The organism is Streptomyces sp. Q2 (assembly GCF_056820935.1).
Map to the genome: position 1 here is coordinate 112,215 of NZ_JBXEJE010000025.1, position 55,426 is coordinate 167,640.

Consider the following 55,426-nt stretch of genomic DNA (forward strand, 5'->3'; position numbering starts at 1 on the left):
GCGTAGATGTCGAAGAACGACGCGATGAACAGCAACACCGCTGCTCCGATCACCACGCCGTCGCCTCTAGTGAGGGAGCGGATATTCACTTCAGTCGGTCCTTTGTAGGTCGTCTCGTCGGTCAGGAGGCGTCGCTGTCACCATGTCGCCGTCAGGCCCCGGTGTGAAGCGTGGGGGCGGCCCCTCATCGTGGGGACGACACTATCGTCCGCCCGAACAGGGTGTCCGCCCGGATCAGCCCGCGGATTACCACCCCGCGCAGGAAACTCACGATTCCGTTACTCGAAGTCTCTGTGACTCTCGGCATTCCAGGCGTTTTCGCCTAGAAGGTCCGTGACGGTGTCACTTCAGCGCGTGTTGCGCTTCGGTGTCCTGACGACGGTCTCCCGTTTCCTTCCACCGTTGGTGCGGCAGGCTTGCGCCACCTGCCCGCCCGTCCCGGCCGGTATTGCGGCCGGGACGTTGACGGCGGGTCTTACGGTCGGCTCCACGGGGCTTCGACACGCGGGGCGTGTCCTGGTCTCCGGCCACTCCGGTACCAGTGGTGCAGGCCGCCGCGAGGGCGACCATGTTGCGGGCTGCGTTCTCGTCCCGGTCCAGGACCAGGCTGCAGGTGTCGCAGGTGAAGACTCGGACATGCAGCGGCAGCTTGGCTTTCACCGCGCCGCAGTGCGAGCAGGTCTTTGAGCTGGGGTGCCAGCGGTTGGCCACGATGGTGGGGCAGTCGTTGCGCCGGCCCTTGTAGGTGAGCTGACGGCGGATCTCCCCGAACCCGGCATCGGCCACCCGGCGGGCGAGTCGCTTGTTGCGGAGCATGCCGGCGACGTTGAGGTCTTCGAGCACGACCGTGCCGTACTCGGCGCGCACGCGGGTGGTGAGCTTGTGCAGCGCGTCGGTCCGCAGGTTCGCTACCCGGTGGTGGATCTTGTTGCGTTCGTGGTTGGCCTTCTCCCACCGTTTTGACGGCTTCTGGCCGGTCATGCGGTCCGGCCCCTGCCGCCGGGAGACGCGGCGGGAATGGAACCTCAGCAGCTTGAGGGCGCCGTCCAGGTGCTTCGGGTTCGGCTCGTACCGTGTCTGTCCGGAACTGTCGGCCAGGACCGCGAGGTGTCTCACGCCCAGGTCGATCCCGACCGCCGCGTCGGGCTGGTCGACGTGGGTGATCTCCCGGGCTGTCTCCACCTGGAAGGAGACGAACCAGCGCCCGCGCTCATGTCGGACGGTCGCGGACAGAATGCGCGCCGTGTCGGCCTGGATGCGAGCCAGGAGCTTGATGGTGGGTTCGTGGGTGCGGATCGTGCCCAGTCGGGGCAGGGTGACGTGCCGACTGTCCGGCTCGATTCGGATCGTGCCGGTGGTGAACCGGCAGGCCAGGCGGGCCTTCCGCTTCGTCTTCTGGCGCGGGACACCCACCCTGGCGCCTTTGCGTTTGCCCTGCTTGGACTTGGCGTAGTTGTCGAATGCGGCGGCCGCGTTCGACAGGCCCGTGTTGTAGGCCTCCTTGGAGTTCTCGTGCCACCAGTTGGCGAATCTCGGGTCGGTGGTCTTGACCCGGTTGAACTCCTTGCGCAGCGCGGGCAGTGACCACGGCCGCCATAGCGTCAACTCCTCCTCGAGGATGCCGTAGGAAGCTTCGGCTTTGCGCTGCCACCACGAGGCAGTCACCCAGGAAACGGCCCAGTTGTAGGCGGCGCGGGCGGCACCGCAGTGCGAGCGCAGCGCCCGTTCCTGACCGGCGTTCGGGTCGAGCGCGAACTTGTAGGCCTGCACGACACAGCCGGGTCGCGGCTTGAACTTCCCGCTCACTCGGCAGCCTCCCCCGCTCTGAAGATCCCCCATCGTATTCAACGAGAACCGCACCCAAAGGTCACGTATTCGATGAGGGAACACTAGTTTCGTCAGCGGTGGCGAAGACCCGGGCCCCGGGCCTGCGCTGCGCAGGCGCGCTATCCCGGTCGGGGGACCTCGCACCGGGACGACACAGGTCAAGAGGGGCTGAAATGCACTGATGGATAGTTCAACGGCCGTTGTCTACTTCTTAGACCCTGTCCTACATGGTCAGTTTGAGGAACCGCTTGTAGCAGCAGAGGGCGGATGCCAGCCCGAGAAAGGCCAGGTAGTTGCCTGGTTTCCGCTCGTAGCGGTGGTTGAGACAGCGGTAGCCGGTCAGCCAGGACATGGTGCGTTCGATGACCCATCTGCGTCGGCCGAGTCGCTCGCTGGAGTCGATGCCCTTGCGGGCGATGTGGACGCCGATGCGTTTACCCCATAGCCATCGTCGCAGGTGAGGGATGTCGTACGCCTTGTCTGCATGAAGACGCACGGGTTTGGAGTCGGCCGCGTGGAATTCGTGTCCCATGTGGAAATGGGACAGCATCGGCTTCAGGGCGAGGCTGTCGTGGGTGTTGGCCGCGGAGAGCCCGACCCGTAGGGGCAGTCCGTTCGCGTCGGACAGGACATGCATCTTGGAACCGGGCTTACCCCGGTCCACGGGGCTCGGACCTGCAAGTTCGCCCCCCTTTTAGCCCTCACGTGGGCTGAATCGAGGACCGCCCGAGACAGGTCGACCAGGTCCTGCTCGTCCAGGAGCTGGAGAACTTTCTGATGCAGCCGCCCCCATACTCCGGCGCGAGACCAGATGGCGAAGCGGCGGTGCACGGTCGACTTTGACGCTCCGAAGCACGGTGGCAACGCCCGCCAAGCACAGCCGCTGACCAGAACGTAGATGATCGCGGCAAACACCGCCTCATCATCGATGTTCGCGACCCCGCCGCCCTGCGGACGCACCCGCGCCGGCGGCAACAACGGCCTTGCCAACTCCCACAAGCCGTCCGGTACAGTCCATCCCCACCGTCCACTCCCCATGCCCAACACAACCGCCAACTGACCATGTAGGACACGGTCTTAGACCCTGTCCTACGTGGTGATCGCTCGTTGGGCTGTCTATGGGGCGGGGTACGTGGAGTTGGATTGTTCCGGACGGGCTGTGGGAGATCGCCGAGCCGCTGATCCCACCGTCGAAGGTGCGGCCGCAGGGCGGCGGGACGCAGGACACGCCTGATGAGACGCTGTTCGCGGCGATCATCTACGTGCTGGTCAGCGGTTGTGCCTGGCGGGCGCTGCCGCCATGTTTCGGCATATCAAAGTCGACCGCCCACCGCCGGTTCCTGATCTGGTCGAGAGCCGGCGTCTGGGGGCGGCTGCACGAAGCCGTGCTGCACCGGCTCGACGACGCCGGCCTCGTCGACGTCACCCGCGTCGTCCTGGACACCGCCCACGTCCGGGCTGAAAAGGGGGCGAACACACAGGTCCGAGCCCCGTGGACCGGGGCAAGCCGGGTTCCAAGATGCACGTCCTGTCGGACGCGAACGGACTGCCCCTCCTTGTCGGCGTCTCGGCCGGCAACACCCATGACAGCGAAGGGCTGAAGCCCATGGTCGAGGGTCACCAAACGAGACACGACCCCCACCGCGTGTGCGCCTCACGTTCGCTTCAAATCTGTTACTAGAAGACTGGGCACCGATTTACAGAGCCGGACACATGATCGAGGTTACCTGTGTACACCCATCCCTTTTTCGTGCCGCCGTCAGGGCGAACGAGGATCCAGGGGTTTCCAGCGCTGTTTGTAAAGGAGCACCACGCGAAGACCTTTGCGCCACTGCGAACGATGCCAATGTCATCGCAGTCACTATAAGGGCCAGCCCGTAAATTCAGATCCTTATTGGTTCTGAATACACCGCTAGAATTATTCTCGATAACGCCGCCTTGGTTGCAGTGCCATGGATCCGCGCTAGCGCTGCTAGCGCCAAGCCCAACTCACTCCCTGCCTCTCTATATTTTCTGACGGACCACTCCGTCACCCCTACCCGCGGACCTAGCGACCTCAAGAGGACGGACAAGCTCACGGCGACCTCGCAAGGCGCTGAATCCACTGATCCGCTGCATTAACTAAGCCGACTCGCACGATCTTGCATGCGCAGTCACGAACTGTCGCGAGAAATGAAGCTGGCGTTATGCAACCGTGATGAGCGTCCATAATTGGATACGTGAATTCCGGGCGATTTTTCGAAGTCTCGCATGACATGTCCGGAGGCCTGAGTGAATCTGAGCACCCCTCTAAACGCCCGGATGGAGAACGTGGAGGCGAAGTGGAGAGGGTTGCGGTGCTCCTGCACCACCGCGGCCTAAAGAGCCGGCGTCTTACCACTCCATCGCCCTACCCCGACATCCACAGGGGCGTGCAGTCGGAAGGACACATCGTCCGTGCGCGACAGTGCCGGGTGCCGGGCCGTATTTGGGGGCTGCGGAAGGGTGCTCGGCACTCACAACGAGGAGCGCGGCGAGGCTGCGGGCGAGCGCCAAGTAGGTTGCACGCCATGACTAGCGCCTCACCCGTTTGCCCCGAGTGCGAGCAGCCGCTGAAGGCGGGTGCCTTTGTCCTCAGCGGCCGAGAAGATGCCGCATGCTGTGGCGGTGCCCTAGTCGACATCTCTGGTGGAAGTGGGCTGACCGTGACGATCCGCTGGAGCCCTGCCCGTACCCACAACTCTGGTCCTGACATCCACCGCCGACATCAACGGCGTCGTACAGACGCAGTCTTGGAGAGCCATGCTCGACAACTGCCACCCTGCCGGGACCAGGAACCCAGTCCGTCACCAGGAGCTCCTAAGGCGCCATCTCATTTGGCAAGTCTGCGGTAGCAGATAAGGGTGCAGGCGATGCTGGTGAAGGCCAGGAAGTGCTCGGCTTTGCGCTCGTAGCGGCGGTGCAGTCGACGGCATCCAGCAAGCCAGGACATTGTGCGTTCTATGGTCCAGCGGTGGCGGCCCAGGCGAGTCGAGGACTCGATGCCCTTGCGGGCGATGCGGTGTCTGATGCCGCGCTGGCGTAACCATCGCCGCAGGTGGTCGTAGTCGTATCCCTTGTCGGCGTGGAGTTTTGCCGGTCGGCACCGTCGGCGTCCGCGCCGGGAACGGATCGGCGGTATGCCCTGCACCAGCGGGATCAGCGCCTGGCTGTCATGGAGGTTCGCCCCAGAGATTCCGACGGACAGGGGCAGGCCGGTCCGCTCGGTGATCAGGTGGATCTTCGAGCCGTACTTGCCCCGATCGACAGAATTGGGGCCCGTCAGCTCTCCCTTTTCAGGGCCCGCATGTTCACCGAGTCGATCGCGCAGCGGGACCAGTCCAACTCGCCGCGGGAACCGAGTTCGTCGAGGACCAGGCGGTGCAGTTTGCCCACACCCGCGCCTTGGACCACTCGGCAAACCGCCGGTGAGCCGTCGCTCCCGACGGACCGAACGACGCGGACGGCAACTGCTGCCAGGTGCAGCCCGACGTGGCTACGAACACGATTGCGGCCAGCACCTCCCGGTCACCGTGCCGGCGTCTACCGCCGCCCTGAGGTCGCGATGGAGCCTCCGGGACCACCCGCTGGAATATCTCCCACAACTCATCCGGCACCAGCCGCTCAACGATCGAAACCACGACCGACAGCCTACCGATCCAAATGAGATGACGTCTTAAGGAAACCTGCAATGCCGTCCGAGATCCCCTGCGCCGCCTTCTGCCGCCACGCACCACTGGTCAGCAGTGCCGCGTCCTTGTTATCGCGCATGTTGCCGCACTCGACGAACACCTTGGGAACCGTTGACAGATTGAGACCGCCCAGGTCCGTGCGGGTGTCGAGTCCGGTGCCGTCGCCGATGTAGTTGGAGGGCGCACTGCCCGTGGCGCGGACGAAGTTGCCCGCGATGCGCTCGCCCAGTCCGCGCGAAGGCGCGACGATGGCGCGGGTGTCGGCGGCGCCCGCGTGCACGCTGCCCGGCAGGATGACGTGGAAGCCGCGGTTGCCGGCCGCGGAGCCGTCCGCGTGGACCGAGACGACGGCGTCCGCGTGCGCCGCGTTGCCGATCCGGGCGCGCTCGTCCACGCACGGGCCGTAGGGCCGGTCGCCGTCCTGGGTCAGTTTCACCGTGGCGCCCTGCTCCTGGAGCAGCGTGCGCATCCGGTGGGCGACGTCGAGGGTGAACTCGGCTTCCGCGTAACCGGAGTTGGTGGCCGTGCCCGTGGTGTCGCACTCCTTCGAGTTCGTGCCGATGTCCACCTGGCGGTTGATCTCGGCCGTGTGCCGGAAGTTGCCCGGGTTGTGGCCCGGATCGATGACGACCACCTTGCCCTTGAGGGGGCCGGAGGCGGCGGGCGCGGAGGCGGTGGAGGCCGCGCTCGGGCCCGGCTGCTTGGCGTCGTCGGGGGCGGAGTCCGTCGGCGCGGATGACCGCGCGGAGGCCGACGCGCTCGACGACGCGGGCGTCCCGACCGCCCCCGCCGATCCTCCGTCGGATCCGCCCACCGCCTCGTACACCAGCCAGCCGAGCAGCGCGCCCGGCACGAGGGCGGCGACCGCGACGGTCAGGGGGCCGCGCCGGGAGCGGCGGGGCCGGGGAGGTTCGAAGTCCGGGCCTACGTACGACACGACTGCCACCTTACGGGCCGGCCACCTGCTCCGCGGACCCCGGCGCACCACGGGCCAGGGGGCCTTGGAGTCATGCGGAGGCGATCGTGGACGCGGGTCAGAGTCCCGGCCCGGTCCGCCGCAGCACCCGCAGCGAGTCCGTCACGGAGACCTCCGCGAAGGCACCGGACGCCAGGGCCCGGAGGTAGAGGCGGTAGGGGGCCTGGCCGGTGAACTCGTCCACCGGGTCCGGGAACACGTCGTGGATGACGAGCAGTCCGCCCTCGGCGACATGGGGCGCCCAGCCCTCGTAGTCGGCGTTCGCGTGCTCGTCGGTGTGGCCGCCGTCGATGAAGACCAGGCCGAGGGGGGTGCCCCAGACCTTGGCGACCTGCGGCGAGCGGCCGACCAGCGCCACCACGTGCTCCTCCAGCCCGGCGCGGTGCAGCGTGCGGCGGAAGGTCGGCAGGGTGTCCATCAGGCCGATCTCGCGGTCGACCGTCTCCGGGTCGTGGTACTCCCAGCCCGGCTGCTGTTCCTCGCTGCCCCGGTGGTGGTCGACGGTGAGCGCCGTGACGCCGGCCTCGCGGGCCGCGTCGGCGAGCAGGATCGCGGACCGCCCGCAGTACGTGCCCACCTCTAGAAGTGGCAGGCCGAGTCGCCCGGCCTCCACGGCCGCCGCGTACAGGGCGAGGCCCTCACCGGCGGGCATGAACCCCTTCGCGGCCTCGAAGGCGGCCAGGATCTCGGGCTTGGGGGCCGCGGGCATGAAGGGTCCTCTCGGTCGTACGTCCTTCCGGGCGCCCATGGTGCACCACGCCCCCTCTCCCGACGCACCACACCCCCGTCTCTTGGGCGACGGGGGTGTGAGGAGCGGGCGGTGTCGGGGATCGTCAGGCGGAGACGGTCGCGCTCGGCAGCGGCAGGTCCACAGCGACCTCGCGCTCGTCGCCCGCGTGGGTCGCCGCGGAGGCGAGCGGGCCGTGTCCGGCCGCCTTGGCGGCCAGGACGTACGGACCCTGGGCCGGGACGGCGAGGGTGTAGCTGCCGTCCTCGGCGGAGAGGGTCGCGCCGGCCTGGCGGCCGCTGCGGTCGATCAGGGTGACCTTGGCGCGGGCGACGGGAGTGCCGGCGGCGTCCAGGACGCGTCCCCGGAAGCCGCCGAGAGCCTCCACGGCGCGCTCCAGGTTGGCGTCCTCCTCGCTGCTCGCGCGCAGCTGGGGCTTGGCCGCCGGGCGGTTGCGGGGCAGGAGCAGGGCCATCAGGAGGCCGACCGCCACCGCGCCCGTCGCGATCAGGAAGGAGACCCGGAAGCCGTGCATGGTCGGGATCGCGACGCCGTTCACGTTGTTCGCGGTGTTGGCGAGGACCATGCCGATGACGGCGCTCGACACGGACGTGCCGATGGAACGCATCAGGGTGTTCAGGCCGTTCGCGGCGCCCGTCTCCGACGCCGGGACCGCGCCGACGATCAGCGCGGGCAGGGAGGAGTAGGCGAGGCCGATGCCCGCGCCCAGGATGACCGCGATGACCAGGCTCTGCCAGGGGGCGCTCATCAGGCCGAGGCCGGCGCCGTAGCCGATCGCGATGATCAGCATGCCGAGGATCAGGGTGACCTTGGGGCCGTACTTGGCCGACAGGCGGGCGTACACGGGGGCCGTGAACATCATGGTCAGGCCGAGCGGTGCCACGAGCAGGCCCGCCACGACCATCGACTGGCCGAGGCCGTAGCCGGTGGCCTTGGGCAGCTGGAGGAGCTGGGGCAGGACCAGCGAGACGACGTAGAACGAGACGCCGACCATGATCGAGGCGAGGTTGGTGAAGAGCACCGCCGGGCGGGCCGTGGTGCGCAGGTCCACCAGGGGAGCCTTGACGCGCAGCTCCATCACGCCCCACAGGACGAGGACGACGGCGGACGCGCCGAACAGGCCGAGCGTGGTCCCGGACGTCCAGCCCCAGTCGCTGCCCTTGGTGATCGGCAGAAGGAAGAGGACGAGGCCCACGGAGAGACCGATCGCGCCCGCGACGTCGAAGGTGCCCTTGGCGCGCAGCGGTGACTCCGGCACGACGAGAAGGGTGAGGGCGATGGCCAGGACACCGATGCCGGCCGCGCCGTAGAAGAGGGCGTGCCAGTCGGCGTGCTGGGCGACCAGGGCCGCGGCCGGCAGGGCGAGGCCGCCGCCGACGCCGATCGAGGAGCTCATCAGGGCCATCGCCGAGCCGAGCTTCTCGCGGGGCAGCATGTCGCGCATCAGGCCGATGCCGAGCGGTATCGCGCCCATCGCGAAGCCCTGGAGGGTACGGCCGGCGATCATCGTGAGCAGGTCGCTGGTGAGGGCGCTGACCAGGGCGCCGACGACCATCACCGAGAGGCTGAGGATCAGCATGCGCCGCTTGCCGTAGAGGTCGCCGAGGCGGCCCATGATCGGCGTCGCGACGGCGCCGGAGAGCAGGGTCGAGGTCAGCACCCAGGTGGCGTTGCTCGGCTCGGTGTCCAGCAGCTGCGGCAGGTCCTTGATGACCGGGACGAGCAGGGTCTGCATCACCGCGACCACGATGCCCGCGAAGGCGAGCACCGGGACCACGGTCCCGCTCGCTTTGCGTACGGGCTGGTCGGTCGACGTGTGCGTCATGGAGTGGGGCCTCCAGGCCGGGGGTTCAGGTGGTCCCGTGCGGGATACGTGCAAGGTGAACCCCGTGCGCCGGGGCAACTATTCCGATGCTTCGGCCTCCTAACGAATTCTTTATCTTCTCTTGGGACTGGGCCGGAATGCCGAGGAAGAGGGAGCCAGGAGGGGTCGGGAGCGTGGTGGAGGCGGGAGTGGCGGAGGCGGGTGGTGGGGAGCATGGGGAGGCGGGAGTGGCCGGAGGCGGTTGAGAGCATGACCGGCATGCTCGAAGCCGCTGACGACACCCGCGTCCCCCGTCGCCGTACCGCGCCGCCGACCTGGCTGGTCGTCGCCCTCGCGTGTGCCGGACAGTTCCTGGTCGTGCTCGACGTGTCCGTCGTGAACGTGGCACTGCCGTCGATGCGGCCCGACCTGGGGCTGAGCCAGCAGGGACTCCAGTGGGTCGTCAACGCCTACGCCATCGCCTTCGCCGGGTTCATGCTGCTCGGCGGCCGGGCCGGTGACCTCTACGGCCGCAAGCGGATGTTCCTGGTCGGCCTCGGGCTGTTCACCGTGGCCTCGCTGGGCGGCGGACTCGCCCAGGAGGGCTGGCAGCTGCTGGTGGCCCGCGCCGCGCAGGGACTCGGCGCGGCGGTGCTCGCGCCCTCGACGCTGACCATCCTCACGTCGGCCGTCCCGGAGGGCGCCGCACGCGCGCGTGCCATCGCGACCTGGACGGCGGTCGGCGCGGGCGGCGGGGCGGCCGGCGGACTGGTCGGCGGAATCCTGGTGGACGTGCTGTCCTGGCGCTGGGATTCCGTCGACCCCGGCGATCCGCTCGGCGGAGGGCTCCCCGGTGAACTGGTTCGTGTGCCTGGCGCCGAAGGGGACCGCCTACAAGTCGGTGGAGGTGACGGGGTAGGACGTGGGGGCCGACGCGGTGAGCCCGGCTACAGCCACCCCTGCCGTCGGGCCTCCCGCATCGCCTCCGTGCGGTTGCGGGTGCCTGTCTTGCCGATGGCGGCGGAGAGGTAGTTGCGGACCGTGGACTCCGAGAGGTGGAGCTCGGTGGCGACGTCGGCGACGGTCGCGCCGTCCGCCGAGGCCTTGAGGACGTCGCACTCGCGGGGCGTGAGGGGGTTTGGTCCGGCGCTGAGCGCGGCCGCGGCGAGTGCGGGGTCGATCACGGTCTCGCCGGTCAGGACGCGGCGGATCGCGGCGGCGAGTTCCTCCACGGGGCCGTCCTTGACGAGGAAGCCCGCGGCTCCGGCCTCCATGGCCCGGCGCAGATAGCCGGGCCGGCCGAAGGTGGTGAGGATCAGCACACGGCAGTCGGGTGCCTCGTCGCGGAGCCGGGCGGCGGCGTCCAGGCCGCTCATCCCGGGCAGTTCGATGTCGAGGAGGGCGACATCGGGGCGGTGGGTCAGGGCCGCGTCCACGATGGCGTCCCCGGCCGCCACCTGCGCCACGACCTCGATGTCCGCCTCCATCCCGAGCAGCAGGGCGAGCGCTCCGCGCATCATCCCCTGATCCTCGGCGAGCAGAACTCGGATGGAGGTGGCGGCCCGCTGATCCCGCGGCATCTCGTTCACGACCCAAGGGTAGGGCGCGGGGGCAGGCCGTGCCCTGAGCGGCGGAGCGCTGACCTCACCGGGCGATGCCCTCTGTTGCGCGGTGGCCCCGCTGTTTGCTCGGGGGGTGGGAAGTGGCGCTGCGCTCCGGCGGTCGGGGGCCGGTGCAGGTGCCTGGCCGACTGGTCCCGTCGACTCCGTGGGACTCACGGGCAGTTTGGGGAGGGGAGGCGCTGATTGGACGGTTCAGAGGCCGGCTGTAGGTGCCTTGCCGATGGCCTCCGTCAACTCTGCGGTATTCGTTGGCAGTTTGGGGAGGGGTGGCGCTGATTGGACGGTTCAGAGGCCGGCTGTAGGTGCCTTGCGATGGCCTCCGTCAACTCCGCGGTATCCGTGGGTGGTTTTGCGAGGGGCGGTGCTGGATTGGACGGTCAGGGGTCGGCGTAGGTGCCTCGGCGCCTGCCTCCGTCGACTCCGCGCGGGAGCCACGCGTAGTTCCTGGAGGGCGGCGGCGCTGCGCGGGGCGGTCAGGGGGCCGGCGTACCGACCTCGCCGACTGCCCCCGTCATCTCCACCGCGCCCACCGGCAGGTCCGCGGTCACCACGAACCCGCCCCGCGTCCCCGGACCCGGCCCCGCCTCCAGCGATCCGCCCGCCGCCGCGAGCCGTTCCCTCAACCCCTTCAGTCCTGTGCCGCCGACTCCCGGGGCTGCGGCGAGCGGCTCCGTGGAGGCGGACGGCCCACGGCCGTCGTCCGTGACGCGCAGGCGGGCCCGTTCCGGCGTGCTCTCCACGGCGATCTCGACCCGCGTCGCCCCGCTGTGCCGGACGGCGTTGGTGACCGCCTCGCGGACCACCCAGCCGAGCAGCACCTCCGTCCGGGCGGCGAGAGGCGGGCCGGACCGCAGGACCACGGGATCGATGCCCGCGGCCGGCAGTACCGAGCGGGCCCGGTCGAGTTCGGTGCCGAGGCTGCCCTCGCGGTAGCCGGTCACCGCCTCGCGGATCTCGGTGAGCGCCTGTCGGCCGACGGACTCGATGTCGGTGATCTGGGCCAGTGCCGCCGTCAGGTCACGGTCGGCCAGCCGGCGGGCCGCCTCCGACTTCACCACGATCACCGACATGGTGTGCCCGAGCAGGTCGTGCAGATCGCGGGAGAAGCGCAGCCGTTCCTCCTCGACGGCACGCCGGGCCAGTTGCTCGCGGGCCGCCGTGAGTTCCCGTACGGCCTCGGACAGGGAGAGGATCGCCGCCGTCACCATCGTCGAGATCCAGGTCGCGTACGCGGTGTCGAGGCCGCCCCAGCCCTCGTGGGTGACGGAGGCCGCGGCGGCGAGCAACGCCACGGCCGCGCCGGCCCAGCGAAGCTGCGGCATCCGCACGATCGCGCCCGTCGCGAGGCCGAGCAGGGGGAAGAACAGCAGCCAGTTGCCGCCGTATCCGAAGGCCAGGGCACAGGTCACCAGCCCCATCAGCACCAGCGCCACCCGCGTGGAGACCGCCTCCCGGGCCTCCTTCACGAAGGCGCGGAACGCCACGTAGACGTAGAGGGAGTTGAAGGTGAACAGGCCGAGGCCGCCGATCCAAGGGTTGGGGGTCTCGCCCTGGAAGAGGTTGGAGAGAGAACCCATGCCCATCAGCAGCCAGGGCAGCAGGCTGAAGCCGCTGGGTGCCGGGCCGCGCTGCTCGGGGGCCAGGCCGGCCTTCCGGGGGGCCTTGCACTGGGCCTTGAGTCGGACCTTGTTCTCAGGCATGACCACGACGCTACGCACTCGCCCGCCCGCCCGGCAGATGCGCTTGTACGGACCGAGGCAGGACAAATGTCACGGGACGCCGTTCCGCCGACGACCGACCTGACACTCCGTCAGGAGCCTTCACAACTGTGAGGCGCTGGGCTATACAGGGGTCGCCGGACTGGAACGCGTTCTAGGTCGGCCCCGTGTCGACCTCGGTGCGGCCGACGGTGCGGACGGCCGTACCGAGGTCTCTGAGCCCTCAGGAGCAGGGAGCCCCATGCCCATCGACGCAGCCAAGGCCCTGGCCGCCGAGCCCCGTTCCGGCGAGATCGCCTGGACCGCGAAGGACGTCCAGCTCTACCACCTGGGCATCGGCGCGGGCATCCCCGCCACCGACCCCGACGAGCTGCGCTACACCCTGGAGTCCCGGCTGCACGTCCTGCCGAGCTTCGCCACCGTCGCGGGCGCCGGCTCGCCCGGGGTGATCAGCGGTCTGTCCATGCCCGGCGTCGACGTCGACCTGGCCCGCGTCCTGCACGGCGGCCAGAGCCTGGAGATCCACCGCCCCCTGCCGGTCGAGGGCAGGGCCACCGCGACCTCCCGCATCGCCGGCGTGTACGACAAGGGGAAGGCGGCCGTCCTCGTGATGCGCACCGAGGTCGCCGACGCCGACGGCCCGCTGTGGACCAACGACGCCCAGATCTTCGTCCGCGGAGAAGGCGGCTGGGGCGGCGACCGCGGCCCCTCCGCCCGACTCGAACCACCCGTCGGCGAGCCCGACCGGATCGTCGAGCGCCCGGTCCGCGAGGACCAGGCCCTGCTCTACCGCCTCTCCGGCGACCGGAACCCGCTGCACGCCGACCCGGAGTTCGCCAAGGTCGCCGGGTTCGAGCGGCCCATCCTGCACGGGCTGTGCACGTACGGCATCACGCTCAAGGCGGTCGTCGACACGATGCTCGCCGGGGACGTGACCCGGGTGCGTGGATACGCCACCCGGTTCGCCGGGGTCGTGTACCCGGGCGAGACCCTGCGCGTGCGCATGTGGCGGCAGGAGGGAGCAGTGCGGGTGGCCGTCCACGCGGTCGAGCGGGACGACACCCCGGTCCTGGCCGACACGGTCGTCGAACACTCCTGAGCCACCGGGCCACCGGCCACCGGCCCTCGGCCCCGGCACCAGCCAACGACCACCGCGCCATCGGGCCACCGGCCACCGGGCACCGGGCCCTCGGCCCCGGCCACCGGCCACCGGCCACCGCGCCATCGGGCCACCGGCCACCGGCCCTCGGCCCCGGCCACCAGCCAACGACCACCGGCCACCGGCCCTCGGCCCCGGCCAACGACCACCGCGCCACCGGCCATCGGGCCACCGGCCACCGCGCCACCGGCCACCGGGCCGCCGGCCACCGGGCCGCCGGCCATCCGACCGCCGACCAGGGCCACCGACGACCGACCCACCGACGACCGACCCACCGACGACCGACCCAGCCTCTCGAGGGGAGCCGCACCATGCGCGCAGCCGTACTGCACGAGATCGGCCAGGACAAGCTGGAGGTCCTCGACGACGTCGAGGCGGTGGGGTTCGGCCCCGGCAAGGCGAGGATCCGGGTGCGGGCCACCGGGCTGTGCCACTCGGATTTGTCCGCGATGGGCGGCGTACTGCCGCAGCCGGCGCCGTTCGTGCCCGGCCACGAGGGCGCCGGGGAGATCCTCGAAGTGGGGGAGGGCGTCAGCCATCTGAAGCCCGGCGACCGGGTCGTCGTCTGCTGGCTGCCCGCCTGCGGTGTCTGTCCCGCCTGCAAGCGCGGCCAGACCCAGCTGTGCCTGGCCGGGTTCATGAACGCGGGCACCCCCAACTTCAGGCGCCCCGCCGGTGACGTCTTCGGCTTCGCCGGCACCGGCACCTTCGCCGAGGAGGTCGTGGTCGACGCCGGCTGCGCGGTGCCGATACCGGACGACGTGCCCTTCGACATAGCCGCGCTCATCGGCTGCGGGGTGACGACGGGACTGGGTGCCGCGCTCAACACCGCGGACGTGGAGGCGGGTTCGTCGGTCGCCGTCATCGGCTGCGGTGGTGTCGGCATCTCCGCGATCCAGGGCGCTCGCCTCAAGGGCGCCGCCGAGATCGTCGCGGTCGACCCGGTCGCCTCGCGCCGCGAGTCCGCGCTCAGGTTCGGCGCGACCAGGGCCGTCTCGCCCGACGAACTGGCCGACGCCAAGCAGCAGGTCACCGCCGGTGAGGGCTTCGACTACGTCTTCGAGGTCGTCGGCCGCTCCGCCACCGCCCGCACGGCGTACGACACCACGCGGCGCGGCGGCACCCTGGTCGTCGTCGGCGCGGGCGCCATGGACGACTTCCTCCAGCTCAACATGTTCGAGCTGTTCTTCGACGAGAAGCGGATCCTGCCGTCCATGTACGGCGGCGGGGACGTCCTGCGCTCCTACGAGCGGACCATCGCCCTGTGGCGGGCCGGCCGCGTCGACCTGGACGGCCTGATCACCCACCGGGTGCCGCTGAGCGAGATCAACGAGGCACTCGACCAGATGCGGACGGGGACGGCCCTCCGTACCTGCATCGAGATCTGAGGACCCCGGATGTCACTGCCACTGGAGGGACTCTCCGCGATCGTCACCGGCGCGGGCCGCGGCCTCGGCCGGGCCGAGGCGCTGGAGCTGGCCCGGCTCGGCGCGGCCGTCGTCGTCAACGACTTCGGGCAGCCCGGCCGGGACGGCTCGGGCGAAGCCTCCGCCGCCCCCGCCGAACAGGTCGCCGCCGAGATCCGCACGGCCGGCGGAAAGGCCCTCGCCCACACCGGGGACGTCGCCGACTTCCGACAGGCGGAAGAACTGGTCGCGTCGGCGATCGCCGAGTTCGGCAAGCTGGACATCCTGGTCAACAACGCGGGCATCCTGCGCGACCGCATGGTGTTCTCGATGACCGAGGACGAGTGGGACGCGGTGATCCGCGTCCACCTCAAGGGCCACTTCAACACCACCCACTTCGCGGCCGCGCACTGGCGCCAGCGGTCCAAGGCGGCCGACGGTCCGGTGTACGGGCGGATCGTGAACACCTCCTCGGAGGCGTTCCTCGCGGGATCCGCCGGCCAGCCCAACTACGCGGCGGCGAAGGGAGGCATCGTCGGGCTCACCACGTCGACGGCCCTCGCGCTCGCCAAGTACGGCGTGACCGCCAACGCGATCTGCCCGCGCGCCCGCACCCGGATGACCGAGGACGTCTTCGCCGGGTTCGAGCAGCCCGCCGACGGACTGGACCCCCTCGCCCCCGAGCATGTCGCCCCGCTCGTCGGCTACTTGGCCTCGCCCGCTGCCGCCCGGGTCAACGGCCAGCTGATCGTCGTACACGGCGGCATGGTCGCGATCGTCGAACGGCCGCGCGTCCAGGCCAAGTTCGACAGCAAGCAGGACACGTTCACGTACGACGAACTGGACGCGCTGCTCACCCCGCACTACGCGCAGCGGCCGCCGGGGGAGACCTTCGCGGCGGCGGACGTACTGGGGCTGCGGCGCTCGTGACGCCGGACGGGCGGGGTCCGGCGTTGTGACCCGACGCGACGGTCCGATCCAACGCGACGGCCCCCGGCATCCATGGATGCCGGGGGCCGTGGAAAAGAAGCCGAGTGCCTGAGGCTTCGTCAGGCCGCGTACTCGGTCTGCGTCTGCTCGACCGGCTTGCGGTGACGACCGCGGGGGGCCGCCTGGGCGGCCGTCTCGCCGTCGTGCTGCACCGAAACCGGACCCCGGTGCCGGCCGTGGCCGGTGGACTCCTGGACGTCGGCAGTGTGCTGGTTCGTGCTGGCGTCACTCATCGGAAAACTCACCCCGTCAACATGATCTTTCAAACAGCCGGGCGAGTTTAACCGGCGCCCCACACCCCCGATCCAGGCGGCCACGCCAACCGCCACTACTTCGTTACAAGACGCCCCAACGGCGCTTCCTGAAGCGGCACAGGGTGCAGCGCGACGGGGCCCGGAGGGTCCGGTTCCGACGGCTCGCCGGACGCCGGAAGCCACGTCCCCGACGGCGACTCAGCGGCCGTACCGTCCCGGGCCGGACCCTCCGCCCCCGTGCCCCCCGCTTCCCTCGTCGTCCCCGGCGCCCCCGGCGCCCCCGGCGCCCCCGTGCCCCCCGCGTCCCTCGCTTCCTCCGAGGGCGCTGCCACGCGCGCCACCCCGCACGGCGCCTCGGCCGTCGCGTACGGCAGGTGGAGCACCCCGTCCCCGGTCCAGAGTCCCGCGCCCGCCAACCATCCCTGGGGCGGCGGGACATGGTGCATCCGGCGCTGCGCGGGCCGCCACACCCCGACCCAGCTGCCGACCGGGCCGTCGACCCGCAAGGCCACCGCGCAGCTCTCCGGCGTCAGCACCTGCCCGGGCTGGATGGCGAACGGCGTGACCGTGCAGTCGGGCACCCGCAGGCACTCCGGGAAGCGCACCGGCAGGGTGCTGCCCAGGACCCCCCAGCCCAGCCGGTCGTGCCCCGGCGACGGCGCGTCCGAGCGGATCAGCAGCAGTCCGCTGTCCGGGTCGGCGAGCAGCAGCCGGTCGTCGCTGTCCGCCGCGATCTGGAGCAGCGGCGAGACCTCGCCGCCGCGCTCCAGGTCGACCACGACGGCCTTCGTACGGCCGCCGACCTCCCGGTCCAGGGCCAGCATCCGACCGGCGTGGTCGAGCCACACCCCGCCCGAACAGCGCCCCGGCACCTCGGCGAGGTGCTCCGGCCCGAACGCGCCGCCGGCGACCAGCCACACCGCGCTGGAGCGCCGGCCCACGGCGACGGCGTACGCCTTCTCGCCACCGGGTGCCGGCGGCAGCAGCCTCAGCCGGGTGCCCTCGTCGGGGCACTCGACCGCGCCCAGCGGCAGCTCGCCGGTGCCGGGGCCGGTCGGGTAGAGGAGCGAGAAGGTGTGCCGTCCGCCCGCGAGGCGCCGGATGAGGACCCGTCCGTCACCCATCGGCTGCACCTCGGTGCCGGGCTCCTCGGGCTGGTTGCCGGGCAGCGGCACCGCGTACGGCTCGGGGCCGTCCAGCGTCCAGCGCTCCGGGAACCAGGAGTCGCCGTCCCGCGTGAGGCGGGCGGCGTAGGCACCGTCCGCCGTGATGGCGCACTCCGGCCGCGGGGCACCATCCGCGTCTTCCGCCGAAGGCTCGATCGCACAGGCCGTCATCGTCTGGTCACCTCCGGCAACGAAGCTAGTTTGCGTACGCACACACGGGGGACCGGCGAGCTGTCACTTCACACAAAGGAGTGGCCCAGGAACGATTCGCCTGAGGAACCCGGGGCGACTGTGCTGGGCGGAGCAACCGACGGCGGCACCGGTTCAGTGGCGGAGAACAGCCAGGTAGCCTTTCCTCGTGCCCCGTCTGTCTGAAGTCATCACCGCGCTGGAGAACCTGTGGCCCGCCGCGCGGGCCGAGTCCTGGGACGCGGTCGGCACCGTCGTGGGCGACCCCGACCAGGAGGTCACGCGGGTCCTGTTCGCCGTCGACCCGGTCCAGGAGATCGTCGACGAGGCGGTGAAGCTGGGAGCCGGCCTGCTGGTCACCCACCACCCCCTCTACCTGCGCGGTACGACGACGGTCGCGGCCTCCACCGTCAAGGGCCGCGTGGTGCACACGCTGATCAAGAACGACATCGCGCTGCACGTCGCCCACACCAACGCCGACAAGGCGGACCCGGGCGTCTCCGACGCCCTCGCCGGGGCGCTCGACCTGCGCGTCGTACGACCCCTGGTGCCGGACCCCACCGACCCCGACGGCCGCCGCGGCCTCGGCCGGATCTGCGAACTCGACCACCCGCTGACCGTCCGCGAACTCGCCGCCCGCGCCGCCGAACGGCTGCCCGCCACCGCGCAGGGCATCCGGGTGGCGGGCGACCCCGAGGCCGTGGTCCGCACGGTCGCCGTGAGCGGCGGCTCGGGCGACAGCCTCTTCGACGACGTCCGCGCGGCCGGTGTCGACGCCTTCCTCACCGCGGACCTGCGTCACCACCCGGCGTCGGAGTTCGTCGCGGTGCACGCCCACAGTCCCCTCGCGCTGCTCGACGCGGCGCACTGGGCCACCGAGTGGCCCTGGTGCGAGCTGGCCGCCACCCAGCTCGACGAGATCTCCGACCGCAACGGATGGGACCTTCGCGTCCACGTCTCCAAGACGGTCACCGACCCTTGGACCGCCCACGCGGCGTCCGTCACCGCCACCAAAAACCTGGGAGCCCCCAACTGAACGCCGCGCCCGCCGACCAGATCCGCCTTCTCGACGTCCAGGACCTCGACGTCCGTCTGCAGCAGCTCGCGCACAAGCGCAGGTCGCTGCCCGAGCACGCCGAGATCGAGGCGTTGACCAAGGACCTGACCCAGCTGCGCGACCTCCTCGTGGCCGCGCAGACCGAGGAGAGCGACACCGCCCGCGAGCAGATCAAGGCCGAGCAGGACGTGGACCAGGTGCGCCAGCGCGCCGCCCGCGACCAGCAGCGCCTGGACTCCGGCGCGGCCACCTCCCCCAAGGACCTCGAGAACCTCCAGCGCGAGATCGCCTCCCTCGCCAAGCGGCAGGGCGACCTGGAGGACGTCGTCCTCGAGATCATGGAGCGCCGCGAGTCCGCGCAGGAGCGAGCCGCCGAGCTGACCGAGCGGGTCGCCTCCGTCGAGTCGAAGATCGAGGACGCGACGGCCCGCCGGGACGCCGCCTTCGAGTCCCTCGACAGCGAGGCGGCCACGGCGACGAAGGAGCGCGAGGTCATCGCCGCCACGATCCCCGCGGACCTGCTCAAGCTCTACGACAAGCTGCGCGCCCAGCAGGGCGGCGTCGGCGCGGCCAAGCTCTACCAGCGCACGTGCCAGGGCTGCCGCCAGGAGCTCGCGATCACCGACTTCAACGAGGTCCGCGCGGCGGCGCCCGACACGGTCGTCCGCTGCGAGAACTGCCGCCGCATCCTGGTGCGCACGTCCGAGTCGGGTCTCTAGGGCCACGGTAATCCGGTAAGGGGCTTTGGGCGTGCGGGAGTTCATCGTCGAGGCCGACGGCGGGTCACGGGGCAACCCGGGGCCCGCGGGCTACGGATCCGTGGTGATCGACGCGGCGACGGGGGAGACCCTCGCCGAGGCGGCCGAGTACCTCGGCACCACCACGAACAACGTGGCCGAGTACCGGGGCCTGGTGGCCGGCCTGCGCGCCGCGCACGCACTCGACCCCACGGCCAAGGTCCATGTCCGCATGGACTCCAAGCTCGTCGTCGAGCAGATGTCGGGCCGCTGGAAGATCAAGCACCCCGACATGAAGCCGCTGGCGGCGGAGGCGGCACGGATCTTCCCGGCCTCCCAGGTGACGTACGAGTGGATCCCCCGCGAGCAGAACAAGCACGCGGACCGGCTGGCCAACGAGGCGATGGACGCGGGCAAGCGGGGCGAGCAGTGGTCGGCCGCGGCATCCACGGCCGAACTGGACGCGCGCGCGGCGAGAGCGGCGCGTGCGGCGGCTCCTGAGCCTGCGGGCCCGCCGGGGGACGCGGCTGCGGGCGCGGCGCGTGCGCGTGCGGCCATGGCAGGCGGGCGGGATACGGCGGCGACCGGCGCGGGTGGCGCGGCGGCGACCGCTGAGGTCGGGACGGCGGCGACCAGCGCGAGTGGGACGGCGGCGACCGCCGGGGTCGGGACGCTGAAGACCGCTGGGATCGGGAAGCCGACGACCGCCGCGGTCGGGACGACGGCGTCCACTGCGGCTTCTTCTTCTCCTACGCCCGGTTCTTCCCGCCGAGGAGCGGCGGAGCCCCATGGCGGACACCACGGCGGGGATCCACTCGACGGCGGAGCCGCGAAGGCCGACGCCGATGTGCGGGCCGCGAAGGCCGTGGCATCGCCGGGATGGGGTGCGGCCGACATGGGCGCGCCCGCGACTTTCGTTCTCCTGCGGCACGGGGAGACGCCCCTGACCCCCCAGAAGCGGTTCTCCGGGAGCGGTGGGAGTGATCCCTCCCTCTCCGACATCGGCCGGGAGCAGGCGGAGCGGGTCGCCGCGGCGCTCGCCCGGCGCGGCACCGTCCAGGACATCGTCGTCTCGCCCCTGGCCCGTACCCGCGAGACCGCCGCAGCCGTCGCCGCCCGCCTCGGCCTTGAGGTGCGCGTCGACGAGGGCCTGCGCGAGACGGACTTCGGTGCCTGGGAGGGCCTCACCTTCGGCGAGGTCCGTGAGCGCTTCCCGGACGACCTGAACAGGTGGCTGGCCGACCCGGAGGCCGAGCCCACCGGTGGCGGCGAGAGCTTCGCGGCGACCGCCACCCGGATCGCCGCGACCCGTGACAGGCTGGTCGCGGCGTACGCGGGCCGCACGGTCCTGCTCGTCACCCACGTCACGCCGATCAAGACGTTCGTACGACTCGCCCTCGGCGCCCCGCCCGAGTCCCTGTTCCGCATGGAACTGTCGGCGGCCTCCCTGTCGGCGGTGGCGTACTACGCGGACGGCAACGCCAGCGTCCGGCTCCTCAACGACACGTCCCACCTGCGCTGACACCAAGGCCCGCCGCCGCGCGCGCCAGCTCCTCGATCCGCCCCCAGTCCCGCGCCGCCACCGCGTCGGCCGGAAGCATCCAACTCCCGCCCACGCAGCCGACGTTGGGCAAGGACAGATACTCCGGCGCCGACTCGATCCCGATCCCGCCCGTCGGACAGAACCGCGCCTGCGGCAACGGCCCCGCCAGCGACCGCAGATACGCCGTACCGCCCGCCGCCTGCGCCGGGAAGAACTTCATCTCCCGCACTCCGCGCTCCAACAGCGCCACGACCTCCGACGTCGTCGACACCCCCGGCAGGAACGGCACCCCGGACGCCCCCATCGCCTCCAGCAGTACGTCCGTCCAGCCCGGGCTCACCAGAAAACGCGCCCCCGCCCCCACTGCCCGCGTGACCTGCGCCGGAGTCAGCACCGTGCCCGCGCCGACCACCGCCCCCGCCACCTCCCCGGCGATGGCCCGGATCGCGTCGAGCGCGGCGGGCGTCCGCAGCGTCACCTCGATCGCGGGCAGCCCTCCGGCGACCAGCGCCCGGGCGAGCGGTACGGCGTCGGAGGCGTCCTCGATGACGACGACGGGCACGACGGGGGCGAGGTCCAGGAGTGACGGGGCCATGGCGTCATCCTGCCCTCGGCTTGCAACATGCGCAAAGGTCATTGCGCATGCTGCAACGACGGTAGGGCTATTGGCCGTGCGCGGAAGCTTCGTCCTGGCCGGAAGCTCAGTGAACCTCGTCCACCAGCACATCCAGCGCCCAAGCCGTCGCCCCCGTCCCCGCCTTCGCCTTCGAGGGCGCTTCCGCCTCCACCTCGTACCCGAGGTCCCGAAGCACCGTCACCAGCTCCGCAGGATCCTTGGGTGCGATCCCGGCCGACAGCAGACTCCGGACGATCCGCCCCTTCGTCGCCTTGTTGAAGTGGCTGACGACCTTCCGGGTCGGCGCGTGGAGCACCCGTACCGTCGCCGTCCGCCCGGCGACCTCGCCCTTCGGCTTCCACGCGGCCGCGTACGCCGAGGACCGCAGGTCCAGCACCAGCCCGGCCCCGGCCACCTCCGGAAGCGCCGACGCCATGGCCGTACGCCAGTGCGCGCCCAGCGCCCCGAGTCCGGGCAGCTTCACGCCCATCGAGCACCGGTAGGAGGGGATGCGGTCGGTCACCCGAACCGCGCCCCACAGCCCGGAGAAGACGAGCAGCGACCGGGCGGCGCGCCTCTTCGCGGCGGCGTCCAGGGACGCCAGGCCGAGGGCGTCGTACAGCACACCCGTGTAGATCTCCCCGGCGGGCCGTGCCCCCGCCGTCCGCAGCTCCGCGTTCTTCGCGACCTCGCCCCGCAGCCCCTCGCTCAGCCCGAGCACGTCTCGCGCCTTGTCCTCGTCGCCGACGCACAGCTCGACCAGCTCGTCCAGTACGGCCTCACGCGCGGCGGTGAGCCCCGGCAACGACAGCGACTCCAACTTCAGCGGGGCACCGCGGCCGGAGGAGGCCTTGCCTTCGGAGGGCGGCAGCAGGACAAGCACGGGATCGATCTCCTTCGGTTGAGCTCCGCAACAGCGTACGGCGTGCCCCTGAGCCGCCCCCGCCCTACGCTCGCTGTATGCCCCGCCGCCACATCCGCGTGTCCGGCGCCCCCGAAGCCCCCCTCCGGGCCGCCCTCAACGCGCTGCGCAACGAACTCGGCGTACCCGAGAGCTTCCCGCCCGAGGTGCTGGCCGAGGCCGAGCGGTCCGCGAAGGCCCCCGCCCTCCCCTCGTACGACGCCACGGACCTCCCCCTGTTCACCATCGACCCGCCCGCCTCCACCGACCTGGACCAGTCGATGCACCTGTCCCGGCACGGCACCGGCTACCGCGTCCGGTACGCCATCGCCGACGTCGCCGCGTTCGTCGTGCCCGGCAGGGCCGTGGACACGGAGGCCCACCGCCGGGTGACCACGCTCTACTTCCCCGACGGGCGGGTCCCCCTGCACCCGCCCGTGCTCAGCGAGGGCGCCGCCAGCCTCCTCCCGGACCAGGTCCGCCCGGCCGTGCTGTGGACGATCGACCTCGACGCGGACGGCCGTACGCTCGCCGTCGACGTCCGCCGGGCCCTCGTCCGCAGCGGCGCCAAGCTCGACTACGCGGCCGTCCAGAAGCGGATCGACTCGGGCACCGCCGAAGAACCGCTCGCGCTCCTCAAGGAGATCGGCGAGCGGCGCGAGGCCCTGGAGGCCGAACGCGGCGGCATCTCACTCAACGTGCCCGAGCAGGAGATCGTGGACCGGGCCGGGGACCACACGTACGAGCTGACGTACCGCGCCCCGCTCCCCTCCGACGGCTGGAACGCCCAGATCTCCCTGCTCACCGGAATGGCGGCGGCGGACCTGATGATCGCGACCGGCACAGGCATTCTCCGCACCCTCCCCGCCGCCCCCGACGGCGCCGTCGGCCGCCTCCGGCGCACCGCGCACGCCCTGCGCATCGACTGGCCGCACCACGTCTCGTACGCCCAACTGGTCCGCTCCCTGGACCCACACCGCCCGCACCACGCGGCCTTCCTCCAGGAGTGCACGACCCTCCTGCGCGGCGCCGGCTACATCCCCTTCCGGGACGGCGCGCTGCCGGACATCACCACGCACGCCGCCGTAGCGGCCCCCTACGCCCACTGCACGGCCCCGCTCCGCCGCCTCGTCGACCGCTACGCGTCCGAGATCTGCCTGGCGGCCGCCGCCGGTGACGCCCCGCCCGACTGGGTACTCACCGCGCTCGACTCCCTCCGCAAGGAGATGGCCGACGGCACCCGCCGCGCGGGGGCCGCCGAGCGCGGCTGCCTCGACATCGTCGAGGCGGCACTGCTCAAGGGCCGGGTGGGGGAGGTGTTCGACGGGTGGGTGGTGGACGTGGAGGAACGGCAACCGACCGTCGGAACGGTGCAGTTGGAGTCACCGGCGATCATCGGCCGCATCGAAGGGGGCGGAACCCCGCTGCCGCTGGGGGAGCGGTTGCGGGTACGGCTCACGCAGGCCGATCCGGCACCGGGCGCCCCGTCGAAAGTGCTGTTCGCGCCTGCTTGATCGCGCGTACGAGACCGTCGGCGTCCTCGGCGTGGAAGCGGACGAGACGGACGTCCCGGCGGCGACCGAGGAACGTCAAGTGCGGTACGGGCTCGGCGAGTACGAGCGTGACGGAGGTCTGCGCGCCCACGGCGAGGTCGAGTTCACCGTCGGTGGGCTGGTGGGTGGCCCGCAGCTCACGGCGTACGTCCGCGATCTTCTCCAGCGGTATGCGCAGATCCACGTGCACGGCCCGGCGTATCCGCAGCGATCCGGCGTCCAGCACATGCGGCCGGACCACGTTGGCCGCGTGCAGCCCGACGACGAAGAGGATGGTGTACAGGTCCAGGGCGAGCCACGCCCGATGCACGACCGGATAGTCGCGCAGCAGCACGGACATCGTCAGCGTCTCGACCACGCACACGAAGACGAAGCCGAACGTCATAGCGCCCTGCCCCCGCGCGTACCCGAAAACCCGCCCGCCGTCGGCGGTGCCGTGGGTCCTCCGGGCCGCCCACAACACAAGACTCACGAGCATCCCCAGCTCATGTCGGACGAGCACCCGCATGGTCCTCATCGGTCCCTGCCCTCGGTCAGGATCCGCAGCGTCCGGCGGATCACCTCGGCCTGGGCGGGAGCGAAGTCCGCGTAAAGGGCCCGAAGGAAGCTGTCGTCGTGATCGATGCCGGCCTCCGGCAGCAGCTCGGCGGGCAGGCAGTCGACGAGGGCACGGGCGGCCTCGTCCACGCGCGGGTCGTCCGGGTCGGCGTCGGCGAGCGCGTCGAGCAAGGCGTAGGCGCCAAGGGCCCGCTCCACCCCACCAGGGGTGGTGAAGGTGCTGCCCAACAGGCCGATCAGCTGCTCCCGGGCCTCCGGTGTCGCCGACGTGTCGATGAGAGCGAGGATCTCGCGGTCCTTGGCCGCCATGGGCGAGTCGGAGACGTGCCCCACCTCGCTGAACAGCGCCGCGAGCTCCGGCGAGATCGGCCCCTCGGCAGGCAGCGAACCCTGCTCGATGAGCCCGCGCAGCCGGGCACGCTGCTCCCGGATCGCCGCCTCCTGCCGGGCGAGATCCTCGTCGAGCTCGGTGAGAACCTCGACGAGATCCTTCCCGGCATCCTCGACAAGCACGTCCCGCACCTCCGCGAGCCCCAGCCCAAGCTCGGTGAGCCGCCGAATCCGGGCGAGCACGACGGCATGCCGCAGCGTGTAGTCCCGATAGCCGTTGCCGAGCCGCTCAGGCTCCGGCAACAGGCCGAGGTGGTGGTAGTGCCGCACGGCCCGGGTCGTGACCCCGACCGCGGCGGCGAGTTCTCCGATCCGCATGGACCCAGTACAAACGCTGACGCTGCGGCAGGGTCAAGGACGCGGTCCGGCGCCTTCTCATACAGGTGATCTTCCGCAGTTCCGTTCCGGGGAGTGCCTGAACCGCCATTGCATGGAAGCCATGCCACTGGATCCGATCACACGGAAGCTCCTGCTGGACTGGTTCGTCGACCTGGACACCCCCGAGGGCCTTCGAGCGGAACTCATCGAGGGTGAGCTCGTCGTGACCCTTGTGCCGGACGGGCACCACGAGCACTGCATCAGCCGGACCGCGCGCCAGGTGTATCGGCGGTCCCCAGCCGACATGGAGTTCTCGGCGAACAAGGGTTTGCTGCTGCCGAGCGCGGACGGCTTCCCGAACGACCACGTGATCCCGGACGGCACCTTTGCCTCGAAGGAACTGCAGCTGTACCGAGGAGCCGATGCCTGGATGCCTGGTGAAGGGGTCGCCTTGGTGCTGGAGGTGACGTCCGCGAAACCGCAGACCGACCGCGAGACCAAACGCCGCTGCTACGCCCGCGGCGGCATCCCCCTCTACCTGCTGGTCGACCGCGAGGCCTCGTGGACCACGCTGTTCAGCGACCCGGCGTCGGGCGACTACCGGGAGATCCGCGCCGCCGCATTCGGCAAGCCGCTCACCCTCCCGGACCCCTTCGCCTTCGACCTGGACACGGCGGACTTTCTCTGAGCCCTCCGGCGTTCCACCCACGAGGACGACGGCCAGGGGGCGACGCATGGAGCAGGCACGGTGGACCAGAGCACACCTCGGCCGATGCGGCCCCCCACTCGACCTGCTCACCGCCCGCTTCGACCGCCACACCTACGCCGCGCACACGCACGAGCAGTTCAGCATCGGCATCTGCCTCGACGGCTCCGAGGTCATCGACTACCGGGGCGACCACCTCCGCCCCGGCCCGGGCTCCATCGTCGTACTGGCCCCCGGAGAAATGCACACGGGCCGCCCCGCCGCCTCCGACGGCTACGCCTACCGAGCCCTGTACCCCGACCCTTCCCTCCTCACCGAAGGCACGCTCGGCGCCGGCCTCCCGCACTTCCGCGAGCCCGTCCTCGACGACCCCGAACTCGCCACCGCCCTCCGCCGCGCCCACACCGAACTCAGCGCCTGCCCCGACCCGCTGGAGACGGAGTCCCGCCTCCCCTGGCTCCTCACGGCGCTGGCCCGCCGCCACTCCACGGCCCGCGCGGCGAGCGACACGGTCCCCGGCGCCACCCACATCGCCCACGCCGTACGGGACCGCCTGGCCGACGACCTCCTGGAGCCCCCGTCCCTCGCCGAACTCGCCACCGCTTTGGGCCTGTCCCGCTACCAACTCCTGCGAGCCTTCCGTACGACGATGGGGATACCCCCGTACGCCTGGCTGGCGCAGCACCGGGTGCACCGGGCCCGCGGACTACTGGAGTCCGGACTGAAGCCGGCCGAGGTCGCCGGCTTGGTGGGCTTCGCCGACCAGGCGCACCTGACCCGCTGGTTTCGGCGGGTCCTCGGGGTCACCCCGGCGGCGTACCGCAACAGCGTTCAAGACGGCCGCCGCTGACGTGGCGAACATGGCCGCATGACTGCACGCGGCTGGTTTCTGTTCTCCCTGATGGGAGTGGTCTGGGGCATCCCCTACCTGCTGATCAAGGTGGCGGTGGACGCCCCACTGTCCCCGTCGATGGTGGTGTTCACCCGCTGCGCGCTGGGCGCGGCGATGCTCCTGCCCTTCGCCATACGCCAGGGCGGCCTGCCCGCCACCGTACGAACCCACTGGCGCCCGATGCTGGCCTTCGCGTGCATCGAGATCATCGGCCCCTGGTGGACCCTGACCGACGCCGAACGCCACCTGTCCAGCTCCACGGCGGGCCTGCTGATCGCCGGCGTCCCGATCGTGGGAGTGGCGTTGGCCCGCTTCTTCGGCGACACGGAGAGGCTGGGGGCAAGGCGCGTCGTCGGGCTCGGCCTGGGCCTGGCCGGCGTCGGAGTCCTCACGGTCCCGCACCTCACAGGCGGCGACGCCCGCTCCCTCGCAGAGGTCCTGGTGACGGTGGTCGGCTACGCAACGGCCCCCCTGATCGCCGCGCGCTACCTGAAGGACGTCCCGACCCTGCAGCTCATCGCCCCCTGCCTGCTGCTGGCGACGTTGGTCTATGCCCCCGCGGCAGTGCTGACCCGGCCGTCGGCGATGCCCTCGACCTCCGTCCTGGCCGCGCTGGCAGCCCTGGGCGCCGTCTGTACGGCGGTCGCCTTCGTGGCCTTCCTGGAGCTGATCAAGGAGGTCGGCCCGACGAGGGCGACGGTGTTCACGTACGTCAACCCGGCGGTGGCGGTGGCAGCGGGCGCGATCTTCCTGTCCGAGCCACTGACGGCGGGCATCGTGGCGGCGTTCACGCTGATCCTGGCGGGCTCGGTACTGGCGACAGCCTCCGGTCCGGGGGCCGCCACCCGCCCGGTAACATGGTCCACACGGCAGACGAGCCGGGCGGACGGCCGCGTGAAGTCCCTCAGGGGCCTTCCCGAGGAACGTCCGGGCTCCACAGGGCAGGGTGATGGCTAACGGCCACCCGGGGTGACCCGCGGGACAGTGCCACAGAAAACAAACCGCCCAGCGCTCAGGCGCTGGGTAAGGGTGAAACGGTGGTGTAAGAGACCACCAGTGCCCAGGGCGACCTGGGCAGCTAGGTAAACCCCACCCGGAGCAAGGTCAAAAGGAGCGCGGTAAAACGCACTCTGCGCGGACGTTCGAGGGCTGCCCGCCCGAGTCCGCGGGTAGACCGCACGAGGCCGGCGGCAACGCCGGCCCTAGATGGATGGCCGTCTCCCCGGCCGCCGCGAGGCGACCGGGCGACAGAACCCGGCGTACAGCCCGACTCGTCTGCCACCATCGGTCTGGGGCCACGGCACAGGTTCTCGGCGAAGCCCTGCGAGGATTAAGTCCGTCCGGCGTTGGTCAGAGCTCGCCGGCGATGACGCCCCTTCGGAAGGCAGCCCACTCCGAGGCGGTGAAGCGGAGGGGTTCGCGGCCGGGGTTCTTGGAGTCGCGGACGGCCCTTGCGCCGGAGGGGAGTTCTGCGACCTCGACGCAGTCGTGTTCCGCGCCGCTGGCGGAGGCCTTCCGCCATATCGCCTCGGTGAGGTCATACGCGTACAGCTCAGCCTTGGGGTCGTTCACTTCCGGTGGCCTTCTTCCAGCTCGGCGATTCTCGCGAGCGAGTCCTCCACGGGAAGCGCCGTCGCGCGGATGCGTTCGAAGGCCTTGGCGAAGGGTGTCGCTTCGTCGCCCTCAACGTATGTCGCGCCGCTGAGGTTTTCCAAGAGCACTACGGAAGGCATGGGTTGGGGAAAGCTGGTCAGGGTGAAACCGCCGACCACGCCTGGGTGCGAGGTGGAGTCCAGGGGCATCAATTGCACGGTGACGTTCGGCATCTCCGAAGCGTCGAGCAGTCGCCGGAGCTGCTCACGCGTGATCGCGGGGCGTACGGCGAAGCGCTGGTGCAGTGCTGCCTCGTGGACGATGGCCCACAGCTCCGGAGCCGTGCCCGGACGGGAGAGTACGGACTGTCGGGCCATCCGTACCTCTGTCAGGGCGGCCACTTCTTCCGGTGTGCGTGACGTCGTCACGCCGGCGATCGTCTCGCGTGCGTAGGCGGCTGTCTGCAGCAGGCCGGGTACGACCAGCGGGGACCACGAGTAGATCGCCTCGGCGTCCGATTCGAGGGAGATGTAGTCGGCGTAGGTTGGCGAGACGATCGCGCTGTACGTCTGCCACCAGCCCTTCTTTCCGGCGTCCCGAGCGAGGGCGGCCAGGGCATCCCTTACCTGGGCATCTTCCACTCCGTAGACCTTCAGCAGGGCCTCCACGTCTGCCGGCCTGATCGACTGGGTTGCGCCCTCGATCTTCGAGAGCTTCGGGGCCCTCCAGCTCATGGCTCCGGCAGCGGCATCGAGCGTCATACCGGCGGCACTGCGAAGGCGCCGCAGGCTCGCGCCCAGTCGGCGGCGTCGAACGGTCGGTACGAGTGGTGAGTTGGGCATGTGGGGAGTCTGGCAATGCTTTCGCCTGGATCGCACACCGTAGCGATGACTTCACTCCTTCGGGTTGGAATTTTTCTACCTAGGGGAGAAAGTCGCACGTAGGGCTGAAGCTGGGGCAGTCCCGTCAACCGACCAGGAGGCCAAGCGACATGCACCCCACTCCGCCCCTCATCCCTCACCCAGCGCTCCTCAGCACCACCGCACCCGCATCACACCTCAGGCCACCCACCCCCGGCTTCTACCTCCGCCCTCGCCCCCACGGCTTCGCCGCTCACGTTTGCGCCTCTCATCAGAGCCTCTGTGCTGTACGGCAGTTGGCCCGCGCCGAGCTGTTGGCTCAGGGCGTCGAGGACGATGCCGTCGACTCCGCGCAACTCGTCCTCTCAGAACTTGTCGGCAACTCGGTGCGTTCCTACGGCGATTACGTACCGCTCGTGGTCGAGGTGTACGTGACGGGGTACGGCGTCGCGGTGAACGTCCACGACCCAGACCCGGGCGCGCTGCCGATGCGCCGGACTACGCCGCTCGACAGTGCGGAGGCCGAAGCCGGGCGTGGGCTGGGCCTCGTCGACCTGCTCGCGCCGGGATGGCAGGTGCGGAGGTCGGCGATTGGGAAGCAGGTGCGGTGCCGGGTGCCCGCCGAGCCTGCGTGGGACTGAGGGGCATTTCCGTGCTCGGGCCGTACGAGGGCGGCGTCCGGAAGTGCACCGCCTCTTATGGAGGCGACATCGACACCGGACGAACGTCACGGGCAGAGGGGCGGCCACGCAACCCCTGCGCTGCACCGCCCGATGCCCACCGCATGACCACTCTCGCGTACGCCGAACTACACGAGTTCCGGCACCTCGGCCCGCGACGCCGGATAAATGAGCGACCGCAGCTTCTCGCGGGTCTCCGCGTCCGTCGAGTAGAGGATCGTCCCGACCATTCCGCGCGTCAGCAGCACCTTGTATGTGTTGCGGATGAGGCGGTCGACGTCGTCGTCCGGCGTGGCCTTCGTGAAAGACGGGTCCTTCGATGCCGAGCGGTCCACGACCCAGCGGTCCGTCCGCCAGACCAGGTCCGGGCCGATGATCACGCCGGACCAGTCGTACTCGAAGCCCTGCGCCGTGTAGACGCAGCCGACCTGGCCGAAGCCGGCCGGGTCGGTGGCCCAGAGGGGGGCGGGTGGTGCGCCGAGGGCGGAGCGGTCGCCGTAGAGGTTCCAGGGGCGGGACCATTGGCCGATCACGACGTCTTGGGGGAGGGTCGTCATGTCGGGCGTGATCTTCGTGGTCCATTTCCAGCAGTAGCCGGCCGACATGCGGGCGCCGTAGCCCTCCTCCCGGCGCGCGAGGAGGAAGTCCTCCAGTTCCTGCGGGGTTTCGGCGGTGAGTAGTTGCAGTTTGCCGTCGGGCTCCCACTGGCTGGGGGTGCCGCCGTCCAGGCCGAGCAGGTCGATGACCCACTTCTCGTACGCGTCGCTGCCGCCGCACCGGAACTGGCCGTCCAGTTCCACCACCGTGCAGTCGAGGTTCTGCTCGGCGGCGGCCCGTTCGATCTCCTGTCGGGTCCCCATCTCGCCGGGGCGCACGACCTGGTGCTGGTCGAGCAGGAACACGGGGACCCGGGCCGCGTCGATCAGTTCCGCCACCTGGGGTCGTCCAGTGCGGAGCGCCGCCTTGGTGTAGCGGTTCGCGGAGGTCTTCCGAAGTCGGTGGGCCTCGTCGCAGATCAGGACGTCGAGGTCGTTGGGCTCGGCGTCCATGAAGCTGTTGAAGTACATGAACAACTGCTGCACTTCACGTTTCTTGTGCCCCGCGACCCTGCGCATCGTCTTGGTGAACGACGCCGACCCGGTCGCGTGCAGCGCGGGTACTCCGCGGCGGTACAGCTCGCCCAGAACCGACAGCGCGATCACGCTCTTGCCGGAGCCGGGACCGCCGGTCACCACGATCACCTGCTTGTGGTTGCCGCGCTTGGCCTTGCGGACAGCGGACATCACCTTCTCGTACGCGACCTTCTGCTCGGCGATGAGCACGAACTGTTCGCGGTCGCGGATCTCGGCTGCCGCGACGGACATCAGCTGCTTCGACGGCCGTACCTTGGCGTCGAGCAGTACGTCGGCCACGTGCGCGCCGGGCTTCGCGGCGAGCCGCGAGCGCAGGAAGTCGAGGAAGGCGCCGCGTTGTTCCCCGGTGTACATCCGGCCGTACTGGTTCTCCTCGACGTTCCTCAGCCCCGCGATCTGGAACTCGGTCGCGTTGTGCAGGAACGCCACGCCGGCCAGCGAGTTGGGCATCCGCTCCAACGCCCCGTTGAACGACAGCAGGTACTCGCAGTAGCCCCGTACCTGCTCGATCGGGTTGAGGACGGGCTGCGCGTACGCGTCGATGCGGCACAGCAGCGGCTCGTCCTCCTCCGGGTAGGCAGCGCTCCACTGCTTGAGTTCCACGACGACGTACGACAGCTCGCCTGTGGTCGGGTGCACGCCGGCGAGTACGGCGTCCGCGCGCTTGCTGGTCAGGGGCAGGCTGTACTCGACGAGGACCTCCACGTCGTCGAGCCCGGCCTCGATCAGCGCGTTGACGAGCGCGGGGAGGCTGCGTTCCCAGGACCGTATCTCCGCCTGTGCGGGGCTTCGGCCGTGCTGGTGACGGAAGTTCTCGGTCAGATGCAGCGCCAGCGACCCTTCGAGGAGGCGGGCGGCCACGGACGCCGCGGACTCACGGAACAGCAAGAAAAAGCCCCCATGCAGCACGAAGAAGACTCGTGCGGGTGGGGGCATGTCCTGCGGAGTCCGCCAAGTAGGCGGATCAGGAAGCCCGTCGGGCCGCTGAGATGGTGCTCGCCATCCTAGGTGAGCGAGTCGATCACGGGGAGGGGGCGGGGGAGGCTTCGGTCAGGTGACGCGGGGACGACGGCGCGACCGTCATAGGTGTTCCATGGGAACCGCGTCATAGAGATCGTGCTGGACAAGGGCGTCGACCCGACGCAGATCAACGCAGATCGATGTAGATAGATGCAGACGGACGAAGAAGCCGACCTCATCACCGGCGGGCTTGATGAGCAACATGCATTCACGGAACGGGGCGCGGTAGTCCTGCTTACTTCCAGTCGTACAGGGACACCTGGCGCCCGCCCGTGAGATACCCCCGCAGAGCCTCGGCGGTGCTCTCAACGAACTCCCCGGGCATGGCATCAGCGTCGACCCAGCGGACCTGGGCGTGCTTGTGCGGTTCACGGTTCTCCGGATCACCAGTCCATTCGTGGGTGGCGAAGACGACGGTGAGGAAGCCGTTGGGGGATTCGACGCCCCAGGCGCCGTGGATGATGTGGGCGACCTCCAGGGACTCCGGCTTCACGGTCAGGCCGGTTTCCTCGTACAGCTCGCGTACGGCCGTTTCAGTGATGGACTCGCCGGGGTCGCTTTTGCCGACAGGGAGGTCCCACATGCCCTGTGCGAACTTGGCGTTCTGGCCGCGCTGGAGGAGGACGACTCGGTTGGTGGTCTTGTCGTGGACGATGACGGCAGCGACCAGCAGGGTCATTGATCCGAGGGCGGGTGGCAGGGCTTTGGGCTGGTTGTCGGGCTGCGGCTGAGTCACGTTGCGTCCCTCCGTCGGCCGGTTACGCATCCACTCCAAGAACGGCGACGCCATCCTCGTATCCGCCGAGGACTACGACGCCTGGCAGGAGACCATCTAACTCCTGCTATCGCCAGCCAAACGTCCGCAGTCTCATGAAAGCTGTCGCACGCGACCGTGCGGGCCAGACGGGGACGACCAAGACCCTTGACGAGCTCGAAGAGCCGCTCGGTGAGGAGTGAGGGACGTTCACTTCCGTTCGATGACATCGGCAAGCCCGAGGCCAAGATCCTTGAAGCCCGCTATCACTACACCAACCAGAGGGAATAGGGCGCCGTCCCGTGCGCGGCATGAGCGTCGCCGTTTAGCACGGCTCCGAAGCCGATCGTCCTCGTGCCGCCCGACGATGTGCCGACCTGCTGGAAGCGGACGGTCCGGTTGGAGCGCACGCAACACGCGACGGTGGCGGTCGGTCTAGCCGCCCACGGCCCATCGCACTCCCGCAACCACGCTCAACAGCAGAGCCGGAAGTATCCACCACCACGGCATGGCCCTCCGCACCGAAGGCACCAGCCACAGCGCCGCCGCGGCCCCGGCGGCCGCGATGGTGACGACGCACGACAGCACGATGCCGGCGTACGCGTCGTCGTCCCAGGTGCCGGACGGCGTGATGGTCAGCGCCGTCCAGCAGAAGTACGCGGCGATGAGGGTGAGCAGGGTGAGGGGGACAGCGAGGACCACACGGAGGCAGCCGCGGTCGTCGTCCACGTGGGAGGGGCTGGTCATCAGCGCAGTGCGTTCCTTGCCTTGTCCAGGTCGTTGGCGAACCCACGCCCGTAGGCCTGGGCGTCGTCGGTCTCCCAGTACGGCCCGCCGTTGTAACGCGCGGCGAGTTCCTGGTACTGGGCCGGTGTCATCTCCTCGGCCGGCACGTCGGCGAACTCGCTCTCCGCCTTGAGCTGGGCCAGGTACTCCGAGGCGATGAACATGTTCTGCGCGGGGTCCTGCAGGGCTGTTTCCACCGTGCCGCGCTGCTGGTCGGTGAGGTGCTCGGGGTCGTAACCGAGAACCTCGGCGCCACGTCGCACCTGGATGGCGATGGGACCCATGGACGTGTTGTCGGGGTCACCGCCGAGTCGCCACGGCAGGCTCTCAGGAGCGATCGGGCTCAGGGGAGAGTCCGCCTGTTCGCGGATGGTGTCCGTCATGTCGTCCAGGATGCCGGGCTGGCCGCCGATCTCCTGCCACGCGATACCGGCCACCATGTCCGGCGGCAGCCCCGAATTCCGTGCCGCGGCCTTGATGATCTCCTTGTTCGCCGCTATCCAGTCGGCCCGGTCCTGTGCGTTGGACGGTGGACTCCAGTAACTGTCCTGCGCGCCGGGGAGGTTGGCGACCTGGAGGCGGATGTCCCGCAGCGTCGGGGAGACGATGTCGTCGCCGGCGAGGGGGTAGTAGTCCTGCTTGGGGCCGCTGCCGGGCAGCCGCGTCAGCGGGTTCGTGCTCGCCTCGGCCGCCTCTCGCCGCAACTCCGCGATCGCCGAGACGACGTCGACACGTTGGATGAAACCCATCCGGAAGTCCGGCAGCAGGTCGTAGGCCTGCTTGAGCTCGTGCACGCAGATCTCCCGCGCCTCGTGCTCCGTGATCTTCGCCAGGTGGAAGTCCCCACCGGCGGCGTCGTGCAGCCGGTTCGCGTCGTCGCGGATGTCGTCGACATCCATGGTCAGCTCGGCGAAGAAGTCCATGACACCTGTGGTGTCCCGCATGTCCTCCCACTGGCGCATCGGCTCCGCCTCCTGCGCCTCACGGGTGATCGCCGTGCCCTTGGTGTGGATCAGTTCCGCGAGGGTCTGCTCGTTCGCCTTGCCGTTGGAGTAGTGGGCCTTGGCGACCTCCAGCGCGAACGCGTAGCTGCGCAGAGCGCCGGCGGCCTTGTCGTAGCCTTCCGCGAGCTCCGCCATCAGCTTGCGCCCCTCGGCGAGCCGGGCCTCGTAGTGCTGACTGCCCTCGCTCTTCCACCGCGTGTGCTTCTCGGCCCGCTCGGCGGAAGGGTCGACCGCCACGAGCATGTCGTGCAGGCGCTTGAACTCGTCCGCGTTCCGCTCGACGAGGGGCGGGTTGCAGTCCTCCAGGAACTCGACGTCCTTGCGGTGACTGATGCCGCTGCTCATCGCGCCTCCGGGGCGACGTACTGGCCGTACTCCAGGACGTTGTCCAGGAAGCCTCGGGCCGTGTCGTCGTCGATCTTCACGAAGTCGCTGCCGGTCGTCCTGAGGCGAGTGGACAGCGCCGCGAACAGGGCGACCACGTCCAGGTACTGGTCACCGGCGAATCCCGCGAACCGCGCCACCTGCTTGGCCACGTCCGCGGGCGCCCGGGGTTCGCGGGCCATGGTGGTCAGTTCGGCATCGGGCCGGCCCTCATGGAGAAAGCCCGCGATCTCGATCAGCAGATTCGCGTTGCCATTGATCGACTCGGCCTTGGCGACCAGGGAGCCGGTAGCCGGGGCGACGGCCCCGCCGCCGCTGTCTGCCGGCAGCTGATCGATCTGCATGCCGGTCTGCTGACGCGCCAGGGCGTCGGCCTTCAACTGGGCCCACTCCTCTTCGAAAGACAACCTGTTCCCCCTCCAAGTCCGTCACCTCGAACAGCCAATCGATCATGCCACTGGAGGGGTGCGTACCGAAACCTCGCCGCTCCGTGTGGGGGCTGGTTCACACACCGTCTTGGCCAGTCGCGCACAACCCGAGCCGCCCACGGGGGCGTTGGAGCGTTGACGACCCGGTGACGGGCTATTCGCCCAGCTCGGTACCGGGACGCGGGATCCCGTGACTCGGTCGTGCGCGACGTTCTTCAAAGCCCTTGGGGAAATTACCGACCCCACCGAACCCGCCTGCGTGGTCTCCGAGTTGGGGCGCCACTCGTTCGAGTGATGGGACCGTCAGCGGGTCGCGCGGGTGGGGTACGGTCGCCGCACACAACCGCAAACAGAGAACGGCCCCCGGCAGGACGGCAATCCCGGCGAGGGCCTGACCAACCAGGAAGAGTAGAGCTTCCCGATGGCTGATCCGCAGTCTAACGCGGCCGTGCCCGCGTACCCGTCGCCCGAGCACTCGCCGCCCGCGCCCCCGGAACTCCCGCCGGACGCGCCTCGCGCCGGAGTCCTCCACGTACGTCACCGCCACACTGAGCGCTACACGGTCGTAGGCAACCACCTCGCCCAGCACCCCCGCCTCTCCGCCACGGCGATCGGCATCGGCGTCCACATCCAGTCCCTGCCGGATGGCGCCTCGGTCACCATCAAGGCGCTGACCCTGCGCTTCCCGGAGGGCGAGGTGACGATCGGCAGGGCGCTGCGCGAACTGGAGGCGGCCGGGTACCTCGTCCGCCGCCGGGTGCCGCTCGGGGGTGGCCGTATCGCCACGCGTACGTTCTTTCTCGATCATCCGGGGGTGGTCGTACGAGCCTCTGTGCGGGGCAGCGGGTTGGGGGCTGTCGCCGAGCCTGTCCCGTCCCCCGCCGCCGGGGATGAGGCCGGGCCTCGTCCTGCTCCGGCGACGGTGGCTGTTCGGGGTCTTGCGCAGGGCTCGCGGCCTGACTCACCGACGGCTTCTGTACGTACGAGGAGTGCTGGACCCGAACCCGTGACGGTGCCCGACGGACCGGCGGCCGACCTGCTCGCGCGTCTGCGTCTCGCCGACGCCCGGCTGTTGTTGTCCGAACGGGACGTTCAGCGGCTCGCGCCCGCTGTCGAGTCCTGGCTAGCGCGTTCCGCGACGCCGGACCAGATCACTCGCACGCTCACCGCGGGCCTCCCGCCCGAGGCCGACCTCATCCGCAATCCGGCCCGGTTCCTCGAATACCGCCTGACTGCCCTTCTACCACCGCCGTTGCCGCCGGGACCTGCCCGTACGGCGACGGTGACGTCTCCATCGCAACCGGTACCGCTGGTCACCTGCGACGGCTGTGAACGCGCCTTCCGCTCGCAGGATCCGCGCGCGCTCTGCCGTGATTGCAGCGAACGCCGTGGCCGCCACAAGGCCGAACTGGTCCACTCGGCCGCCTGACCGTACCCACGGTGAGCACTTGTGCGGGTGAACTTTCGAGCTTCGGAGGTGTGGTGAGCGTGTGCTTCCTAGCTGTTGCGGGGCAGAAGGTTGCTGACGCTGCCGTGAGGTTTCAGGTCGTGGGGTCCCAGAGTCCTTCGACCTTGCCGCGGGCGAGGTGGTCGGCGTAGACGCCGACCTTCCAGGTGATGACGGACCGGCACTCCTCCAGTGCCTGGATCTGTGCGTCGACGCGCCGCCGGTGGGCTTCGAGAAGCTGCAGGCGTTCCGCCTCGTTTCCCGGACCGTGCCGCACCAGCTCGGCGAACTGCTTGAGGTCGGCCAGCGGCATCCCGGATTCCCGTAGCTTGACGCAGATCAGCAGCCAGTCGACGTCGAGCGCGCTGTACCGTCGTCGGCCTCCGGAGGTTCGCTGGACCGGTCCGACGAGCAGTCCCTCGCGCTCGTAGAAGCGCAGCGCGTGGACGCTGAGTCCGGTCTGCTCGGCCACGTCGCCGATGCTCAGTGGTGTTGCAGGAGTCTCGGTGCTAGCCATGCGTCGCAGTCTAGGACTTGATCTAGACCTCGCTCTAGATCGTAGCTTCGATGGCATGACCAGCATTGATCAGCAGCCGCTCGGCTCGCCCTTCTCCCCCACCAGCACTGCCCAGGACGTCACCGCGGGCCTCGATCTGTCCGGCACGAACGCCGTGGTGACCGGGGGCTACTCCGGGCTCGGCCTGGAAACCACTCGTACCCTCGCGGCCGCCGGAGCCCGCGTCATCGTTCCGGCGCGCCGGCCTGACATCGCGCGGGCCGCACTCGCGAATGTGAAGGGCTGCGAGGTCATCCCCATGGACCTGACCGACCTCGCCAGCGTGCGGGCCGCCGCCGCACACATCCGCGACTCCCTGGCCAGGCTCGACCTGCTCATGGCCGTCGCCGGAGTCATGGCCACTCCCGAACGGCGCGTGGGACCCGGCTGGGAGGGCCAGCTCACCGCCAACCACTTCGGGCACTTCGCCCTCGCCTGCGAGCTCTACCCGCTCCTGGCCGCCGCCGACGGTGCACGCGTCGTGGTCAACAGCTCCGCCGGCCACACCCTGACCGACATCCGCTGGCACGACCCGCACTTCCGCACCGGCTACGACAAGTGGCTGGCCTACGGCCAGGCCAAGACCGCCAACGCCCTCTTCGCCGTACACCTCGACACGCTCGGGCGCGGCGACGGCGTCCGGGCCTTCTCACTTCATCCAGGCAAGATCATCACCGGGCTGCAGCGGGAAATGGCACTCCAAGAACAGATCGACCGCGGGTGGGTGAACGAGCACGGCAACGTGATCGCCACCGACTTCAAGACCCCCTCCCAGGGCGCCGCCACCGGCCTGTGGGCCGCCACCTCCCCTCTCCTCGCCGACTGCGGCGGCCTCTACCTGGAGGACTGCGACATCGCCGGCATCTCCGCCCCCGATGCGTCCATGGACGACGGCGGCGTCCGCGCCTACGCCATCGACCCCGATGCAGCCGCACGGCTGTGGGACCTGTCCATCGCCGCGACCGGCACCGCCCCGATCACCCGATGACGTCACCGCACCGCAACGCACCACTGACCATCGAAGGCCGACGTCGCCTCGTCGAACGCTGCCGCGCCCGCCCGATCGCGCACGTCGCCGCCGAGATGGGCATCTCTCGGGCGTGCGCCTCGAAGTGGGTCAACCGGTGGCGCCGTCATGGTGACCTCGGTCTGCTCGACCGTCCGTCGACCCCACGCCACATCCCGCATGCGACCCCGGCATGGGTCATCGAGAACGAATCCTGGCGACGCCAGAAGAAGTGGTCCGCGCAGCGGATCACCCACGAGCTGGCCGAGCTTGGCTACACGGTCAACCGCCGCACCGTCACACGGCATCTGACCCGGCTGGGACTCGGACGCCGCCGGTTCCTCGATCCGTGCGGAGCCAGCAACCGGACGCCAGTCAAGATCACCGCTCGCTGGCCCGGCCACATGGTGCACCTGGACGTGAAGAAGGTCGGACGGATTCCCCACGGTGGCGGCTGGCGTATCCACGGTCGCGACTCCAAACAGGCCAAGGCAGCAGGCCGCGCGAAGTCAGCGGGCGCGAAGCGTGGCTACGTATACCTCCACTCCGCCATCGACGGCTTCTCCCGGCTCGCCTACACCGAGCCGCTCGCTGACGAGAAGGGCGCCACGGCAGCCGCTTTTCTGGCCCGGGCGAAGGTCTGGTTCGCCGCCCACGGCATCAACCACCTCCAGCGCGTCGTCACCGACAACGGCGCCTGCTACCGCTCGCGCGACTTCGCCCGCATCATCGGCAACCGAACCCGGCACCAGAAGACCAAGCCCTACACGCCCCGCCACAACGGGAAGGTGGAACGCTACCAACGGATCATGGCCGAAGAGATCCTCTACGCCCGCGAGTTCACCAGCGAAGAAGACCGCGCCGCTGCCCTCAGCAACTGGAACATCCACTACAACTACCACCGCCCGCACAGCGGAACGGGCGGCCTGCCGCCCGCAGCACGCCTCAAGAACGGCGTCACCAACGTTCGGCCCTCCTACACCTAGCGTGGGCGTCGGTGGGTACGGGCGGTGGCGGTGAGCAGACGCGTGAGTGAACTGGGCAAGGGCCTGGCCTTGACGTCCACCTTGACGCCGTCCTCGTCCGAGACCGAGGGGCCGTGCGTCCGGCGGGAACGGTAGCCCTCCTGCACCTTGCGGAAGAGCAGGTCCAGGGACTCGTACAGGTACGTGCCCTGCCGGGACTTTCTCGTCGACCAGGTCGCGTTCGGCGATCAATTCGCCGAGGCGCCGAGGCCGTAGCCCTGCTGGTACTCGGGATAGTCGGCGGGCAGGATGCCCAGCTCGGGGCGGGCTTCCGCGTAGAGGAGGAACAGGATCCGGTAGAGGTAGCGGAGCGACTCGCGGGTCAACTGCTTGCCGAAGTCGGACAGTTCGCCGATGTCCTCGGGGCGTGCGCCCTGCTCGCGCAGTCGGGCCAGCACCTCCCGCGATCAGCTCGACGCTCAGCCGCAGTCCGTCACGCAGTTCGCTGGAGACACCCACCGCGTGCTTGGTGGACTTGCCGACGAGTTCCGCGAGGGGGTTCTCGCCGCCCTCCTCCGGCGTACGCAGCGAGTCCGCGCCGAACAGGGCGGCGATCGTGTCGAGTTCGCCGCCCGCCTTGGGTGTCGTTGCGTTGCAGGGCCGCGTCGAGGGAGACCGCGAGGTAGCGTCCCTCACCCCACACCATCCGGTCCGCGAGGACCACGACCCCGCCGACCAGCAGCAGCACGTAGCGGGGCGCGTCCTCGCAGGCGAAGAGGAACGAGGCGAGCTTGGAGCCCGTCGGTTCGGTGTTGCGGCCGTCCAGCGGCACCGGCTCCAGGAGACGGCCGGGGCCCTCCGGGTCGAGGGCGGCGTCCGGTTCGGCGGCCCAGCCGCAGTCGACCGCGACCAGGCCCTTCTCGGCGTGCGCCACCCGCACCTCGTACGGCTGGTCGGCGCGCGTGACCGTCATCGTGCGCGGCTTGGCGTCGTAGCCGAGTGCGCGCAGCACCTCCGCGTTCAGGGCGCGGACCCGCTCGCACCAGGCGGGGGAGTCGTACGTCGCCGAGTCGTCTTCGGTGTCCCGGGCGGACGCCGTGCCGTCCTCGTCCTCGGGGAGGGCGAAGGAGGAACGGGCCCGGAAGTAGGGGCGGCGCAGCTCACGCAGGCCCGCGCGAGGGGTGACGGGCAGGTGCCTGGGCCCAGGCGGCGAGGCCGTAGCCGAGTTCGGCGTCGGTGAGGGCGTGGACGGGCTTGTACTTTTCGGGGTCCCGGCGGAACAGGGCACAGCGGTAGGCGGCAGCCCTCGCAGCCTGGCGCGTGGCCCGCGGACCTTCGTAAGCCGTCACGCCGATCGGCACAGCGCCGTTACGCTGCGATGACCATGCAGGTGCTGGGACTGGAGGGGCGATGCAGGCCGGCGACGTCAAGTTGGGGAAGGTTTTCGCGAACGACCACCAGAGCGTGATCCCGATCTTCCAGAGGCCCTATGTCTGGGATCAGGAGGATAACTGGGAACCCCTCTGGAAAGACGTCCGTACGGCTGCGGAGGAAGTGGAAGCTGAGGCAGAGGCGCAGAGTGATGCCGGGCAGTCGAAGCCGCGCACCTATTTTCTGGGCGCTGTAGTCGTACAAGAGCGGTACCGGCCGCCCCGGCGCCTTGGTTCGTCCCACATCATCGACGGCCAGCAGCGCATGACCACACTGCAGGTTCTCTTCGCTGCGGCTCGGACTGTCGCCCACGGTATCGCTGCCGACAGCGTGGTCGGGCGTTTCACGAGTCTGTTGGAGAACCGCACGGAGACGGTTCATGAGGCCTTCCCGGACGACCGATACAAAGTCTGGCCGCTCCCTCAGGACCGGGCGGCATTCCTCTGGGCTGTGCGCCGCAGTGATGACGAAGGTATCGCTTCCGACCCAGATCACCGGCTGGTACGTGCCCGCATGTGGTTCGAGCAGGAGATCAGCGACTGGGCCAAGGCGAGTTCCAACCCCGCCCAGCGCCTCGACGATCTCTATTACACACTTCAAGAGCGCATGCAGCTCGTCGAGATCGTCCTGGACGCCGGTGACGACCCACAAGTGATCTTTGAGGCGCTCAACCACCGAGGTGTGCGCCTCGATGCCGCCGACCTTGTAAAGAACCTCCTTTTCCAGACAGTGGAGTCTCAGGGGCAGCACCAACATTCTGAAGAGCTGCTGATGAACGCCTGGCTGCCTCTGGACGCCCAGCCATGGCGTGGCCAGGTCACAACCGGACGCATCAAGCGGGCCCTGATTGACTTGCTCCTGGCTTATTGGCTGACCGTCCAAAGGCGTCAAGACGTTCTGGTGGAGCATCTCTTCGCCGACTTCAAGAAGTGGCTGCCGGAGAGCGGTCGACACGCTTCGGAGGTCATCCGGGACATCAGGCACTACGCCGACACGTATCAGCGGCTTCGGGACTTGCCGTTGACCGATCCCACCGGCCGATTGCTCGATCGCATGCAGACGATGACGACGACGCCGTGGCCGGTGCTGCTCTACCTGCACGCGACGGAGGACGTACCAAGCGACCAACGAGCCATCGCGGCCCGCGCTATCGACTCTTTTCTCATGCGGCGAGCTGTGTGTCTGATGACGACGAAGGACTATAATCGACTCTTTGTCCAGGTACTGGCCGACGTTCAACAGAGCGATCCCGCTCGGGCTGGTTACGCCGTAGTACGGAGCCTGTGGAATCAAACGGCGGACGCTCGGCTGTGGCCTGACGACCCGACTTTCTTTGCAGCCCTGATCTCGGATGATCTTTACCTTCGCTCCTATCGCGCGCGGTTGAAGGCTCTGTTGGTCGGGCTTGAGAACCATCTGCGGACGCCGAAGACTGAGCATGCGCCAGTACTGTCCAGTTCGGACCCTCGACTGAATATTGAACATGTCCTCCCGCAGAAGTGGGAGTCCCACTGGCCGCTTGCCGACGGTGACAGCGAGAAGAATCTGAAGAAACGGCATGAAGCAGTCCATCAGCTTGGGAATCTCACCCTCACTACGACGAAGCTCAACCCGGCGTTGAGTAACCGGGAATGGCCCCACAAGAAGGACAGTCTGCGCGCTCACAGTCTTCTGCGGCTGACAACCTCCTCGGTCCTCTCCGCACCTGAGGGGCTTAGCGAGAAGTGGAGCTCTGATGCTTGGGCCGCGCACTGGGACGAGGACCGGATTCAGCTGCGCACGCTGTGGCTTGCCCGCATCGCCCTTCTGGCGTGGCCGAAACTTAAGGCCGACACCGACTGACTCAGGGAGATGGCGTGCAGCAAGGCCCGAGAGTCCCACCGGCTAAATGTTTTCACCGAGTGGTCATCTTCCTGTTCGGGCCAGGTTCTCTGACTGAAGCGCCTATCAGTTGAGGTGGATAGCCGGACGCGCGCAGTTCAGGTTGGTGGCCTCGGTCCCGCGGGTCGCCGACGGCTGGACTCGGCACCCTGCCTGCATGAGAGCCCTGCCGTCCGACAGGAACCGGCAGGGCTCTCGCGATCGTATGAGCGTCAGACGTCCCGCCTCGACGCGGCCGACTGGACGAAGCCCGCCCACGCTTCCCGCGACACCGTGACGACGGGCCCGGTGGCGGCCTTGGAGTCCCGGACGTGAACAACTGCGGTAGCAGCCGCGACCTCTACACAACCGCCGCCCTCGGCTCCGCTGTAGCTGCACGGCCTCTGCTACACCTCAGGCCGTCCGCCAGGCCGACCCCGAGCGACCAGAACAAGGACACGAGACATGCTGCTGGCCGAGCAGACACTCGCCGGGCTGAGGCTGCGCGGACAGCACGTGCGGGCCGCCGTCACCGTGTCCTGGAGCGTGGCCACGCGGTGGTAGCTGGCGGCGCAGCAGATTCGCCTGTTCTGAACTGAATCGTTGCCAGACGTGATCGATGCGTCACGGAACCTGCATCTGGCCTGGGTGTAAGACATGCCGAGACCCGGTGACGCGTCCGCCGCCACCACGGCCACGGCCACGGTCACTGGCAAGGACGGCGTGTCGGCGTGCACGGGCGACACCGGTGGCCCCCTGGTGCATGAAGACCAGCCGCCCGAGCCGGCCGAGCACGGAGGGCAGCCCGAGCAAGGAGGGGCCGGCCAGGAACTCGGCGACGATCTCGCCCACCACCGGCGGACCCGGCGCCCTGCCCGCCCCTCAGGTGACGATCACCCATCAGACGACTCGGACGTGTCTCAGTGGCGCGGCTTACGACTCAACGCCAGCCCCGCGAACAGGAAGACGACGCCCACGGCGCCGGCGACGATCGCCGCCGTCGTCGCCGCCGGTTTCTGGCTGGCGTTGAGTACGGCGGTGACGACGCCCATGACGCCGCTGATGTAGCAGAAGATGGTGATGAAGATCTTGAGGCTGGGGTTCATCACAGCCTCCTTCCGGAGGTGTTGGAGGAGCGGGAGGTTCAGAGAGGAGTCGGGGCGGTCGCCGTGGCCGTGAGGCCGAGCAGCATTACCCAGGCGTCGGGATCGGTGCGGAAGCGGTTCCAGCGGTCGGCGGCGAGCGCGAACTCGGCGAGGCTTACGGCTCCGGACGCGACGAGCGGCTGCAGGCGGCAGGGGCCCAGGTGCGGGGCGAAGTCCTCGGTGGGCCGGTAGTCGTTCGTGGTGGCGAAGGGCCGCAGGTCGACCCCGTCGAACCCGGCCCGGCGCAGCAGCCGGGTGGTCCGGCGGCCGATCGTGCGGTCGCCGCCCGCCGACTGCTGGGCCGCCGCCGACTTCGCGTGGACGGTGGCCAGTTCGGGGTACGAGGGGGTGGCGAGACCCCAGCACGCGTCGTCGATCTCGGTGACCGCGATCAGCCCGCCGGGCCGCAGTACGCGTAACGCCTCGGCGAGGGCGGGTCGCGGGTCGGACAGGTGCTGGAGTACGTAGCGCAGCAGTACGCACCCGACGCTGTCGGTTTCCAGCGGGAGATCGGCCGCGTCGGCGACCAGGGTTTGGGCGCCGCTGCCTTCGGCGTGCGCGAGCAGGTCCGGGTCGATGTCGACGGCGATCAGGGGCAGGCCGGGCAGGGCCGTACGCAGCCGTCGGGTCACCGCACCGGAACCGGCCCCCACCTCCACCAGCGGGCCGGAGGCCTCGGTGAGTCCCGCCTCGCGCAGGATGCGCAGTTCCTGGTCGAAGGAGAGCGCCGCCTGGGCCTCCAGACGGGCGAGTTCACCGGCCAGCCCGCCGGAGGTGGTCGCGGCCGGGTCGTAGGAACCCGCGGGGCGGGGTGGTGCGGTCATCGGGTCGGAGGAACCCGCGGGGCGGGGTGGTGCGGTCATCGGGTCGGAGGCACCCGCGGGGCGGGGTGTTGCGGTCATCGGGTCGGAGGAACCCGCGGGGCGCGGTGGGGCGGTCATCGGGTCGGAGGAACCCGCGGGGCGCGGTGGGGCGGTCATCGGGTCGGAGGAACCCGCGGGGCGCGGTGGGGCGGTCATCGGGTCGGAGGAACCCGCGGGGCGCGGTGGGGCGGTCATCGGGTCGGAGGAACCCGCGGGGCGGGGTGGTGCGGTCATCGGGTCGGAGGAACCCGCGGGGCGGGGTGGTGCGGTCATCGGGTCGGAGGAACCCGCCGGGCTCGGTGGTGCGGTCATCGGGTCGTTGGAACCGGCGGGGCGCGGTGGCGCGGTCATCGGGTCCTCGCCGTCATCCGCATACCGTGCCGGGGGCGCAGCGTGACCAGTGCCTCGGGCTCCACCACGAACCCCGGCTCCAGTTCGAGACGGACCGAGCGGACCAGCATCGCGAGCACCAACACCGCCTCGACCAGGGCGAGATGGCGCCCGATGCAGGCGCGCTCGCCGCCGCCGAACGGCAGGTACAGGTGGCTGGGCAGCGCCGCCCCGTCGAACCGGTCGGGTACGTACGCCTCGGGCCGCTCCCAGTAGTCCGGGTGGCGGTGCAGCACCCACTGGCTGACGCACACGAGCGTGCCCGCCGGTACGTTGTGCCCGGCGATGGTGTCGGGGCCCGTGGCGCGCCGGGAGATCAGCCACACCGGCGGGTACAGCCGCATGGCCTCCTCGACGGCGCGCCGGCAGCGGGGCAGGTCCGTCAGGTCGGCGGCGGTCGGGGTGCGGTCGCCGAGGACCCGGTCGACCTCATCGCGCACCTTGTCCGCCTCCTGCGGATGTTGGTCCAGCAGGTAGAGGGTCCAGGTCAGGGCCTTGGCGGTGGTCTCGTGACCGGCCATGATCAGGGTGAGGACCTGGTCGCGCAGACCGGTGTCGTCGAGGCCGTCGAGCATCGCGTCCATCAGCGAGCCGGTGCCGGCCTCCCCGTGCCCGTCCCCTGCCGGACCGCCGGCCACCGAGCGCCGCGCGGCGATCACCGTACGCGTGACCAACTGGAGGAACATCCGCGCCTGTACGTACCCCTGGCGCCGCAGCGCCGTGTCCTGGGGATCCGGGTCGGGATCGGGTACGTAGTGGCCCATGAAGCGGTTGGCCGCGTCGACCGCGCGGCCGAAGCCCTCCCCGGCCGAGCCGAGGTCGACGCCGAGGACCGCCCGCGTGAGGATGGCGAGCGTCAGCGAGGTGAGGTGGTGCTCGACGGGCAGCGCGGCACCCGAGCCGAGCGTCGGCCGCCAGCGGTTCAGGAGGGCCTGGGTCTCCTCGGTGATGATGCCGTCGAACGAGGTGACGGCGGAGCGCCGGAAGGCGGGCGCGCACAGCTTGCGCTGCCTCGCCCACTCCTCGCCGTCGCTGGTCAGCAGCCCGTTGCCGAGCAGCGGGCGGAGCATGGCGTCGTCGGGGGTGTTCGCCTTGGTGTAGTTGGCGACGTTGTCCTTGAGGACGTGCCGGGCCAGTTCGGGGCGGTGCAGCATGAACACCCGCTCGCCGTCGCCCTCATGGCTGGTGATGTCGCCGTAACGGCGGTTCATCCCGGTGACGAACGCCAGCGGATCGCTGCGCATGCGCCGCATGTCCACGGGCGCGGCGGGGCCCGGTGGGTAGGGCCCTGCCTGGGCGATTGGGGGCACGTGCACCTCCGTGTACGGGGGCCGGTGAGGGCCCGGACGATCGATACGTACGCCGTGTACGTATGCCGGGATCCCGATACGTACGCGGACCGGGTAATTCCGCAATACGTAACTGAATTCCTGCTGGATTCTCCCGCGAGGGGGAGTGGCGGACGCCGGGCGTGAGAACATGCCGGAGGCGTGAAACCGGAGAAGAACAGGCGCAGTTGCGTCACTGTACCCATCCCGCCGGAGGTGCTCAATGCTTATGTTTTCGGGCCGGAATACTCATGCGGTGGGGCTTTCGGATTACGTTTATTTGCGTCTGGGCGGAAGGCCCGGGTCATGCAAATGTTCTCCATGTCGCCGGCACACGACATGTTCCCCACACTTCCGCCTCTCGGGTCGGAATGTGAACAGAGGAGAATCGCATGGCACTTGACCCGCAGCAGAGGGCAGAATTCGTCAACGCTTATACCCAGGTGCTGATCAGCGCCTGGTCCGACGGGGACTTCGCCGCCCGACTGCAGGCCGACCCCCGCGCGGCGCTGACCGAGTCCGGTCTCGAGATTCCCCCGGGCGCCGAGGTGGTCATCGTCACCCAGGCCCCCGAGGGCTCCCAGGAGGGCAACCTGGACGTCCAGGTCGCCCTGTGGGAGACCGGTCTGGAGACCGGGCGCTACGAGTTCCACATCCCCGAGACGCCGGTGGTCGACGCCGCCGAGCTGAGCGAGGGCGACCTGTCGGACGTCGCGGCCGGCTGCAACTACTGCTGCTGCCCGTGCTGCTGCTGCACCTGACAGCCGCGCCCGCACCGATTCCCACTTCGCTGGAGTGATCCATGCCCACTGCCCTGACGGAGCATCCCGTTTCCGTTCGCGGTCTGACCAAGTGCTACGGCGGCACCTGCGTGGTGAACGACGTCAGCCTCGACATCCATCGAGGCGAGGTCTTCGCACTGCTGGGCCCCAACGGCGCCGGGAAGACCACGACCGTGGAGATGCTGACGGGCGTGCGGCGCAGAACCGGCGGAGAGATTCGGGTCCTCGGCCGCGACCCGGCCGAGGACCCGCGGGAATGGCGGGCGAAGCTCGGCGTGGTGCCCCAGGGCACCGGCGCCTACGCCGATCTGACGGTACGAGAGGTCGTGTCCCACTTCGCGGCGATGTACCCGGCGCCACTGCCGGTGGGGCAGGTCCTGGAGATGGTGGGCCTCGGCGCCCACCACCGCGCGCAGGCGCTGTCGCTCTCCGGGGGGCAGCAGCGCCGGCTCGACGTGGCCGTCGGCGTCATCGGCGACCCCGAACTGATCTTCCTCGACGAGCCCACCACCGGCCTGGACCCGGTGGCGCGCCGGGAGGCATGGGAGCTGGTGCGTTACTTCGCCGAGCGTGGCCGTACCACCGTCCTGACCACGCACTACCTCGACGAGGCCGAGGAACTGGCCCAGCGCGCCGGAGTGATCGTCGGCGGCGTACTGGTCGAGTGCGGTCCGCTGGCCGAGCTCGGCGGACGAGCCACCACCCCGGCGAGCGTGTCCTTCCGCCGGCCGGCCGCGCTTACCGAGGCCCCGCTGCCCGCCCTCCCGGAGGGCACCGTGACCACCGACGGCACCCTGGTGTCGCTGTGCACGCCCGCCCCCTCCGGCGCGCTCACCGCCCTCCTGGCCTGGGCACACGCGGCCGGAGTGGACGAGCTGCCGGAACTGCGCGTCCACCGGCCCACGCTCGAAGATGTCTATCTGCGACTCCTCGACCAGCACGACCGGCACGACCGGCCGCACGGACCCGCCCGTACCGAGGAGGCCGCCGCATGACGCTCACCCACAGCAACGAAACCGCCGCGCGCACTGGTACGGCGACGGCCGTGGCCCGGCGCGCCCCGGGTCTGTGGCGGGCGAGCGTCGCCCGCTCGTCCGTCGAGCTGAAGGGGTTCTTCCGCAACAAGCAGTCGCTGGTCTTCACCCTGTTCTTCCCGGTGATCCTGCTCGTCGTCTTCGGCTCGATCTTCTCCGGCAAGGTCGACGGCACCGACGTCGACTTCCGGCAGGTGTTCATGGCCGGAGTGATCGCGGCGGGCGTGATGAGCACCGCGTTCTCCGGTCTCGCCATCAATGTCGCCATCGAACGCGACACCGGTACGATCCGCCGACTGGCCATGACGCCGATGCCCAAGTCGGCCTATTTCATCGGCAAGTTGGTACGCGTGGTGGTAACCACCGTGCTGGAGACCGTCCTGCTCATCGGTATCGCGGTGGCCGCCTTCGGGCTGCCGCTGCCCGCCGACGCGCGGGACTGGGCGACGCTGGCCTGGTGTCTGACCCTGGGCACGGCCGCGTGCGCGCTCGCCGGGGTCGCCTACAGCGCCGTCATTCCCAACAGCCGGTCCGCGGCGGCGATCGTCACTCCGGTGTTCATGGTGCTGCAGTTCATCTCCGGGGTGTTCTACCCCTTCGACAAGCTGCCCTCCTGGATGCAGTCCACGGCCGCGCTCTTCCCCTTGAAGTGGATGGCGCAGGGCTTCCGTTCGGTGTTCCTGCCCGACTCGTTCACCGCGGTGGAGCCGGCCGGGGCCTGGGAGCTCGGCCGGATCGCGCTGGTCCTCACCCTGTGGACGGTCGGCGCTCTGGCGGCGACGGTGCTGACCTTCGGGTGGCGCGGCTCACGGGTGAAGTGAACGCGGGTGAGGTAACGCGGTGAAGCGAACGCGGGTGAAGTGAACGCGGGTGAAGCGAACGCGGGTGAAGCGAACGCGTGTGAAGTGAAGGAGACAACGCAGCACATGACCACCACCGTCGGGATGCCCGCCCACCTCGCGCACCCGTTCTCCCCGGCAGGCCGGGCCGATCCCTATCCCGCGTACGACTGGCTGCGCGAGCACGCCCCCGTCTTCCACGACCCGATGGCCCGGATGTGGCTGGTCACCAGCCACGCCGACTGTGCGGCGCTGCTGCGCGACCCGGCGTTCTCCGCCTCCGCCGGCCAGCGGCAGCGGACCCGCGAGGACGATCTGCCCGTTTCCATGCTGACGTCCGACGGCGCCGACCACGCCCGGCTGCGCGCACCCGGCGCCCTGCTCCTGGGCCCCGGCGCGCTCGCCGACGTGGCGGACGGCACGGCCGCCGACGTGGCGGAGATCCTCGACAGGTTCACCGCGCCCGGCGCGCGGGTGGCCGACGCCGTCGAGGAGATCGGCGTGCCGCTGTCGACCGCGGTCCTCGCCCGCCTCTTCGGCCTGGACACCGATCAGCGGGAGACCTTCGCCCGGCTGGCCCGTGCCGCCTCGGTCAACCTCGACCCGCTGGCCCCGCCGCAGATCGCGCGGGTCGGCCGGGCCGCGATGGGGGAACTCACCCGGTTCCTCGACGCCCACATACCGCAGGCCCAGGGCAGCCCGCTCGGCACGCTCGCCGCCGACGGGCGGCTGACCCGCACCGAGGTGCTCGGCGTCCTCGGTCTTGCCGTCGTCGGCGGCTGGCAGCCACTGGCCGAGGCGATCGGCAACGCCCTGTACTGGCTGCTGCCCCGCCCCGACGCCGTCGCCGCCCTGCGCACGGGCGGCGAGGCGGCCGGGCTGCTCGCCATGGACGAGCTGCTTCGCCTGGAGGCGCCGATCCCGTTCACCGCGCGCGTCACCGTCACGGACGCCGAGCTGCCCGGCGGACGCCTGCCCGCCGGCGCACGGGTCCTGGCCGTCGTCGCCGCCGCCAACCGGGACCCGGCCGTCTTCCGGGAGCCGGGCAGCCTCGTCCTGGACCGCAGCCCCAACCCGCACCTCGCGTTCGGCGGAGGCCCGCACTTCTGCCTCGCCGCCCGTCTCGTACGGCAGACCGGCGCCCAGCTGTTGACCCGCCTCGTGCGCCGTTACCCGGCGGCTGCCCTGGCCGGACCCGCCCCGCGCTGGTCCGGCAGTCTCATCCCGCGGCGCCTCAGCTCGCTGAGTGTGGACCTGGGCGCGAGTGCTGGGGAGGTCGTTGGTGCCTGACGTCCTTGTCATCGGTGCGGGGGTCTCCGGCCTGGCCTGCGCGGCCCGGCTTGCCGAGGCGGGCCTGGTTCCCGTCGTCCTGGAGGCCCGCGACCGCGTCGGCGGCCGGGTCCACACGTACCGCCCCGCTGACGGTGGCCCTTCGCTGGAACTCGGGGCCCAGATCATCCACGGCGTGTCCAACCCGGCCCACGCTCTCCTCGGCCCGCTGCCCCCGGCCCCGCGCCCCGGGACCGCCCGCGTGATCAGCGGCCGGATCGGCCGCCCCATGGGCCTGCTCGCCCGCGGTGCGAACCCGCCCTGGACGCTGGAGGCGCGGCTCGCCGCCGAGCAGACGTACGACGGCCCGGTCGAGTCCTGGCTCGCAGCCGCCGGTGCCGACGGGACCGAGAGGGCGGTCGCGCGCGAGTGGCTGCGCCAGACCTGGGCCGCCGACCCGGCCCGTCTCGGTACCCGTGCCGTGGCCGCGGCGATGCGCACGGATCCGGCGGGCCGGGGCGAGTTCACAGTGCCGAACGGTCTCGACGCACTGCCGCACCGGATGGCCGACGGTCTCGACGTCCGTACCGGACACGCGGTCACCCGCCTCACCCTGGAACCCGGCCGCGTACGGGCCCACACCGGGCACGGCGTGCTCAGCGCCCGCCACGCGGTGGTGACCGTACCGCCCGCCGTTCTCGCCGCCGGACGGCTGGAGATCGACGGGCTCACCCCGCAGAAGCGGGCCGCGGCCACCGCCCTCGTCCCCGGCGATGCCTGCTGCGCCGTCGTCACCCTCGACACCCCCGCGCCCGAGACCGCGTCCGTCTTCGACGCGGACGGCGTCGGCGGGTTCCTCGGCTGCCGGCACGGCCGCCCCGAGACACTGATCGTCGCCAAGGACACGGCGGCCGCCACCGTACGGGCCGCCCTGAAGGCCCCTGACGCCCTGCGGGCCCTGATCACCGTGGCCCTGCCCTGGGCCGCGCACGCCGGGGTCCTGGCCGTCGAGACCGCGGACTGGGGGGCCGACCCGTGGAGCGGCGGGGCCTTCTGCGCCCCGCGCACCGGGACCGGTGACGCGGCCGCCCAGTGGGCCGCGCCCCTCGGCGGAGCCCTGTTCTTCGCGGGTGAGGCCACCATGACGGGCCGCGCCCTGCCCTGGATCGGCGGGGCCCTCGACAGCGGACACCGGGCGGCCGGCGAAGTGCTGGCGGCCCGGTCCGCAGCACCCGCGACCGCGACCCGAGAGGTGAGGACGGCATGAGCGTGCACTCCGGCTGGCATCTGGCGGCCTTCACCTCCGAACTGACCGGTGACGTCAGCCCGTTGGACCTCGGCTCCCGCCGCCTCGTCGCCGTCCGCGACGGCGAGGAACTGCGGGTGTACGACGCCGACTGCCCGCACCGCGGCGCTCACCTGGGCCACGGCGGCCGCTTCGAGGACGGCTGCCTGGTCTGTCCCTTCCACGGGCGCCGCATCCGGCTCGGTGAACCCGAGCGAGACGGCGGACCGCGCCGCTGGGTCCGCGAGCACCAGGTGATCGTGTGGGGCGAGGCCGTCTTCGTGCGGCTCGCGGACGGCCCCTGCGACGACCGCGGCTTCACCCGCGCCGCCAAGGAACTCGCCGGCACGCACCGCCTCGTGCCCGCGGTCACCAGCCGGGTCGCCGTCGATCCGCGTCTCGTCGTCGAGAACGCCTTCGACACCGACCACTTCACCGCGCTGCACAAGGTGTACCGGGTGCGCGGCATGCACCACCGGGCGGGTTCGGAGGGCGAGTTGGTGATGGACGGCGAGTTCCCGATGCCCGCCTCGCCCTGGCGGGGGACCCGCGGGACGGCGCCGCAGCCCGCGTACGTACCCCGCTTCCTCGCACGCGCGTACAGCCCCGGCGTGGTGGTGACCGAGTTCGGGCCGCCCGGCCAGATCCACGTCATCGTCACCGCAGCCGTACCGGACGGCGAGGGCGGCTGCACCGTGCGCGTCGCCGTCGGCGCCGGCCGGGGCCACGAGGGCGACCTGCCCATGCTGGTACGGGGCAGCGAGCGCGCCCTCGCCGAGGACATCGCCGTCTGGGAGCACCTCAACCCGCACGCGCCGCAACGCCTGGACGCCGCCGACGAAGCGGTCGCCGCCTACCGCTCCTTCTGCACCGAATTCACCGACCTGTCCACGGGGGACACAGATGCCAGAGACACAGCTGACAGAGACCCAGAAACCTGACCTCACAGGGGAGTTCGCGCTCCGCGACGGGCTGCGAACCCTCTCCCACGGCTCCGGCCCCACCGTGCTGTGGATCCACGGCTACACCATGGACTCCACCCTCTGGCAGCCCCTGTGGGACCTGCTGCCCGGCTGGCGCCACCTCGGCGTCGACCTCCCCGGACACGGCGGTTCCCAGCCGCTCGCACCCGGTACGACCCTGCCCGCGCTCGCCGACCGCATCGCCGCCCTCGCCCGAGCCGAACGGGCCGAGCACTGGGCGGCCCTGTCGTTCGGATCGACCATCGCCCTCCAGATGGCCATGGACCACCCGGACGCGGTACGCAGCCTCGTCCTCGCCGCCCCCACCCCGGCCGGCGGGCCGCCCGACCCGGCCGCCCGCCACCGCTACCTGGAACTTCTTATGCTCTGTCGGGCCGGCGCCACGGCGGAACAACTCGCCGGCCTGTGGATGCAGTCACCGCCCGACATCTTCCGGGGCACCGAGGGCCACCCGGAACTGCGCGCCCGGCTGCGTACCGTGGTCGCCCGCCACACCTGGGCGGAACTCGGCAACGGCGCGATGGCCGTACTCAGTGCCGCACAGCACACCCCGGACGGCCTGGCGCGCATCACGGCGGACACCCTCGTCCTCACCGGGACCGACGACATGCCCGCCTTCCACGCCAACGCCGCCCTGCTCGCCGGCGCCCTGCCGCGCTGCCTGACCCGCGTCGTGCCCGGCGGTGGCCATCTGCCGCTCCTGGAGCTGCCCGGCGCGGTCGCGGGGGACCTGGCCGCGCACCTGTCCGGTCTGCCGCTGCCCAACTCGCGTGCCGACCAGGCACGTTGAGCACTTCGTCGGGCATAGAGTTGGCCACGCAGGACCGTGACGCTCTGGGGGGAATGTGTCGGTGTTCATGCTGGAGTTCTTCGGGGCCGTATTGCGGGTCGTGGGGGCGGTGGACCTCGCCGATCTCGCGTTCTTCTTCGGGCCGCATCTGCTGGGGGAGACCGAACTGCGCGAGAGCGAACTGCGCGAGACCGCGCTGAGCGTGCACTTCGCGGGCTTGGCGGGCGGCAGGGAGGTACGCGTCCACGACCGGGACGGCGTCCTGCTGCACCGCCGGCCCTTCCACGGCTTCGGCGGCATCCCGCCGCTGCTGCCGCCGTTCGCCGTCATGAACGGCCGTTACGCCGTGGCGCAGGCCGCGGTCCTCTCGAAGAACGGGACGGTCCTCGCCCTCCTGGGAGGCATCGGGTCGAACCGCAACGAGGTGGCGCTCGCCCTGGGCGCACGGGGCTGGTCCATCGTCTCCGGCCAGTACCTCGTGGTGGACCGGCACACCGGCCACACCGTGCCCCTGCAGATGCCGTTCGACCTGCGCGGCACCGCACTGGAAGCGGCCGGCACCACGAGCCTCGTCGCGGCGCACGACACGGACTGCCGGCCTGGCACCTCCGCGCTGGCCGGCCCCTCACTGCTCGTACGGCCCGAACGCCTCGCCGCGACAGTGGATCCGCGCGACCGCCTCGGCGCGCCCCACATCGTCCGGATCTGCCACTCCGACGGCCACGAGAGCACCCTGGAAACAGCGGAGTTCACCCCGTCGGTGTGGCCGTCGGAAGCGGCATCCGCCCTCGCGGACGGCCTGCGACTGTGGCTGGCGATGCCCGACACGGGCGGCGCCCAGGAGGCCGCCGACCTGATCGACAAACGACTGGCCCGGCCCCGGACGCCCACCCACCAGGTGACCGCACACGAGACGACCACGGACCCGGACCAAGGAGCGGCGCCATGCCCCGGCACACCGGTTACACCCCTGGAACGCCCTGCTGGATCGACCACGTCGGCGTCGACCCGACCGGCGCCAAGGAGTTCTACGGCGCTGTCCTCGGCTGGGAGTTCCACCGTGAGGACACCCGCGGCTACCACCTGATCCGCAGCGGCGGCGAGATCGTCGGCGGTCTCGGCCCGAGCCCTGCCGGGCCCCGCTTCGGGTCCTCCTGGACGGTCTACCTCGCCGCCCCGGACCTCGACGCCACGCTGGCACAGGCCCGCGACGCCGGAGCCCGCACCCTGCTGCCCGCCGTCCCCGCGGGCGGCAACGGCCGCCTGGCCCTGGCCGCCGACCCGCTGGGCGCGCCCTTCGGCCTGTGGGAGGGCGCCCGCCCGGAAGGGGTGGTCCTCGTCGACGAACCAGGCGCACTGTGCGGCTGTGTGCTGCGCACGCCACGGCCGGCGGAGTCCACGGCGTTCTACCGAGGCCTGTTCGGGACCGGGAACGCGGCCCTGGAGAGCGTCACGGCGGGCGGTCCCGCACGCTGGGTCCCCCGGCTCGGCGCCGCCGATCCCGCCGACGTACAGAGGCGCTTTCTCGCGGCCGGCGCCCGCCTCATGGAGCCCGGCGTGCTCGCCGACCCCTGGGGTGCGGTGTTCGCGCTGACCGGGGCCCGGCATCCGGCCGCCACGTCTGCGTAATTCCCGTACCGATTCCCCCTGCGTATTTCCCGATGCGTATTTCCCCAATGCGTATCGGCTTTCATTCAGTGCACGGGCCCCCCGTGCCAGGCTGAAGCGGTTGGAAAGCACATCGTAAGCGGCCGGAAAATACATCAAAGGGGAATGCGATGGCACCTGACGTCACGGTGATCGGAGGCGGCCCCGCCGGGTCGATCGCCTCGGCTCTGCTCGCCCGCGGCGGAGCCCGGGTACGGCTCCTGGAGCGCGACACCTTCCCCCGCTATCACGTCGGCGAATCGGTGGCCACGTCCTGCCGCTCGATCATCGAACTGGCCGGTGCCCTCGACAAGATCGCCTCCC

Annotated in this window: 53 protein-coding genes, 1 other RNA gene and 5 pseudogenes (2 of these 59 only partly in view); 28 read left to right on the forward strand and 31 right to left on the reverse strand. The window is 70.4% G+C overall.

What is annotated here, in order from left to right; genetic code table 11:
- The 3 genes from ACWBNA_RS27360 to ACWBNA_RS27370 all read right to left on the reverse strand — a co-directional run.
- Positions 1–89, reverse strand: partial view of a DUF5336 domain-containing protein gene (locus ACWBNA_RS27360; protein ID WP_482707180.1) — the start only. 745 nt of this gene lie to the left of the window's left edge; only the first 89 of its 834 coding nucleotides appear in the window; it begins with the start codon at positions 87–89; the stop codon falls past the left edge of the window.
- A 253-nt stretch (positions 90–342) separates the two neighbouring features.
- Positions 343–1,806: an IS607 family element RNA-guided endonuclease TnpB gene (tnpB, locus tag ACWBNA_RS27365; protein WP_482707181.1), complete on the reverse strand. Its 1,464-nt coding sequence runs from the start codon at positions 1,804–1,806 to the stop codon at positions 343–345.
- 244 nt (positions 1,807–2,050) lie between these two features.
- A protein-coding gene (locus tag ACWBNA_RS27370) for an IS5 family transposase (RefSeq protein ID WP_482707182.1) occupies positions 2,051–2,865 on the reverse strand; the annotation gives its coding sequence in 2 pieces (ribosomal slippage) (positions 2,051–2,523 and positions 2,523–2,865; 816 coding nt in all).
- Between the two features lie 80 nt (positions 2,866–2,945).
- Here ACWBNA_RS27370 and ACWBNA_RS27375 point away from each other — a divergent pair.
- Positions 2,946–3,472: pseudogene (locus ACWBNA_RS27375) on the forward strand (IS5 family transposase); the annotation flags it as partial.
- A 32-nt stretch (positions 3,473–3,504) separates the two neighbouring features.
- On the opposite strand, the gene ACWBNA_RS27380 reads toward ACWBNA_RS27375, so the two are convergent.
- The 5 genes and pseudogenes from ACWBNA_RS27380 to ACWBNA_RS27400 form a co-directional block, all read right to left on the reverse strand.
- On the reverse strand, positions 3,505–3,756 hold the full coding sequence (locus ACWBNA_RS27380; protein WP_482707229.1) for an SH3 domain-containing protein: 252 nt from the start codon (positions 3,754–3,756) through the stop codon (positions 3,505–3,507).
- A 922-nt stretch (positions 3,757–4,678) separates the two neighbouring features.
- Positions 4,679–5,477: pseudogene (locus tag ACWBNA_RS27385) on the reverse strand (IS5 family transposase).
- A 19-nt stretch (positions 5,478–5,496) separates the two neighbouring features.
- Positions 5,497–6,474, reverse strand: coding sequence for an N-acetylmuramoyl-L-alanine amidase (locus ACWBNA_RS27390; RefSeq protein WP_482707183.1), 978 nt, complete (start codon positions 6,472–6,474; stop codon positions 5,497–5,499).
- 97 nt (positions 6,475–6,571) lie between these two features.
- Positions 6,572–7,222 (reverse strand): class I SAM-dependent methyltransferase, encoded by a 651-nt coding sequence (locus ACWBNA_RS27395; RefSeq protein WP_482707184.1) that lies wholly within the window; start codon positions 7,220–7,222, stop codon positions 6,572–6,574.
- A 124-nt stretch (positions 7,223–7,346) separates the two neighbouring features.
- On the reverse strand, positions 7,347–9,086 hold the full coding sequence (locus tag ACWBNA_RS27400; protein ID WP_482707185.1) for an MFS transporter: 1,740 nt from the start codon (positions 9,084–9,086) through the stop codon (positions 7,347–7,349).
- A 249-nt stretch (positions 9,087–9,335) separates the two neighbouring features.
- Between ACWBNA_RS27400 and ACWBNA_RS27405 the strand changes: the two are divergent.
- Positions 9,336–9,875, forward strand: a pseudogene (locus ACWBNA_RS27405) (MFS transporter); the annotation flags it as partial.
- 137 nt (positions 9,876–10,012) lie between these two features.
- On the opposite strand, the gene ACWBNA_RS27410 reads toward ACWBNA_RS27405, so the two are convergent.
- Entirely contained in the window at positions 10,013–10,645 is a 633-nt protein-coding gene (locus ACWBNA_RS27410; protein ID WP_482707230.1) for a response regulator, read from the reverse strand.
- 515 nt (positions 10,646–11,160) lie between these two features.
- Positions 11,161–12,387: a sensor histidine kinase gene (locus ACWBNA_RS27415; RefSeq protein ID WP_482707186.1), complete on the reverse strand. Its 1,227-nt coding sequence runs from the start codon at positions 12,385–12,387 to the stop codon at positions 11,161–11,163.
- Between the two features lie 259 nt (positions 12,388–12,646).
- On the opposite strand from ACWBNA_RS27415, the gene ACWBNA_RS27420 reads away from it, so the two are divergent.
- The 3 genes from ACWBNA_RS27420 (at position 12,647) to ACWBNA_RS27430 (ending at position 15,900) form a co-directional block, all read left to right on the forward strand.
- Positions 12,647–13,504, forward strand: coding sequence for a MaoC/PaaZ C-terminal domain-containing protein (locus ACWBNA_RS27420; protein WP_482707187.1), 858 nt, complete (start codon positions 12,647–12,649; stop codon positions 13,502–13,504).
- A 371-nt stretch (positions 13,505–13,875) separates the two neighbouring features.
- Complete coding sequence (locus ACWBNA_RS27425; protein WP_482707188.1) at positions 13,876–14,952, forward strand: Zn-dependent alcohol dehydrogenase; 1,077 nt, start codon at positions 13,876–13,878, stop codon at positions 14,950–14,952.
- Positions 14,953–14,961: 9 nt separating this feature from the next.
- On the forward strand, positions 14,962–15,900 hold the full coding sequence (locus ACWBNA_RS27430) for a 3-oxoacyl-ACP reductase (protein ID WP_482707189.1): 939 nt from the start codon (positions 14,962–14,964) through the stop codon (positions 15,898–15,900).
- Positions 15,901–16,019: 119 nt separating this feature from the next.
- On the opposite strand, the gene ACWBNA_RS27435 is transcribed toward ACWBNA_RS27430, so the two are convergent.
- Together ACWBNA_RS27435 and ACWBNA_RS27440 are read right to left on the reverse strand one after the other, a co-directional pair.
- A complete protein-coding gene (locus ACWBNA_RS27435) occupies positions 16,020–16,193 on the reverse strand; it encodes a hypothetical protein (protein WP_482707190.1) in 174 nt (57 codons plus the stop codon).
- Between the two features lie 95 nt (positions 16,194–16,288).
- Positions 16,289–17,551: a hypothetical protein gene (locus ACWBNA_RS27440; RefSeq protein ID WP_482707192.1), complete on the reverse strand. Its 1,263-nt coding sequence runs from the start codon at positions 17,549–17,551 to the stop codon at positions 16,289–16,291.
- Positions 17,552–17,738: 187 nt separating this feature from the next.
- Here ACWBNA_RS27440 and ACWBNA_RS27445 point away from each other — a divergent pair, with 187 nt between their 5' ends.
- Genes ACWBNA_RS27445 through ACWBNA_RS27455 form a run of 3 tightly spaced genes read left to right on the forward strand, consistent with a single transcriptional unit; the run spans position 17,739 to position 20,885 of the window.
- Positions 17,739–18,605, forward strand: coding sequence for a Nif3-like dinuclear metal center hexameric protein (locus ACWBNA_RS27445; protein ID WP_482707193.1), 867 nt, complete (start codon positions 17,739–17,741; stop codon positions 18,603–18,605).
- Entirely contained in the window at positions 18,602–19,345 is a 744-nt protein-coding gene (locus tag ACWBNA_RS27450; protein ID WP_482707231.1) for a zinc ribbon domain-containing protein, read from the forward strand. Before ACWBNA_RS27445 ends, ACWBNA_RS27450 begins: the two co-directional genes overlap by 4 nt.
- A 31-nt stretch (positions 19,346–19,376) precedes the next feature.
- The gene (locus ACWBNA_RS27455) at positions 19,377–20,885 is read left to right on the forward strand and encodes a bifunctional RNase H/acid phosphatase (RefSeq protein WP_482707194.1); all 1,509 of its coding nucleotides are present in this window, start codon (positions 19,377–19,379) and stop codon (positions 20,883–20,885) included.
- Here the strand turns inward: ACWBNA_RS27455 and eda are convergent.
- Positions 20,860–21,501, reverse strand: a complete 642-nt coding sequence (gene eda, locus ACWBNA_RS27460) for a bifunctional 4-hydroxy-2-oxoglutarate aldolase/2-dehydro-3-deoxy-phosphogluconate aldolase (protein ID WP_482707195.1) — start codon at positions 21,499–21,501, stop codon at positions 20,860–20,862. The genes ACWBNA_RS27455 and eda overlap by 26 nt on opposite strands.
- 106 nt (positions 21,502–21,607) lie before the next feature.
- Positions 21,608–22,405, reverse strand: a complete 798-nt coding sequence (gene yaaA, locus ACWBNA_RS27465; protein ID WP_482707196.1) for a peroxide stress protein YaaA — start codon at positions 22,403–22,405, stop codon at positions 21,608–21,610.
- A 77-nt stretch (positions 22,406–22,482) separates the two neighbouring features.
- On the opposite strand from yaaA, the gene ACWBNA_RS27470 reads away from it, so the two are divergent.
- Complete coding sequence (locus ACWBNA_RS27470) at positions 22,483–23,937, forward strand: RNB domain-containing ribonuclease (protein WP_482707197.1); 1,455 nt, start codon at positions 22,483–22,485, stop codon at positions 23,935–23,937.
- On the opposite strand, the gene ACWBNA_RS27475 is transcribed toward ACWBNA_RS27470, so the two are convergent.
- Together ACWBNA_RS27475 and ACWBNA_RS27480 are read right to left on the reverse strand one after the other, a co-directional pair.
- Complete coding sequence (locus tag ACWBNA_RS27475; RefSeq protein ID WP_482707198.1) at positions 23,879–24,493, reverse strand: hypothetical protein; 615 nt, start codon at positions 24,491–24,493, stop codon at positions 23,879–23,881. The genes ACWBNA_RS27470 and ACWBNA_RS27475 overlap by 59 nt on opposite strands.
- Positions 24,490–25,242: a MerR family transcriptional regulator gene (locus ACWBNA_RS27480; protein ID WP_482707199.1), complete on the reverse strand. Its 753-nt coding sequence runs from the start codon at positions 25,240–25,242 to the stop codon at positions 24,490–24,492. The genes ACWBNA_RS27475 and ACWBNA_RS27480 overlap by 4 nt, the downstream gene beginning before the upstream one ends.
- A 112-nt stretch (positions 25,243–25,354) precedes the next feature.
- Here ACWBNA_RS27480 and ACWBNA_RS27485 point away from each other — a divergent pair, with 112 nt between their 5' ends.
- From ACWBNA_RS27485 to rnpB, 4 genes and pseudogenes are all read left to right on the forward strand, one after another.
- Complete coding sequence (locus tag ACWBNA_RS27485; protein WP_482707200.1) at positions 25,355–25,930, forward strand: Uma2 family endonuclease; 576 nt, start codon at positions 25,355–25,357, stop codon at positions 25,928–25,930.
- A 46-nt stretch (positions 25,931–25,976) separates the two neighbouring features.
- The gene (locus tag ACWBNA_RS27490; RefSeq protein ID WP_482707201.1) at positions 25,977–26,798 is read left to right on the forward strand and encodes an AraC family ligand binding domain-containing protein; all 822 of its coding nucleotides are present in this window, start codon (positions 25,977–25,979) and stop codon (positions 26,796–26,798) included.
- 51 nt (positions 26,799–26,849) lie between these two features.
- Positions 26,850–27,599: pseudogene (locus ACWBNA_RS27495) on the forward strand (DMT family transporter); the annotation flags it as partial.
- Between the two features lie 115 nt (positions 27,600–27,714).
- An RNA gene (gene rnpB / locus ACWBNA_RS27500) (RNase P RNA component class A) lies at positions 27,715–28,118 on the forward strand.
- 72 nt (positions 28,119–28,190) lie between these two features.
- On the opposite strand, the gene ACWBNA_RS27505 is transcribed toward rnpB, so the two are convergent.
- Both ACWBNA_RS27505 and ACWBNA_RS27510 read right to left on the reverse strand, forming a co-directional pair.
- On the reverse strand, positions 28,191–28,412 hold the full coding sequence (locus ACWBNA_RS27505) for a DUF397 domain-containing protein (RefSeq protein WP_482707202.1): 222 nt from the start codon (positions 28,410–28,412) through the stop codon (positions 28,191–28,193).
- Positions 28,409–29,275 (reverse strand): helix-turn-helix domain-containing protein, encoded by an 867-nt coding sequence (locus ACWBNA_RS27510; RefSeq protein WP_482707203.1) that lies wholly within the window; start codon positions 29,273–29,275, stop codon positions 28,409–28,411. The genes ACWBNA_RS27505 and ACWBNA_RS27510 overlap by 4 nt, the downstream gene beginning before the upstream one ends.
- A gap of 149 nt (positions 29,276–29,424) precedes the next feature.
- Between ACWBNA_RS27510 and ACWBNA_RS27515 the strand changes: the two genes are divergently transcribed.
- A complete protein-coding gene (locus ACWBNA_RS27515; protein ID WP_482707204.1) occupies positions 29,425–29,934 on the forward strand; it encodes an ATP-binding protein in 510 nt (169 codons plus the stop codon).
- Between the two features lie 167 nt (positions 29,935–30,101).
- On the opposite strand, the gene ACWBNA_RS27520 is transcribed toward ACWBNA_RS27515, so the two are convergent.
- From ACWBNA_RS27520 to ACWBNA_RS27545, 6 genes are all read right to left on the reverse strand, one after another.
- On the reverse strand, positions 30,102–31,994 hold the full coding sequence (locus tag ACWBNA_RS27520; RefSeq protein WP_482707205.1) for a DNA/RNA helicase domain-containing protein: 1,893 nt from the start codon (positions 31,992–31,994) through the stop codon (positions 30,102–30,104).
- Positions 31,995–32,186: 192 nt separating this feature from the next.
- Complete coding sequence (locus ACWBNA_RS27525) at positions 32,187–32,330, reverse strand: hypothetical protein (RefSeq protein WP_482707206.1); 144 nt, start codon at positions 32,328–32,330, stop codon at positions 32,187–32,189.
- 31 nt (positions 32,331–32,361) lie between these two features.
- The gene (locus tag ACWBNA_RS27530; RefSeq protein WP_482707232.1) at positions 32,362–32,892 is read right to left on the reverse strand and encodes an NUDIX domain-containing protein; all 531 of its coding nucleotides are present in this window, start codon (positions 32,890–32,892) and stop codon (positions 32,362–32,364) included.
- Between the two features lie 423 nt (positions 32,893–33,315).
- Positions 33,316–33,627, reverse strand: a complete 312-nt coding sequence (locus tag ACWBNA_RS27535; RefSeq protein WP_482707207.1) for a hypothetical protein — start codon at positions 33,625–33,627, stop codon at positions 33,316–33,318.
- The gene (locus ACWBNA_RS27540) at positions 33,627–35,015 is read right to left on the reverse strand and encodes a hypothetical protein (protein ID WP_482707208.1); all 1,389 of its coding nucleotides are present in this window, start codon (positions 35,013–35,015) and stop codon (positions 33,627–33,629) included. The genes ACWBNA_RS27535 and ACWBNA_RS27540 overlap by 1 nt, the downstream gene beginning before the upstream one ends.
- Positions 35,012–35,461, reverse strand: a complete 450-nt coding sequence (locus ACWBNA_RS27545) for a hypothetical protein (RefSeq protein WP_383875286.1) — start codon at positions 35,459–35,461, stop codon at positions 35,012–35,014. The genes ACWBNA_RS27540 and ACWBNA_RS27545 overlap by 4 nt, the downstream gene beginning before the upstream one ends.
- Positions 35,462–35,903: 442 nt before the next feature.
- Here ACWBNA_RS27545 and ACWBNA_RS27550 point away from each other — a divergent pair, with 442 nt between their 5' ends.
- Positions 35,904–36,911 (forward strand): hypothetical protein, encoded by a 1,008-nt coding sequence (locus ACWBNA_RS27550; RefSeq protein WP_482707209.1) that lies wholly within the window; start codon positions 35,904–35,906, stop codon positions 36,909–36,911.
- Between the two features lie 112 nt (positions 36,912–37,023).
- On the opposite strand, the gene ACWBNA_RS27555 is transcribed toward ACWBNA_RS27550, so the two are convergent.
- The gene (locus tag ACWBNA_RS27555) at positions 37,024–37,446 is read right to left on the reverse strand and encodes a MerR family transcriptional regulator (protein WP_482707210.1); all 423 of its coding nucleotides are present in this window, start codon (positions 37,444–37,446) and stop codon (positions 37,024–37,026) included.
- Positions 37,447–37,501: 55 nt separating this feature from the next.
- On the opposite strand from ACWBNA_RS27555, the gene ACWBNA_RS27560 reads away from it, so the two are divergent.
- Both ACWBNA_RS27560 and ACWBNA_RS27565 read left to right on the forward strand, forming a co-directional pair.
- Complete coding sequence (locus ACWBNA_RS27560; RefSeq protein WP_311125757.1) at positions 37,502–38,473, forward strand: SDR family NAD(P)-dependent oxidoreductase; 972 nt, start codon at positions 37,502–37,504, stop codon at positions 38,471–38,473.
- Entirely contained in the window at positions 38,470–39,477 is a 1,008-nt protein-coding gene (locus tag ACWBNA_RS27565; protein ID WP_482707211.1) for an IS481 family transposase, read from the forward strand. The genes ACWBNA_RS27560 and ACWBNA_RS27565 overlap by 4 nt, the downstream gene beginning before the upstream one ends.
- 227 nt (positions 39,478–39,704) lie before the next feature.
- Here the strand turns inward: ACWBNA_RS27565 and ACWBNA_RS27570 are convergent, their stop codons facing one another.
- Both ACWBNA_RS27570 and ACWBNA_RS27575 read right to left on the reverse strand, forming a co-directional pair.
- Positions 39,705–39,914 carry a hypothetical protein gene (locus ACWBNA_RS27570; protein WP_482707212.1) on the reverse strand — a complete coding sequence of 70 codons (210 nt, stop codon included), beginning with the start codon at positions 39,912–39,914 and terminating at the stop codon, positions 39,705–39,707.
- Positions 39,915–39,949: 35 nt separating this feature from the next.
- Positions 39,950–40,744 (reverse strand): hypothetical protein, encoded by a 795-nt coding sequence (locus tag ACWBNA_RS27575; protein WP_482707213.1) that lies wholly within the window; start codon positions 40,742–40,744, stop codon positions 39,950–39,952.
- A 122-nt stretch (positions 40,745–40,866) separates the two neighbouring features.
- Here ACWBNA_RS27575 and ACWBNA_RS27580 point away from each other — a divergent pair, with 122 nt between their 5' ends.
- The gene (locus tag ACWBNA_RS27580) at positions 40,867–42,729 is read left to right on the forward strand and encodes a DUF262 domain-containing protein (protein ID WP_482707214.1); all 1,863 of its coding nucleotides are present in this window, start codon (positions 40,867–40,869) and stop codon (positions 42,727–42,729) included.
- Between the two features lie 251 nt (positions 42,730–42,980).
- On the opposite strand, the pseudogene ACWBNA_RS27585 reads toward ACWBNA_RS27580, so the two are convergent.
- From ACWBNA_RS27585 to ACWBNA_RS27600, 4 genes and pseudogenes are all read right to left on the reverse strand, one after another.
- Positions 42,981–43,142: pseudogene (locus ACWBNA_RS27585) on the reverse strand (DUF397 domain-containing protein); the annotation flags it as partial.
- Positions 43,143–43,667: 525 nt separating this feature from the next.
- Positions 43,668–43,853: a hypothetical protein gene (locus tag ACWBNA_RS27590; RefSeq protein WP_466779672.1), complete on the reverse strand. Its 186-nt coding sequence runs from the start codon at positions 43,851–43,853 to the stop codon at positions 43,668–43,670.
- Positions 43,854–43,891: 38 nt separating this feature from the next.
- Complete coding sequence (locus ACWBNA_RS27595; RefSeq protein WP_482707215.1) at positions 43,892–45,106, reverse strand: class I SAM-dependent methyltransferase; 1,215 nt, start codon at positions 45,104–45,106, stop codon at positions 43,892–43,894.
- Positions 45,103–46,455 (reverse strand): cytochrome P450, encoded by a 1,353-nt coding sequence (locus tag ACWBNA_RS27600; protein ID WP_482707216.1) that lies wholly within the window; start codon positions 46,453–46,455, stop codon positions 45,103–45,105. The genes ACWBNA_RS27595 and ACWBNA_RS27600 overlap by 4 nt, the downstream gene beginning before the upstream one ends.
- A 410-nt stretch (positions 46,456–46,865) precedes the next feature.
- Between ACWBNA_RS27600 and ACWBNA_RS27605 the strand changes: the two genes are divergently transcribed.
- The 10 genes from ACWBNA_RS27605 to ACWBNA_RS27650 form a co-directional block, all read left to right on the forward strand.
- Entirely contained in the window at positions 46,866–47,234 is a 369-nt protein-coding gene (locus ACWBNA_RS27605; protein WP_482707217.1) for a hypothetical protein, read from the forward strand.
- 41 nt (positions 47,235–47,275) lie between these two features.
- Complete coding sequence (locus ACWBNA_RS27610) at positions 47,276–48,250, forward strand: ABC transporter ATP-binding protein (protein WP_482707218.1); 975 nt, start codon at positions 47,276–47,278, stop codon at positions 48,248–48,250.
- Positions 48,247–49,110, forward strand: a complete 864-nt coding sequence (locus ACWBNA_RS27615; protein WP_482707219.1) for an ABC transporter permease — start codon at positions 48,247–48,249, stop codon at positions 49,108–49,110. The genes ACWBNA_RS27610 and ACWBNA_RS27615 overlap by 4 nt, the downstream gene beginning before the upstream one ends.
- A 105-nt stretch (positions 49,111–49,215) precedes the next feature.
- The gene (locus ACWBNA_RS27620) at positions 49,216–50,418 is read left to right on the forward strand and encodes a cytochrome P450 (RefSeq protein ID WP_482707220.1); all 1,203 of its coding nucleotides are present in this window, start codon (positions 49,216–49,218) and stop codon (positions 50,416–50,418) included.
- On the forward strand, positions 50,411–51,664 hold the full coding sequence (locus ACWBNA_RS27625) for a flavin monoamine oxidase family protein (protein WP_482707221.1): 1,254 nt from the start codon (positions 50,411–50,413) through the stop codon (positions 51,662–51,664). The genes ACWBNA_RS27620 and ACWBNA_RS27625 overlap by 8 nt, the downstream gene beginning before the upstream one ends.
- Positions 51,661–52,623 (forward strand): Rieske 2Fe-2S domain-containing protein, encoded by a 963-nt coding sequence (locus ACWBNA_RS27630; protein ID WP_482707222.1) that lies wholly within the window; start codon positions 51,661–51,663, stop codon positions 52,621–52,623. Before ACWBNA_RS27625 ends, ACWBNA_RS27630 begins: the two co-directional genes overlap by 4 nt.
- Positions 52,586–53,455, forward strand: coding sequence for an alpha/beta fold hydrolase (locus ACWBNA_RS27635; protein WP_482707223.1), 870 nt, complete (start codon positions 52,586–52,588; stop codon positions 53,453–53,455). The genes ACWBNA_RS27630 and ACWBNA_RS27635 overlap by 38 nt, the downstream gene beginning before the upstream one ends.
- Before the next feature lie 67 nt (positions 53,456–53,522).
- Positions 53,523–54,542, forward strand: a complete 1,020-nt coding sequence (locus ACWBNA_RS27640; protein ID WP_482707224.1) for a hypothetical protein — start codon at positions 53,523–53,525, stop codon at positions 54,540–54,542.
- Positions 54,443–55,084 carry a VOC family protein gene (locus ACWBNA_RS27645; protein WP_482707233.1) on the forward strand — a complete coding sequence of 214 codons (642 nt, stop codon included), beginning with the start codon at positions 54,443–54,445 and terminating at the stop codon, positions 55,082–55,084. The genes ACWBNA_RS27640 and ACWBNA_RS27645 overlap by 100 nt, the downstream gene beginning before the upstream one ends.
- A 149-nt stretch (positions 55,085–55,233) precedes the next feature.
- On the forward strand, positions 55,234–55,426 hold the 5' portion of the coding sequence (locus tag ACWBNA_RS27650) for an NAD(P)/FAD-dependent oxidoreductase (RefSeq protein ID WP_482707225.1). The gene runs 1,208 nt beyond the window's last position; only the first 193 of its 1,401 coding nucleotides appear in the window; it begins with the start codon at positions 55,234–55,236; its stop codon lies beyond the right edge, outside the window.

What these genes read in the sequence shown, in the direction of transcription:
- ACWBNA_RS27410 (WP_482707230.1), bottom strand. Translation starts at nt 10,645, where the DNA reads ATGCCGCGGGATCAGCGGGCCGCCACCTCCATCCGAGTTCTGCTCGCC.
- ACWBNA_RS27515 (WP_482707204.1), top strand. Translation starts at nt 29,425, where the DNA reads ATGCACCCCACTCCGCCCCTCATCCCTCACCCAGCGCTCCTCAGCACC.
- ACWBNA_RS27395 (WP_482707184.1), bottom strand. Translation starts at nt 7,222, where the DNA reads ATGCCCGCGGCCCCCAAGCCCGAGATCCTGGCCGCCTTCGAGGCCGCG.
- ACWBNA_RS27630 (WP_482707222.1), top strand. Translation starts at nt 51,661, where the DNA reads ATGAGCGTGCACTCCGGCTGGCATCTGGCGGCCTTCACCTCCGAACTG.
- ACWBNA_RS27640 (WP_482707224.1), top strand. Translation starts at nt 53,523, where the DNA reads ATGCTGGAGTTCTTCGGGGCCGTATTGCGGGTCGTGGGGGCGGTGGAC.
- ACWBNA_RS27560 (WP_311125757.1), top strand. Translation starts at nt 37,502, where the DNA reads ATGACCAGCATTGATCAGCAGCCGCTCGGCTCGCCCTTCTCCCCCACC.
- ACWBNA_RS27485 (WP_482707200.1), top strand. Translation starts at nt 25,355, where the DNA reads ATGGAAGCCATGCCACTGGATCCGATCACACGGAAGCTCCTGCTGGAC.
- ACWBNA_RS27550 (WP_482707209.1), top strand. Translation starts at nt 35,904, where the DNA reads ATGGCTGATCCGCAGTCTAACGCGGCCGTGCCCGCGTACCCGTCGCCC.
- ACWBNA_RS27590 (WP_466779672.1), bottom strand. Translation starts at nt 43,853, where the DNA reads ATGAACCCCAGCCTCAAGATCTTCATCACCATCTTCTGCTACATCAGC.
- ACWBNA_RS27530 (WP_482707232.1), bottom strand. Translation starts at nt 32,892, where the DNA reads ATGCGTAACCGGCCGACGGAGGGACGCAACGTGACTCAGCCGCAGCCC.
- ACWBNA_RS27615 (WP_482707219.1), top strand. Translation starts at nt 48,247, where the DNA reads ATGACGCTCACCCACAGCAACGAAACCGCCGCGCGCACTGGTACGGCG.
- ACWBNA_RS27490 (WP_482707201.1), top strand. Translation starts at nt 25,977, where the DNA reads ATGGAGCAGGCACGGTGGACCAGAGCACACCTCGGCCGATGCGGCCCC.
- ACWBNA_RS27595 (WP_482707215.1), bottom strand. Translation starts at nt 45,106, where the DNA reads ATGACCGCGCCACCGCGCCCCGCCGGTTCCAACGACCCGATGACCGCA.
- eda (WP_482707195.1), bottom strand. Translation starts at nt 21,501, where the DNA reads ATGGCCCCGTCACTCCTGGACCTCGCCCCCGTCGTGCCCGTCGTCGTC.
- ACWBNA_RS27610 (WP_482707218.1), top strand. Translation starts at nt 47,276, where the DNA reads ATGCCCACTGCCCTGACGGAGCATCCCGTTTCCGTTCGCGGTCTGACC.
- ACWBNA_RS27525 (WP_482707206.1), bottom strand. Translation starts at nt 32,330, where the DNA reads ATGTTGCTCATCAAGCCCGCCGGTGATGAGGTCGGCTTCTTCGTCCGT.
- ACWBNA_RS27400 (WP_482707185.1), bottom strand. Translation starts at nt 9,086, where the DNA reads ATGACGCACACGTCGACCGACCAGCCCGTACGCAAAGCGAGCGGGACC.
- ACWBNA_RS27475 (WP_482707198.1), bottom strand. Translation starts at nt 24,493, where the DNA reads ATGAGGACCATGCGGGTGCTCGTCCGACATGAGCTGGGGATGCTCGTG.
- ACWBNA_RS27605 (WP_482707217.1), top strand. Translation starts at nt 46,866, where the DNA reads ATGGCACTTGACCCGCAGCAGAGGGCAGAATTCGTCAACGCTTATACC.
- ACWBNA_RS27425 (WP_482707188.1), top strand. Translation starts at nt 13,876, where the DNA reads ATGCGCGCAGCCGTACTGCACGAGATCGGCCAGGACAAGCTGGAGGTC.
- ACWBNA_RS27470 (WP_482707197.1), top strand. Translation starts at nt 22,483, where the DNA reads ATGCCCCGCCGCCACATCCGCGTGTCCGGCGCCCCCGAAGCCCCCCTC.
- ACWBNA_RS27440 (WP_482707192.1), bottom strand. Translation starts at nt 17,551, where the DNA reads ATGACGGCCTGTGCGATCGAGCCTTCGGCGGAAGACGCGGATGGTGCC.
- ACWBNA_RS27415 (WP_482707186.1), bottom strand. Translation starts at nt 12,387, where the DNA reads ATGCCTGAGAACAAGGTCCGACTCAAGGCCCAGTGCAAGGCCCCCCGG.
- ACWBNA_RS27420 (WP_482707187.1), top strand. Translation starts at nt 12,647, where the DNA reads ATGCCCATCGACGCAGCCAAGGCCCTGGCCGCCGAGCCCCGTTCCGGC.
- ACWBNA_RS27565 (WP_482707211.1), top strand. Translation starts at nt 38,470, where the DNA reads ATGACGTCACCGCACCGCAACGCACCACTGACCATCGAAGGCCGACGT.
- ACWBNA_RS27555 (WP_482707210.1), bottom strand. Translation starts at nt 37,446, where the DNA reads ATGGCTAGCACCGAGACTCCTGCAACACCACTGAGCATCGGCGACGTG.
- ACWBNA_RS27535 (WP_482707207.1), bottom strand. Translation starts at nt 33,627, where the DNA reads ATGACCAGCCCCTCCCACGTGGACGACGACCGCGGCTGCCTCCGTGTG.
- ACWBNA_RS27480 (WP_482707199.1), bottom strand. Translation starts at nt 25,242, where the DNA reads ATGCGGATCGGAGAACTCGCCGCCGCGGTCGGGGTCACGACCCGGGCC.
- ACWBNA_RS27510 (WP_482707203.1), bottom strand. Translation starts at nt 29,275, where the DNA reads ATGCCCAACTCACCACTCGTACCGACCGTTCGACGCCGCCGACTGGGC.
- ACWBNA_RS27620 (WP_482707220.1), top strand. Translation starts at nt 49,216, where the DNA reads ATGACCACCACCGTCGGGATGCCCGCCCACCTCGCGCACCCGTTCTCC.
- ACWBNA_RS27580 (WP_482707214.1), top strand. Translation starts at nt 40,867, where the DNA reads ATGCAGGCCGGCGACGTCAAGTTGGGGAAGGTTTTCGCGAACGACCAC.
- ACWBNA_RS27435 (WP_482707190.1), bottom strand. Translation starts at nt 16,193, where the DNA reads ATGAGTGACGCCAGCACGAACCAGCACACTGCCGACGTCCAGGAGTCC.
- ACWBNA_RS27540 (WP_482707208.1), bottom strand. Translation starts at nt 35,015, where the DNA reads ATGAGCAGCGGCATCAGTCACCGCAAGGACGTCGAGTTCCTGGAGGAC.
- ACWBNA_RS27430 (WP_482707189.1), top strand. Translation starts at nt 14,962, where the DNA reads ATGTCACTGCCACTGGAGGGACTCTCCGCGATCGTCACCGGCGCGGGC.
- ACWBNA_RS27635 (WP_482707223.1), top strand. Translation starts at nt 52,586, where the DNA reads ATGCCAGAGACACAGCTGACAGAGACCCAGAAACCTGACCTCACAGGG.